This is a genomic window from Erwinia oleae, from assembly GCF_000770305.1.
Taxonomy (GTDB): domain Bacteria; phylum Pseudomonadota; class Gammaproteobacteria; order Enterobacterales; family Enterobacteriaceae; genus Erwinia; species Erwinia oleae.
The window spans coordinates 1-57671 of sequence record NZ_JNVB01000001.1 but is presented as its reverse complement, the minus strand read 5'-3'; the positions used below and the strand labels follow the sequence as shown (position 1 = coordinate 57671).

Annotated in this window: 39 protein-coding genes and 1 tRNA gene; 19 read left to right on the top strand and 21 right to left on the bottom strand. The window is 56.1% G+C overall.

Annotation, left to right across the window (positions count from 1 at the left end):
- Window positions 1-89: 89 nt before the first annotated feature.
- The gene (gene yeiP, locus GS12_RS00195) at window positions 90-662 is read left to right on the top strand and encodes an elongation factor P-like protein YeiP (protein WP_034915990.1); all 573 of its coding nucleotides are present in this window, start codon (window positions 90-92) and stop codon (window positions 660-662) included.
- Between the two features lie 63 nt (window positions 663-725).
- Here the strand turns inward: yeiP and GS12_RS00190 are convergent, their stop codons facing one another.
- Window positions 726-1034, bottom strand: a complete 309-nt coding sequence (locus GS12_RS00190; RefSeq protein WP_034942997.1) for a hypothetical protein — start codon at window positions 1032-1034, stop codon at window positions 726-728.
- Between the two features lie 99 nt (window positions 1035-1133).
- On the opposite strand from GS12_RS00190, the gene GS12_RS00185 reads away from it, so the two are divergent.
- The 8 genes from GS12_RS00185 (at window position 1134) to yejF (ending at window position 11382) form a co-directional block, all read left to right on the top strand.
- Window positions 1134-2099, top strand: coding sequence for a CobW family GTP-binding protein (locus GS12_RS00185; protein ID WP_034942996.1), 966 nt, complete (start codon window positions 1134-1136; stop codon window positions 2097-2099).
- 50 nt (window positions 2100-2149) lie between these two features.
- Window positions 2150-2857, top strand: coding sequence for a phosphatase PAP2 family protein (locus GS12_RS00180; RefSeq protein ID WP_034943089.1), 708 nt, complete (start codon window positions 2150-2152; stop codon window positions 2855-2857).
- Window positions 2858-3361: 504 nt separating this feature from the next.
- Window positions 3362-3937 carry a bifunctional murein DD-endopeptidase/murein LD-carboxypeptidase gene (mepS, locus tag GS12_RS00175; protein ID WP_034915996.1) on the top strand — a complete coding sequence of 192 codons (576 nt, stop codon included), beginning with the start codon at window positions 3362-3364 and terminating at the stop codon, window positions 3935-3937.
- Window positions 3938-4182: 245 nt separating this feature from the next.
- A complete protein-coding gene (locus tag GS12_RS00170; RefSeq protein ID WP_034942995.1) occupies window positions 4183-5754 on the top strand; it encodes a cyclic di-GMP phosphodiesterase in 1572 nt (523 codons plus the stop codon).
- A gap of 108 nt (window positions 5755-5862) precedes the next feature.
- Window positions 5863-7671 (top strand): extracellular solute-binding protein, encoded by a 1809-nt coding sequence (locus tag GS12_RS00165; protein ID WP_034942994.1) that lies wholly within the window; start codon window positions 5863-5865, stop codon window positions 7669-7671.
- Window positions 7672-7682: 11 nt separating this feature from the next.
- Window positions 7683-8771: a microcin C ABC transporter permease YejB gene (locus GS12_RS00160; protein ID WP_034942993.1), complete on the top strand. Its 1089-nt coding sequence runs from the start codon at window positions 7683-7685 to the stop codon at window positions 8769-8771.
- Complete coding sequence (locus GS12_RS00155; RefSeq protein WP_034942992.1) at window positions 8771-9796, top strand: microcin C ABC transporter permease; 1026 nt, start codon at window positions 8771-8773, stop codon at window positions 9794-9796. The genes GS12_RS00160 and GS12_RS00155 overlap by 1 nt, the downstream gene beginning before the upstream one ends.
- Before the next feature lie 2 nt (window positions 9797-9798).
- Window positions 9799-11382: a microcin C ABC transporter ATP-binding protein YejF gene (yejF, locus tag GS12_RS00150; protein WP_034942990.1), complete on the top strand. Its 1584-nt coding sequence runs from the start codon at window positions 9799-9801 to the stop codon at window positions 11380-11382.
- A gap of 11 nt (window positions 11383-11393) precedes the next feature.
- On the opposite strand, the gene GS12_RS00145 is transcribed toward yejF, so the two are convergent.
- The 3 genes from GS12_RS00145 to rsuA all read right to left on the bottom strand — a co-directional run bounded on the left by GS12_RS00145 (window position 11394) and on the right by rsuA (window position 13935).
- Window positions 11394-11735, bottom strand: coding sequence for a YejG family protein (locus tag GS12_RS00145; RefSeq protein WP_034942989.1), 342 nt, complete (start codon window positions 11733-11735; stop codon window positions 11394-11396).
- A 258-nt stretch (window positions 11736-11993) separates the two neighbouring features.
- Window positions 11994-13193 carry a Bcr/CflA family multidrug efflux MFS transporter gene (locus GS12_RS00140; RefSeq protein ID WP_034943088.1) on the bottom strand — a complete coding sequence of 400 codons (1200 nt, stop codon included), beginning with the start codon at window positions 13191-13193 and terminating at the stop codon, window positions 11994-11996.
- Window positions 13194-13215: 22 nt separating this feature from the next.
- Complete coding sequence (gene rsuA, locus GS12_RS00135) at window positions 13216-13935, bottom strand: 16S rRNA pseudouridine(516) synthase RsuA (RefSeq protein ID WP_034942988.1); 720 nt, start codon at window positions 13933-13935, stop codon at window positions 13216-13218.
- A gap of 169 nt (window positions 13936-14104) precedes the next feature.
- Between rsuA and GS12_RS00130 the strand changes: the two genes are divergently transcribed.
- Complete coding sequence (locus GS12_RS00130; RefSeq protein WP_034916013.1) at window positions 14105-15859, top strand: DEAD/DEAH box helicase; 1755 nt, start codon at window positions 14105-14107, stop codon at window positions 15857-15859.
- A gap of 137 nt (window positions 15860-15996) precedes the next feature.
- Complete coding sequence (rplY, locus tag GS12_RS00125; RefSeq protein ID WP_034916015.1) at window positions 15997-16281, top strand: 50S ribosomal protein L25; 285 nt, start codon at window positions 15997-15999, stop codon at window positions 16279-16281.
- Between the two features lie 51 nt (window positions 16282-16332).
- Here rplY and yejK read toward each other — a convergent pair whose 3' ends face one another.
- On the bottom strand, window positions 16333-17337 hold the full coding sequence (gene yejK / locus GS12_RS00120) for a nucleoid-associated protein YejK (RefSeq protein WP_034916017.1): 1005 nt from the start codon (window positions 17335-17337) through the stop codon (window positions 16333-16335).
- A 146-nt stretch (window positions 17338-17483) separates the two neighbouring features.
- Between yejK and GS12_RS00115 the strand changes: the two genes are divergently transcribed.
- The 3 genes from GS12_RS00115 (at window position 17484) to GS12_RS00105 (ending at window position 19592) form a co-directional block, all read left to right on the top strand.
- The gene (locus GS12_RS00115; protein ID WP_034916019.1) at window positions 17484-17711 is read left to right on the top strand and encodes a YejL family protein; all 228 of its coding nucleotides are present in this window, start codon (window positions 17484-17486) and stop codon (window positions 17709-17711) included.
- 11 nt (window positions 17712-17722) lie between these two features.
- The gene (gene yejM, locus GS12_RS00110) at window positions 17723-19438 is read left to right on the top strand and encodes an LPS biosynthesis-modulating metalloenzyme YejM (protein ID WP_034942987.1); all 1716 of its coding nucleotides are present in this window, start codon (window positions 17723-17725) and stop codon (window positions 19436-19438) included.
- A gap of 77 nt (window positions 19439-19515) precedes the next feature.
- Window positions 19516-19592, top strand: a tRNA-Pro gene (locus tag GS12_RS00105).
- A 331-nt stretch (window positions 19593-19923) separates the two neighbouring features.
- Here the strand turns inward: GS12_RS00105 and GS12_RS00100 are convergent.
- The 5 genes from GS12_RS00100 to GS12_RS00080 all read right to left on the bottom strand — a co-directional run bounded on the left by GS12_RS00100 (window position 19924) and on the right by GS12_RS00080 (window position 23081).
- Window positions 19924-20253, bottom strand: coding sequence for a hypothetical protein (locus tag GS12_RS00100; RefSeq protein WP_034942986.1), 330 nt, complete (start codon window positions 20251-20253; stop codon window positions 19924-19926).
- A 70-nt stretch (window positions 20254-20323) separates the two neighbouring features.
- Entirely contained in the window at window positions 20324-20650 is a 327-nt protein-coding gene (locus tag GS12_RS00095; RefSeq protein ID WP_034916024.1) for a DUF1493 family protein, read from the bottom strand.
- The gene (locus GS12_RS00090) at window positions 20647-21093 is read right to left on the bottom strand and encodes an STM2901 family protein (protein WP_034942984.1); all 447 of its coding nucleotides are present in this window, start codon (window positions 21091-21093) and stop codon (window positions 20647-20649) included. Before GS12_RS00090 ends, GS12_RS00095 begins: the two co-directional genes overlap by 4 nt.
- A 145-nt stretch (window positions 21094-21238) precedes the next feature.
- Entirely contained in the window at window positions 21239-21451 is a 213-nt protein-coding gene (locus GS12_RS00085; RefSeq protein ID WP_034942982.1) for a tyrosine-type recombinase/integrase, read from the bottom strand.
- 775 nt (window positions 21452-22226) lie between these two features.
- The gene (locus GS12_RS00080) at window positions 22227-23081 is read right to left on the bottom strand and encodes a DMT family transporter (protein WP_034942981.1); all 855 of its coding nucleotides are present in this window, start codon (window positions 23079-23081) and stop codon (window positions 22227-22229) included.
- Between the two features lie 438 nt (window positions 23082-23519).
- Here GS12_RS00080 and GS12_RS00075 point away from each other — a divergent pair, with 438 nt between their 5' ends.
- The 3 genes from GS12_RS00075 to GS12_RS00065 all read left to right on the top strand — a co-directional run bounded on the left by GS12_RS00075 (window position 23520) and on the right by GS12_RS00065 (window position 25526).
- On the top strand, window positions 23520-24347 hold the full coding sequence (locus tag GS12_RS00075; RefSeq protein ID WP_034942979.1) for a glycosyltransferase family 17 protein: 828 nt from the start codon (window positions 23520-23522) through the stop codon (window positions 24345-24347).
- A 140-nt stretch (window positions 24348-24487) separates the two neighbouring features.
- Window positions 24488-24694: a hypothetical protein gene (locus GS12_RS00070; RefSeq protein WP_034916032.1), complete on the top strand. Its 207-nt coding sequence runs from the start codon at window positions 24488-24490 to the stop codon at window positions 24692-24694.
- Between the two features lie 67 nt (window positions 24695-24761).
- A complete protein-coding gene (locus tag GS12_RS00065) occupies window positions 24762-25526 on the top strand; it encodes a 4'-phosphopantetheinyl transferase family protein (RefSeq protein ID WP_052118305.1) in 765 nt (254 codons plus the stop codon).
- On the opposite strand, the gene GS12_RS00060 is transcribed toward GS12_RS00065, so the two are convergent.
- The 10 genes from GS12_RS00060 to GS12_RS00020 form a co-directional block, all read right to left on the bottom strand.
- Complete coding sequence (locus tag GS12_RS00060) at window positions 25516-27186, bottom strand: multidrug ABC transporter permease/ATP-binding protein (protein ID WP_034942977.1); 1671 nt, start codon at window positions 27184-27186, stop codon at window positions 25516-25518. The two genes, GS12_RS00065 and GS12_RS00060, sit on opposite strands and share 11 nt — an antisense overlap.
- Window positions 27187-27274: 88 nt before the next feature.
- Complete coding sequence (alkB, locus tag GS12_RS00055) at window positions 27275-27919, bottom strand: DNA oxidative demethylase AlkB (RefSeq protein WP_034942975.1); 645 nt, start codon at window positions 27917-27919, stop codon at window positions 27275-27277.
- A 10-nt stretch (window positions 27920-27929) separates the two neighbouring features.
- On the bottom strand, window positions 27930-28970 hold the full coding sequence (gene apbE, locus GS12_RS00050; RefSeq protein WP_034942973.1) for an FAD:protein FMN transferase ApbE: 1041 nt from the start codon (window positions 28968-28970) through the stop codon (window positions 27930-27932).
- 349 nt (window positions 28971-29319) lie between these two features.
- Entirely contained in the window at window positions 29320-30438 is a 1119-nt protein-coding gene (gene ompC, locus GS12_RS00045; protein WP_034916039.1) for a porin OmpC, read from the bottom strand.
- 579 nt (window positions 30439-31017) lie between these two features.
- Window positions 31018-32187 (bottom strand): HlyD family type I secretion periplasmic adaptor subunit, encoded by a 1170-nt coding sequence (locus tag GS12_RS00040; protein WP_034942972.1) that lies wholly within the window; start codon window positions 32185-32187, stop codon window positions 31018-31020.
- Window positions 32184-34334: a type I secretion system permease/ATPase gene (locus GS12_RS00035; RefSeq protein WP_034943085.1), complete on the bottom strand. Its 2151-nt coding sequence runs from the start codon at window positions 34332-34334 to the stop codon at window positions 32184-32186. Before GS12_RS00035 ends, GS12_RS00040 begins: the two co-directional genes overlap by 4 nt.
- Before the next feature lie 29 nt (window positions 34335-34363).
- Complete coding sequence (locus GS12_RS00030) at window positions 34364-35710, bottom strand: TolC family outer membrane protein (protein WP_034942971.1); 1347 nt, start codon at window positions 35708-35710, stop codon at window positions 34364-34366.
- 64 nt (window positions 35711-35774) lie between these two features.
- Complete coding sequence (locus GS12_RS24560) at window positions 35775-35942, bottom strand: hypothetical protein (protein WP_160279899.1); 168 nt, start codon at window positions 35940-35942, stop codon at window positions 35775-35777.
- Window positions 35915-37540: a BapA prefix-like domain-containing protein gene (locus GS12_RS22875; protein WP_052118304.1), complete on the bottom strand. Its 1626-nt coding sequence runs from the start codon at window positions 37538-37540 to the stop codon at window positions 35915-35917. Before GS12_RS22875 ends, GS12_RS24560 begins: the two co-directional genes overlap by 28 nt.
- Before the next feature lie 541 nt (window positions 37541-38081).
- On the bottom strand, window positions 38082-51020 hold the full coding sequence (locus GS12_RS00020) for an Ig-like domain-containing protein (RefSeq protein WP_034942969.1): 12939 nt from the start codon (window positions 51018-51020) through the stop codon (window positions 38082-38084).
- Between the two features lie 563 nt (window positions 51021-51583).
- Between GS12_RS00020 and rcsD the strand changes: the two genes are divergently transcribed.
- Together rcsD and rcsB are read left to right on the top strand one after the other, a co-directional pair.
- Window positions 51584-54250, top strand: coding sequence for a phosphotransferase RcsD (gene rcsD, locus GS12_RS00015; protein WP_034942967.1), 2667 nt, complete (start codon window positions 51584-51586; stop codon window positions 54248-54250).
- 1 nt (window position 54251) lies between these two features.
- Window positions 54252-54902, top strand: coding sequence for a response regulator transcription factor RcsB (rcsB, locus tag GS12_RS00010; RefSeq protein ID WP_034942966.1), 651 nt, complete (start codon window positions 54252-54254; stop codon window positions 54900-54902).
- Window positions 54903-54959: 57 nt separating this feature from the next.
- Here rcsB and rcsC read toward each other — a convergent pair.
- A partial coding sequence (rcsC, locus tag GS12_RS00005) for a two-component system sensor histidine kinase RcsC (protein ID WP_034942964.1) occupies window positions 54960-57671 on the bottom strand: 2712 nt, incomplete at its 5' end.

The window sequence follows — 57671 nt, the reverse complement described above, 5'->3', positions numbered from 1 at the left end:
ATGAACGCCGGACGTGCTTGCCTGACGTCCTGAGCAAGAGTAAGTTGTCGCGATGATTTTTCTGCCCTTCTAAATTTGAGAAACTTTTTATGCCAAGAGCAAACGAAATTAAAAAAGGTATGGCCGTCAGCTTCAACGGCAAACTGCTGCTGGTAAAGGATATCGACGTGCAAAGCCCCAGCGCGCGCGGCGCATCCACGCTGTATAAAATGCGCTTTACCGATATCCGCACCGGCCTGAAAGTTGAAGAGCGTTTTAAAGGCGACGACATTCTTGAGGCCATTTCCCTCAGCCGCCGTCAGGTGACATTTTCCTACGTTGACGGCGATGAATACGTCTTTATGGATGACGAAGACTATACGCCTTACGTCTTCAAAAAAGATCAGATTGAGGAAGAACTGCTGTTCATCCCCGACGGCGGCATTCCGGGCCTTCAGGTGCTGACGATGGACGGACAAATTCTGGCCCTTGAGCTGCCGCAAACGCTGGATATGGAAATTATTGAAACCACGCCGGGTATTAAAGGCGCTTCCGCCAGCGCGCGAACCAAACCCGCTACGATGAGTACGGGTCTGGTCATCCAGGTGCCTGAATATCTCAGTAACGGTGATAAAATTCGTATTCATATTCCGGAACGTCGTTACATGGGTCGTGCTGAATAACGTTCAGGTTGAAAAAAGGCGAAGCGGGTGCGCTTCGCCTTTTTTTGTTATAATATAACAATATCAGTTATAGCTGACGGTAACAATGGCGCGGCTTCGCTGGGGATTCAGCCAGCGTATTTGCTGTTGTGCAATATTATTTTGGAGCGTTTCTTCAGCGTAGGTCATCGTTCGTAGTGTACTGATACCATTGAGGTCGCATAAACTGATCATCTCGCTGGCCTGTTGCGAGACACGACAGGTAGATTCAGTAATCTTTCCGGTAAAAGAAATGTTTTCCGAACTGTTAAAGGCCTCCGCCAACTCTGCCCGGGCACCGCTCATCCCTGAGGTTAAAAGCATAATGACCAGCGCCGTTTTGATGCCCTTCATATTAACCTCATTCTGTTAGTGACGATGGATGTCACCTTCTCAGATTATCGCCTGATGGTAAAAAAGTTAAATAAAACTTAATAATTTACAGAGAGTATTATGACACGCGTTAATTTAGTTACCGGTTTTCTTGGCAGCGGTAAAACCACAACGCTGCTTCATCTTCTTTCACAAAAGCCCGATAGCGAGAAATGGGCGGTGCTGGTCAACGAGTTTGGTGAAGTAGGGATTGACGGCGCCCTGCTGGCGGAGAGCGGCGCGGTGCTCAAAGAGATCCCCGGTGGCTGCATGTGCTGTGTGAACGGACTGCCGATGCAGGTAGGGCTGAACATGCTGCTAAAACAGACCGCGCCGGATCGCCTGCTGATTGAGCCTACCGGGCTTGGCCATCCTAAGCAGATCCTGGATATGCTTGGCGCTGACGTTTATCGTCCGTGGCTCGCGCTTGATGCCACATTCTGCCTGCTTGATCCGCGCCAGCTTAGTGACAGGCGCGTGGTGGAAAACGAAAATTTCCGCGACCAGCTTGCCGTAGCCGATATTATTATTGCTAATAAGGAAGACCGCTGGTCGGAGGCTGATCGTCTGGCGCTGGCGGCGTGGCAGGCGCAGGATGACTCCCGTCGCGACGTGGTTAACGTCAGTTACGGCAACATTGATGCGCAGTTATTGACTCGCCCGCGAAAAAATCATCGCGTGCTTCCTGATGCGAAGCATCATCATGCGCACGATGCCGGGCTGGCGGCGCTGGCTTTGACGCCTCATGCCCGCTGGCGTCGCGCGCTTAACGAAGGCCAGGGCTATTTTGCCTGCGGCTGGGTGTTCGATGCTGACACCGTTTTTGATACGGTTGGCCTGCTCGAATGGGTACGTCTTGCGCCCGTAACGCGGGTAAAAGGGGTTTTACGCATTCGGGAAGGGCTGGTAAGCGTGAACCGTCAGGGCGACGATTTTCACATTGAAACACGCCCCGCTCCCCCACCGGACAGTCGGGTTGAAATGATTAACGAATCATTAGCAAACTGGAACGAACTGCAAGCCAGTTTGTTGAAACTTCGTTTATGATAAGTAGCATAATCTTCGACGCTACAATTCTTCATATGACCTTAATGAAAATGACTTTTAACCGTTTATTGACCATCCTGTTGTTGAATGCAGCGGGTCTGGCGCTGTTTTTTTCCTGGTATCTGCCTGCCAATCATGGCTTATGGTTTGTGCTGGATAAAAACATTTTCTACTGGTTCAACGATCGGCTTGTTACTAACAAAGCGCTGCTCTGGCTGCTGGCTGTGACTAATTTTCGCGCTTTTGATGGCGTCGCATTACTGGCGATGGGCTATCTCTATTTGACCTTCTGGCGACGTGAAACGCCTGGGGGACGCCGTCGCCTGCTGGCAATTGGCGTAGCGATGCTGATTTCTGCTGTGGTGCTGAATCAGCTGTGTCGTCTGATCCCGGTCTCGCATCCCAGCCCAACCCGGTTCTTCCCGCACGTCAATCATGTGACACAGTTAACCGGCATTCCCGCCAAAGATGCGTCTACGAACAGCTTCCCCGGCGATCACGGTATGATGCTGATGATCTTTGCCTGCTTTATGCTGCGCTATTTTACGCGGCGAGCCTTCTTTATTGCCGTGGCGATCGTGCTGGTATTTGCCACGCCACGCATTATGATTGGCGCGCACTGGTTTACCGATGTGGTGGTCGGCTCGCTGAGTATTGTGCTGGTAGGAATGAGCTGGTGGTTAATAACCCCCGCCAGCGATTATCTGGTCAATGCGCTATATCGTTATCTGCCCGGTAAATATAAACCGGTGAACTGAGCCATTCATATTTGTGTATGATGTCGCCGTTATTTTCCCGCGAGTAAATAATGGCGAACAGATAATTAGGCTGCTAATCAAGTTGGTGACAAGCCTGTCGTATGACGTAAAGCAGTGATTTACACTGTGAAGCGTAAATGTAAACACAGATTTGTCTCAGTTTACCCTTCTCTACACGTTTAACGTCTGAAATGCGCCACGGATATTCAAGCTTTTTCGGATTTTGTCGATAACGTGGCCGCTTTGTTACAATCTTATTTCATATCATTAAAACCTATAAAAAAGTCGCTAAAACCCCTCGCCATGCGGCCTCTAATCGGTTAACCTCAGTTTCGATTAGGCCCTATAGTAAAATATTTCCAGAATTTACACTTTAAAGTGTGCACTACAACACGTTTTGGGTATTCAGGAATTGTCTTACCTTGTCGCGCTAATTAACCTCGTTTCGTTTCGCATTATTCTGACGACTCTCGTCGTTAAGGACTTCAAGGGATCACAAACATAATGGTCAAGTCTCAACCGATATTGAGATATATCTCGCGGATTTTACCCGCTGTCGCCTTAGCGACGTTGTTGTCAGCATGTAGTTCAACGAATACCCATAACAATGCGCAAACTGATACGCGTGCAGTTAAAAACCAGGATAGTTTTTTACTTCAAGCGTCTCAGGATGAATTCGAAAAGCTGGTTCAGAACGTGGATGTTAAATCCCGCCTGATGGATCAGTATGCAGACTGGAAAGGCGTGCGTTATCGCCTGGGTGGCACCAACAAACGCGGCATTGACTGCTCTGCGTTTGTGCAAACCACCTTCCGCGAACAGTTTGGACTTGACCTGCCGCGTTCTACTTACGAGCAGGAAGGAACAGGAAAAAGCATTCAGCGTGCAAGGCTGCGCGCAGGGGATCTGGTTCTGTTTCGCGCCGGTTCAACGGGACGCCACGTAGGCATCTATCTTGGTAATGACAACTTTGTTCATGCATCAACCAGCAGTGGCGTGATGATCTCGAATCTGAACGACAGCTACTGGAAAAACCGCTACCGCGAAGCGCGGCGGGTTTTAGCAAACAAACAAAGCTGATGTCCTTCCCCTGAAGTCTGCGAAAACGAGAATAAAAAACGCCGCTTGCGGCGTTTTTTTTTGCCTCTCCTCTCCCTGACGTTTCAGATAAAACCGTCCTTTATCCCACCTTATGCCTCGTTCGCGACAGAATGTCATATTTATCATCTTAAATGCAGACACCCTTTCGCCAGCGTTATATTCTGGCGAACACCGGGAAACTGTTGCCGCAGTGAATAATAATAAAAGCGCTTTCGGGAGAGCCCATGCCACTCACCGCACTTATTGCGCGGCAGGTAAACAGCCCGCGCAAAATTTTTAGTCTGAGCGCCCTGTTCGGCCTGACCATTTGTGCCCTGTTTGTCGCCGTTACGCTGCTGATTATCTGGCAGCGGATCACCGATCAACACGATCGTTTTGCCCGTGCGGCGCAAGCCTCGGCTGAAGCCAGGCTGGATGGATTAACTCATGCGCTTGCGCCGTTGCGTAATCAGACCCAGGCGCATTGTGCTGATGTCAGTAACGAACTGACCCGCCGCGCGGCGTTTACCGGCAGCGTGCGGGCTATTTTGCTGGTTAACCAACACAACTCCTTTTGCTCATCTGCTACGGGTGATATGCAGTTGGATATTTCACGTATTTCACCGACCACCCGGCTGGAAAATGACAAAGACATCCGGCTGATGTCAGGCACACCGCTGGCGCCCGGCCAGCCAGCCCTTGTTTTGTGGTTGAAAGATCCGCGCTTTGCCGCCAGCGGCGTACTTATTACAATGAATATCACGCTGCCGCCTGCATTATTGCTTGCCGCCAGAGAGCATGAAGTGACCGGTATGGCCATCGTTGCAGGCGATAAGGCTTTTACCACCGCATCATCGGGCATTGTCGCCACACGCGCGTTGACTGAACCGCCAGTCAGAAGCCTTCCCGTTAACGGTTATCCCCTTCGTATTCTGCTGTATGGCTCTCCCCTGCCGACCAACTATCTCAATATGACCCTGCTGGCCGGACTGGTGTTGGGGCTGTGTAGCGCCTTAGCCTGTTTTATGCTGCTGACGTTAAAAGCGCAGCAGGGCAAAGAGATCTTGATGGGTATTAAACGAGGCGAATTTCATGTTGAATATCAGCCTGTTGTGGAAGCCTCAACCGGCAAAACCGTCGCGCTGGAAGCCCTGATGCGCTGGACGCATCATACGCAGGGGCGTATTCCACCCGACGCGTTTATCAGCTACGCGGAACTGCAAAACCTGATGGCGCCGCTTACCCGCCACCTTTTTGAGCTTGTAGCCCGGGATGCGCATGCCCTGATGCATGTCACGCCTGTTGGCACGCGCATGGCGTTAAATATTTCTCCGGCACATCTTGTCGATAACGATTTCCGTCAGGATGTGCTTAACTGGCTTGCAGCAATGCCTGCTAACCATTTTGACTATGTTTTCGAGTTAACCGAACGCACAATGGTCAGCGAGAAGAACGCTGCGCAAGAATTCAGATGGTTACAACAGCAGGGCATCCGTATTGCTATTGATGATTTTGGTACCGGACACAGTGCGCTCATCTATCTGGAGAAATTCAATTTTGATTTTCTGAAGATCGATCGCGGATTCGTGCAGAGTATCGGACTGGAAACCGTCACCTCACCCGTGCTGGATACGGTACTGACGCTGGCTGAGCGACTTGATTTAAATACGGTGGCGGAAGGTGTTGAAACCTGGGAACAGGCAGGGTGGCTGGTGGAACATGGCGTCACTTATTTGCAGGGCTACCTGTTTAGCCGTCCGTGCACCGTTTCGCATCTTATCGACTATTTTCATCGCGAGAATCAGCCCGCTGTTTGAAGACGGGTAAAAAACGTAAATAACTGTTTAAGCGCATTGCCTTCGTCTTTGGCCTGCTGTTAGGCTTGCCGTCATCGTCGGCCTCTTCCGCTGGAGTCAATTAACACCATGATATTTCGCTGGTTTGCCCTGTTAATGTGCATTTTTGCGACGCAATACGCGCAGGCAGAAACCGTTCATCAGGGCGATGCGTTTGCCCAACCTGGCGACCCCAAATATAGCTCCGGCTTCAGCCATTATGACTACGTGAATCCGAATGCGCCCAAAGGCGGCACGATCACGCTGTCGGCTATCGGTACTTATGACAATTTCAACCGTTTTGCTTCGCGAGGCAACCCCGGCGCGCGGACGGATGAGTTATACGACCGTCTGTTTACCAATTCTGAAGATGAGCCAAACAGCTATTATCCCCTTATTGCTGAATCTGCCCGCTATCCCGACAGCTATCATTGGGTAGAAATCACGCTCAATCCCAGGGCGCGATTTCATGACGGCAGCCCGATAACGGCCCGCGACGTTGCCTTCACTTTTCGCAAATTTATGACCGAAGGCGTGCCGCAATACCGCGTGGTCAATAAAGGCATTACTGCCAGGGTTATTTCTCCTCTCACCGTACGCTTTGAGATGCCGGATGGCGACAAAGACAAGATGCTGTCGATGCTCTCACTGCCGGTATTTCCTGAAAAATTCTGGCAGCATCACCGGCTTGATGAGCCACTGCGATCGCCACCGCCGGGCAGCGGTCCCTATCGCATCAGCGCCTGGCGAGCAGGTCAGTATATTACCTGGTCTCGCGTGAAAGATTATTGGGCCGCCGATCTGCCGGTAAACAAAGGGAGATTCAATTTTGATACGGTGCGCTATGACTACTATCTGGATGATAACGTCGCCTTTGAGGCGTTCAAAGCGGGCGCGTTTGACTTCCGGACCGAAGGTTCGGCCAAAAAATGGGCAACCCAGTATCAGGGTAAAAACTTCGAAAACCAGCAGATTGTAAAGATGCAGAAGCCAAACGTCGTGGCGACGGATACGCAGTGGCTGGCATTAAACGTTAATAAGCCACAATTCAGCGATCGCCGCGTGCGGGAGGCGCTTGCACTGGCCTTTGATTTTGAATGGATGAATAAAGCATTGTTTTACGGCGCCTATAAGCGGACCAGCAGCTATTTCCAGAATACCGACTATGCCGCGCGGCAGCTTCCCGATGATAAAGAGTTGGCGATCCTCAATCCCCTGCGCGGGAAAATACCGGATAAGGTGTTTACCCGGGTTTATCAGCCGCCGGTTACCGACGGCAGCGGTTACGACCGCGGCAAACTGCTCAAGGCGCTGGATCTGCTGAAACAGGCGGGTTGGGTACTGAAAAATCAGAAGCTCATCAACGTAAAAACCGGCAAACCGCTCAGCATGGAACTGCTGTTGAACTCAGGCGGAAACGATCAGTGGGTTCTGCCGTTCAAACATAACCTGAGCCGGCTGGGCATTACGCTTTCAGTGCGTCAGATGGACAGTTCACAGTACCTCGCGCGCAAACGCAAACGCGATTATGACATGCTGCCCACAGGCTATTATGCTTTTCCTGCACCCGACTCCTCTTTGCAAATTATTTGGGGATCGGCCTACCTGAATTCCAGCTATAACGCGTCCGGCGCCACCAGTAAGGTCATTGACGATCTGCTGGCGCAAATTATCGCTCACCAGGCCGATAAGCAGTCGCTGGTGCTGCTGGGACGGGCGCTGGATCGCGTACTGACCTGGAACTTTTACATGATACCCATGTGGTACGGCGCCGAAGATCGATATGCTTACTGGAATAAGTTTTCAATGCCTGCAACGTTACCCACCTACTCTGTCGGTTTTGACGGCTGGTGGTATGATGCCAACAAAGCCGCGCAGTTGCCGGCCCAGCGTCGTTAAGGAGTCTTGATTTGGGCGCTTACCTGCTACGCAGAGTGCTGCTGATTGTGCCTACCCTGTGGGCGATCATCACTATTAACTTTTTTATCGTGCAGATTGCGCCGGGCGGGCCGGTCGATCAGGCGCTGGCGAATATTGAATTCGGCCAGAGCAGCGGTGTTCCGGGCGGCGACGCCTCGGCCATTCACAATCGCAGTGCGCTCAACGCCCACCCTGGTGACAGCCAGTACCGCGGCTCCCGTGGATTAGATCCGGAAGTTATCGCCGAAATCACCAAACGCTACGGCTTCGATAAACCGATCGGGCAGCGCTATCTGGACATGCTGTGGAACTATGCGCGCTTCAACTTTGGCGACAGCCTGTTTCGCAGCAGCTCGGTGATTGAACTGATAAAAGAGAGCCTGCCGGTATCGGTAACGCTCGGCCTGTGGAGCACGCTGATCATATACCTGGTTTCAATTCCACTGGGTATCAAAAAAGCGGTACGCAACGGCAGCGCCTTTGATATCTGGAGCAGCTCGCTGATTATTATCGGCTACGCCGTGCCCTCGTTTTTGTTTGGTATTCTGCTGATTGTGCTGTTCGCGGGCGGCAGCTATCTCGACTGGTTCCCGCTGCGCGGGCTGGTGTCCGCGCAGTTTGATTCCCTGCCCTGGTACGGGAAAATCGTTGATTACTTGTGGCACATCACGTTGCCGGTTCTCGCCACGGTGATTGGCGGCTTCGCCACGCTGACCATGTTGACCAAAAACGCCTTTATGGATGAAATTCGTAAACAGTACGTCGTTACCGCGCGCGCAAAAGGCCTCGGTGAAGAAAAAATCCTTTACCGACACGTTTTTCGTAATGCGATGCTGCTGGTGATCGCCGGTTTTCCGGCCACGTTTATCAGCATGTTTTTTACCGGATCGTTGCTGATTGAGGTGATGTTCTCGCTCAACGGCTTAGGCCTGCTGGGCTATGAAACCACCATCCAGCGCGACTATCCGGTGATGTTCGGCACGCTCTATATTTTCACTCTGATCGGTCTGCTGCTGAATATTCTCAGCGATATCACCTACACGCTGGTCGATCCACGCATTGATTTTGAGGGACGATAATGAGCCGTTTAAGCCCCGTGAATCAGGCGCGCTGGACGCGTTTTCGCCACAACCGCCGTGGCTACTGGTCGCTGTGGATATTTTCCGTGCTGTTTGTGCTTTGCCTGGGTGCAGAGCTGCTGGCGAACGAGAAGCCGCTGCTGGTCCACTATCAGGATCGCTGGTATTTCCCGCTGGTGGTGGACTATACCGAAACCGACTTCGGCGGCCCGCTGGCAACCGCGGCGGATTACCAGGATCCGTGGCTTAAATCCCGCCTGACCCACGATGGCTGGGCGATTTGGGCGCCGGTGCGCTTTGCCGACAGCACCATTAACTACGCCAGCACCCGCCCTTTCCCTTCTCCGCCGTCGTCGCAAAACTGGCTGGGCACCGATGCTAACGGCGGCGACGTACTGGCACGTATTCTCTATGGCGCTCGTATTTCACTGCTGTTTGGCCTGATGCTGACGTTGATTTCCAGCGCCATCGGCATCGTCGCAGGCGCCGCGCAGGGTTATTACGGTGGCAGAATTGATTTATGGGGGCAGCGTTTTATTGAGGTGTGGTCAGGGATGCCGACGCTGTTTCTTATTATTCTGTTATCCAGCGTGATCCAGCCCGGTTTCTGGTGGCTGCTGGCCATAACGGTGCTGTTTGGCTGGATGCAGCTGGTCGGCGTGGTGCGCGCTGAATTTCTGCGTACGCGCAACTTCGATTATATCCGCGCCGCACAGGCGCTCGGCGTCAGCGACCGGCACATTATGCTGCGTCACATGTTGCCGAATGCGATGGTCGCCACCCTCACCTACCTGCCCTTTATACTGGGCGGATCGATTACCACGCTGACCTCGCTGGACTTTCTTGGTTTCGGTCTGCCGCTCGGTTCTCCGTCGCTGGGTGAGCTGCTGTTACAGGGTAAAAATAATCTCCAGGCGCCCTGGCTTGGCATCACTGCCTTTTTTTCGCTGGCGATCCTGCTGTCGCTGCTTATTTTTATCGGCGAAGCGGTTCGCGACGCTTTCGATCCCAGTAAGGTGCACTGATTATGTCGCTGCTGGATATCAAAGACCTGAGCATCGCTTTTCGCCAGGCAGGCAGTGAATCGCGGGTCGTCGAGTCGCTGTCATTTTCGGTTGAAGCCGGTGAAACGCGCGCGCTGGTGGGTGAATCAGGCTCCGGGAAAAGCGTGACGGCGCTGTCGGTTATGCGGCTGCTACCTTCGCCGCCGGTGGTTTACCCGCAGGGCGAGATCCTCTTTGCCGGAACAGACGTGCTGAAGGCCGACGAGCGTATGCTGCGCGGCCTGCGCGGCAACCGCATGGCCATGATCTTTCAGGAGCCCATGGTGTCGCTAAACCCGCTCCACACCATTGAAAAACAGCTTTACGAGGTGCTGTCGCTGCATCGTGGGATGCGGCGGGAAGCCGCGCGAGCCGAAATGCTGAGCTGTCTCGATCGCGTAGGCATCCGCAATGCGGTCGGGCGCCTGAGCGATTTTCCTCATCAGCTTTCCGGCGGCGAGCGCCAGCGCGTGATGATTGCCATGGCGCTGCTTACCCAGCCTGAACTGTTGATTGCTGATGAACCGACGACCGCACTCGACGTCACCGTTCAGGCGCAGATCCTGACGCTGTTGCAGGAGCTGAAGCGGGAGATGAATATGGGGCTGCTGTTTATCACTCACAACCTCAATATTGTCCGGCGACTGGCGGATAACGTCACGGTAATGCGCAACGGGCGCGGCGTGGAGAGCAATACCACGCGCGAACTGTTTACGCATCCGCACCACGCCTACACCAAAACGCTGCTGGATGCGGAACCGGAAGGCTTTCCCGACCCGATTGACGCGTCACGTCCTCCGCTGCTTCGCGTAGAGGATTTGCAGGTAGCCTTTCCCATCAAACGCGGCCTGATGCGGCGTGTTACCGGTTATCATCATGCGCTGCGCTCGCTCAGCTTTACCTTACGGCCGGGAGAAAGCCTTGGTCTGGTCGGTGAATCAGGTTCGGGTAAAAGTACAACCGGCCTCGCACTCCTCCGTCTGCTTCGGTCACAGGGGGAGATCTGGTTTGACAATCAGCCGCTGCATCAGTGGGACCGCCGCAAAATGCTGCCGGTACGCCGTCAAATTCAGGTGGTGTTTCAGGATCCGAACTCTGCGTTGAACCCACGGCTCAGCGTGCTGCAAATTATTGCGGAAGGGCTGCGCGTTCACCATCCTGACCTCAGCGCGCCACAGCGTGAGCAACAGGTGATCGATGCCATGCAGGAAGTGGGGCTTGATGCGGAAACGCGCCACCGCTATCCCGCCGAGTTTTCCGGCGGTCAGCGCCAGCGCATCGCTATCGCCCGTGCGCTGATCCTGAAACCCCGGCTGATCATTCTGGACGAACCGACTTCTTCTCTCGACCGTTCCGTGCAGAAACAGATCCTGCTGCTGCTAAAACAGCTACAGCGAGAGCATCAGTTAGCCTATCTGTTCATCAGCCACGATTTGCAGGTGGTCAGGTCGCTGTGCCATCAGGTGGTGGTGCTGCGTCAGGGGGAAGTGGTCGAACAGGGCCAATGCGAGGCGATTTTTGCGCAACCCGCCGAGGAGTATACCCGGCAGTTGCTTTCGCTGGCTTAATCAGCCGCCCGTCAGGCGGAGCGGTGGCGGAAGGTTTCGGCAATACACACGCCGAAATTTTTCAGACGGCAGGTTGCAGCAGGCTCATCGTGCCGCGCGACAAACAGGCAGGGCTGACCTTCCCACTCGACGACGCAACACTCCAACTGAATTTCCGCCAGCGCCTCTTTGATGAACGTCATCACTTCCCACGCCTGCTCGCCCTGATGGCTCAGCAGGCACAGTCCCGTTAAGTCGTCCTCTGCGGCATTAATGCTGAGCATTACCGCCTCAGTACCGCTTCGGCCTGAAGCCGTACCTTTGCGATAGCTGTGCGGCAAACGGTGCACCACTGAATGTTGTAACGTATTCACCTGAACTCCCCGGTTCTGCTGCTCCCCTTCCCGAAAGGCGGGTCGGGATTAAAAAGAGGATGTATCAACGCGCTCATGTTGTTTTTGCGCGTCAGATCTCATAATGATCCTATATTTACCGCGTCGCCGGAATAATCACAATCATTTTTGATGCATATTGTTAACTTCTAAAGCGCAATAGATTCACATAACCACAACATCTATGCAGGCGAGGGATCTGAGACGCCGGGTGAACGACGTCTCAGAACAGAGAAGAGATCAGGCTGGTGCGCCTTTGCGCGGGCGGGTAGCGTAGATGAACAACGATACAGAGCAGGTGGCGCAGAAAAAAATTGCGCCAACCATTGGCCAGGCGCTGTCGAAGGTAAAGGTGGAGAGCAGCGCGCCGACTAACGCGCCCACCCCGAAGCGCAGCGTTCCCGCGAGCGAAGACGCCGTGCCCGCCATATGCGGAAACTCTTCCAAAATGACCGCCATTGCATTGGAGGAGACCATCGACACGCAGCCGATAAACATCGCCACGCCAAAAACCAGCGGCAAAAAACCCAGATTGAACGCGCTGACGATCATCAGCCAGACGCCCATCGAAAACTGTATCAACAGCCCGAAGCGAAACATCGCCACCGGGCCAAAGCGCCTGACGAACCTGCTGTTCAGCAGCGTCATCAGGAACAAAAACACCACGTTCAGCGCAAAATAATAACCAAAGTTCTGCGGATTAATATGGTTCAGCTCAATATAAACGAACGGCCCGGCATTAAGAAAAGAGAACATCCCGGCAAACGAGAAGCCGCTGGCCAGCATGTAGCTGAAGACGCGCTTATGGCGGAACAGTGATAAAAAGTTGCCCATCGTGGTGCGCAGATGAAACTTCTGCCGTTTATCACGCGGCAGCGTCTCTTTGATTTGCGTGACCACCAGCACTGTGGTCACTACCGCCGCCAGCGAAATGGCCCAGAAAATAGCATGCCAGCTCCAGACCAGCAGCATCCAACCGCCGACGATAGGCGCCAGCAGCGGCGCAATGGTGGTCACCAACATGACAAAAGACATCATGCGCGAAAACTCCTCCTTCGAGTAGCTGTCGCGCATCAGGGCGCTGATCACCACGCTGCCAGCGGCCGCTGAGAGTCCATGCAGGGCGCGCATGAAGATGAGCTGATCGATAGTCTGCGCCATCGCGCAGGCCGCCGCCGCAACGGCGAAAACCAGCGTGCCGACGGCGATAACCGGTTTGCGACCAAAGCTGTCCGCCAGCGGGCCATAAACCAGCTGTCCGAGCGCAAAACCCAAAATGTAGAGGTTGAGGGTCATCTGCACGCTGCCCGCCGACACGCCAAATTCCTGGGCGATTTGCGGCATCGCCGGCAGATACATATCGATCGACAGCGGCATTAACATTGCCAACAGGCCAAGGATCACCACCAGCCCCAGCGATGAGTTCTTTTCCTTGCGCATCTTCATGGTGTTTCGATTCTCACTATTTTCTGTTTAACTCTTTTGGCAGACCTACGCTGGCTATCTCATCCGCGCTGAGCGCACGGTATTCGCCCGGTTCAAGATCTTCATCAAGCACAATCTCGCCAATCCGCTCGCGATGCAGCGCCACCACGTGGTTCCCCACGGCGGCAAACATACGCTTCACCTGATGGTAACGCCCTTCGCTGATGGTCAGGCGCGCCTGCCGCTCGCTGACCTGCTCCAGCACGGCGGGTCTGGTGAGTTCTTTCTCATTGTTCAACTGAACGCCAGCGGCAAACTGTGCCGCAATATCAGCGGCAACCGGTGACTCCAGCGTAACCAGATAGGTTTTTTCGCAGTGGTGTTTCGGCGAGGTTATACGGTGCGACCACTGGCCATCGTCGGTCATCAGCACCAGGCCGGTGGTATCGATATCCAGCCGTCCTGCCGCATGAAGCTTATACGCGACGGGCTCTTCCAGAAAATAGAGAATGGTCGGATGGTCAGGATCGTCCGTTGAGCAGACGTAGCCCTGCGGCTTGTTCAGCATAAAGTAGCGCGGCCCCGTCTGCTGGGTGAGCGCGTTGCCATCGTATTCAACCTGGCTTTCCGCAGAAATCTTAAAGGCGCCTTCGCGCACCACTTCGCCATCTACCGTGACCTTACGTGCCCGCAGCTCGCGCGCCGCAATCGCGCGGCTGACTTCCAGCTGCTGAGACAAAAATTTATCAAGTCGCATTAAATCTGCATTGCCTGTGTAAAAGAGAGGGTTCGACATTGTCCGACGCACAGCGCCTGAAACGCGATCAAGGCAACCAGTATATAGAGAGTTGCCGGTCAGTCACAGTGGCTGGCGCGCGCGAAAGTGGCTTTCATGACATAATGCGGTTTTGCTTCCAGGTTATCTCATGTCGTTTACGCTGCGCCCCTATCAACAGGAAGCGGTTGACGCCACGCTCAGCTACTTCCGTCGTTCTCATCACCCGGCCGTGATCGTGCTGCCGACCGGTGCCGGCAAAAGTCTGGTGATCGCCGAGCTGGCCAGACTGGCGCGCGGACGCGTCCTGGTGCTGGCGCACGTTAAAGAGCTGGTGGCGCAAAACCACGCGAAATATCAGGCGTTAGGTTCTCAAGCCGATATTTTCGCTGCCGGACTTCAGCGCAAAGAGAGCCACAGCAAGGTTGTTTTCGGCAGCGTGCAGTCGGTGGCACGTAACCTGGCGCAGTTTGACAGCGCGTTTTCCTTACTGATCGTTGATGAGTGCCACCGCGTCAGCGATGAAGATGAGAGCCAGTATCAGCAAATTCTTGCCCATTTGCGCCAGCGCAATCCGCAGATGCGCCTGCTGGGACTGACCGCTACGCCCTATCGCCTGGGTAAAGGCTGGATTTATCAGTTCCACTATCACGGCATGGTCAGAGGCGACGAGCGGGCGCTGTTTCGTGACTGTATTTATGAGCTGCCGCTGCGCTATATGATCAAACATGGCTTTCTGGTGCCGCCGGAAAGGCTGGATATGCCGGTGGTGCAGTATGATTTCAGCCGCCTGACACCGCGGGAAAACGGTCTTTTCAGCGAAGCGGATCTTAACCGCGAACTGAAACAGCAGCAGCGCATCACACCGCATATCGTGCAGCAGATTGTTGAATTCGCCGCGCAACGTCAGGGCGTGATGATTTTTGCCGCGACGGTGGAACACGCAAAAGAGGTGCTGAACCTGCTGCCGACCAGTAAAGCGCTGATCAGTGCGGAAACGCCTGCCGCGCAGCGTGATGCCCTGATTAACGCCTTCAAGGCACGCGAGCTGCGTTATCTGGTCAACGTGGCGGTATTGACCACGGGCTTCGACGCGCCGCACGTCGATACCATTGCCATCCTGCGTCCTACCGAATCGGTCAGCCTTTATCAGCAAATTGTCGGACGCGGCCTGCGACTTTCACCAGGCAAAACCGACTGCCTGATCCTCGATTACGCGGGTAATCCGCACGATCTTTATACGCCGGAAGTGGGATCGCCAAAAGGAAAAAGCGACAACCAGCCGGTGCAGGTGTTCTGCCCCGCCTGCGGCTTCGCCAATACCTTTTGGGGGAAAACCACCGCTGACGGCACGCTCATCGAACACTTTGGGCGGCGCTGTCAGGGCGTGCTGGAAGACGACGACGGCGAGCGCGAACAGTGCGACTTTCGCTTTCGTTTCAAAAACTGTCCGCAGTGTAACGCAGAGAATGACATTGCTGCCCGTCGCTGCAATCAGTGTGATGCGGTGCTGGTTGACCCCGACGATATGTTAAAAGCGGCGCTGAAACTGAAAGACGCCCTGGTATTACGCTGCGCGGCCATGACGCTGGAGCGCGGCGGCGACGAAAAAGGCGAGTGGCTGAAGGTGCGCTACTACGATGAAGAAGCAACCGAAGTCAGCGAGCGCTTTCGGCTCTCGACGCCCGCGCAGCGCATGGCGTTTGAACAGGTTTTTTTGCGGCCTCACCAGCGCGCGCCCGGCGTACCGCTGGCCTGGAAAACCGCAGCGGATATTATTGCGCTCCAGCCGCTGCTGCGTTATCCCGACTTCATCGTGGCAAGAAAGCAGCGTCAGTTCTGGCAAATTCGGGAAAAAGTGTTCGATTACGCGGGCCGTTTTCGACGCGCTCACCCGCTTCGTTAGGCACAACGACGTTAATACATTGCTCAGCGCTGCCCTCCTGAGCTATAATGCGCCCCGCTTTTGCCTGGCAAAAGCTGAACACTCCCGCCTGCTGCTGGGTCGCCTGTAGCAGGATCATCAGATAAAGAGATTGAACAATGTTCACTATTAATGCAGTAGAACGTAAAGAGCAGGGAAAGGGTGCGAGCCGCCGCCTGCGTACAGCTAACAAATTCCCGGCCATCGTTTATGGCGGTAAAGAAGCAGCTGTATCTATCGAACTGGATCATGACGCCGTGATGAACATTCAGGTTAAGCCTGAGTTCTACAGCGACGTGCTGACCCTGGTTATCGATGGCAAAGAAGTGAAAGTTAAAGTTCAGGCTATGCAGCGTCACCCGTTCAAGCCAAAACTGCAACACATCGACTTCGTTCGCGTTTAATCGCGCACGATATCGAAAAAACGCCGCGTAATGCGGCGTTTTTTTTGTCTGTTACTTACCGTTGCTGCGACGCTGGAGCTGATCGCGCAGGTTAGGCGGCGTGCCTTTAATGGTCAGCGTATCGGTGGTCGGATCCCAAAAGATGCGTTCGCCCAACAGCATCGCGTCGAAGTTCAGCGTCACTCCTCCGCCGCTGCCTGAGAATTTGGTCAACTGACGCAGCGTGCTGCGATCCGCCGGAAAGGTCTCTTCCAGTTCGTAGCCCTGCTCCTGAGTAAATGCCTGGAAGGTTTTCTCGCCCAGCGGCGCAAGCTCCTGCGACAGATCGTTCAGTGCGATCTCTTCGCCCGCCTGAAGCTGCTCGTTACAGTAACTGTACACCTGTTGACGGTAATGTTGTCGTTCGTTTTTATCCAGACTGGCATCCGCGCAGTAATCATCAACTGCCTGAAGCAGCCCACGGTTTTGCGCTTTGGTATCAAGACCAACGCTGGCGCCAAGGAAATCCATAAAGAAGTCCGCCACTTTTCTTCCCACGCGACCGCGCAGAAACGTCAGGTAGCGCGTGGAGCCCGGATTGGTTTCCCATTCGGTCAAATCAATACGCGCTACGATATCAGCGTGGTTAATATCCAGGTAGTGCGTGGTGCTGATATCCAACTCATCGTTAACGTGCATGCTGTTCTGGCTGTTCAGCACCGCGATCAGCAGATATTCCACCGCCAGATAGCGATAGTGACCAAACAGCACGATGCCGCCTTCCGCAAAGGTGTACTTTGCCAGCTCATCGCGCAGACGACCCGTCGCGGCACGACTGAAGGCGAGAAAATCGTCTTCGCCTTTGCGGCAGTTGCGCAGCGCGTCCGCCAGCTCGCTCTCTTCATTAAACAGGCCATAGGCTTTATTTTTGGCGCTGTAAACGCGATGCAGTTCTTCCATCATGGCGGTGACGGGGGCGTTAACAGGCAGCAGCGACTCCCGCAGAACCAGCTCCAGCGTCTGTTCGTCGCGCTTGATTAGCTGATGCAGGGCAATCTGCTCGATATCCAGACTCATAGTAAACTCTCCTTTTGACCGGGGCGCATATTCAAACACCGAGCGCGTTGGCAATCAACAGATGACGGCCGATAAAAGTGCGGTAAAAATCGCGCTTTTACGGTAAGATACCGCCCTTTGCAGCCCACTAAATTAAATTCGACGTTATGCCACAATCATCCCGTTACAGTGACCAGCGCGTGGAAAAACTCCTCGCAGAAATGGTTAAGGTGCTTGAAAACGACAAGGCGCCCACCGATCTTTCCCTGATGGTTCTGGGAAATATGGTGACCAATTTGATTAATACCAGCGTGGCGCCAGCGCTGCGTGAGTCGCTGGCGCGCTCTTTCGCCGGGGCGCTTCAGGCCTCCGTGCGCGATGACAAAGCCCACTGATGTGATCCGCTATGGTAACTAACCGGCAGCGCTACCGAGAAAAAGTGTCCCAGATGATAAGCTGGGGGCACTGGTTCGCCCTGTTTAACATCATTGTTGCCTTCGTTTTAGGTAGCCGCTATCTGCTGATCTCCGACTGGCCAGCCTCACTGGCCGGGCGCATCTATGCCTTTACCAGTTGGATTGGCCATTTCAGCTTTATTGTTTTTGCCGCCTATCTCTTAATTATCTTTCCGCTGACCTTTGTGGTGATGTCGCAGCGGCTGCTGCGTTTTCTGTCAGCGATAGTCGCCACGGCAGGGTTAACGCTGATCCTCGTCGACGGCACGGTGTTTAACCGTTTTCACCTGCACCTGAATCCGGTCGTCTGGGAACTGGTGGTCAACTCCGATCAGAGCGAGATGGCCCGCGACTGGCAGTTGATGTTTATCAGCGTGCCGGCCATTTTTCTGGTGGAGATGTTGTTTGCCACCTGGAGCTGGCAAAAGCTCCGCAGCCTCAATCGACGCAGCTTCGGTAAGCCGCTGGCGGTATTTTTCATGGCGGCTTTTTTTGCCAGCCATCTGATGTATATCTGGGCCGATGCAAACTTTTATCGTCCCATCACCATGCAGCGCGCCAACCTGCCGCTCTCTTATCCCATGACGGCTCGCCGTTTTCTGGAAAAACATGGCCTGCTTGATGCGCAGGCGTGGCAGCGACGTCAGGTAGAACAGGGCAACCCGGAAGCCGTTTCCGTTGCCTATCCGCTCGGCAATATTGATTTCCGCGATGCGGGTACCCGCAATAACCTGCTGATTGTGACCGTGGACGCGCTTGGCGCGACCAGCACCATGCCGGCACTGAAGCAGTTTGCTGATGAAAATGTTAATTTCACCCAGCACTTCAGCGCGGGTGCGCGCTCCGACAGCGGCTTGTTCGGCCTTTTTTACGGTATATCTGCCAGCTATATGGACGGCGTGCTCTCTTCCCGCATCCCTTCCGCGCTGATTGGCGCGCTGGCTAAGCAGGGCTACCAGTTCGGCCTGTTCGCCTCCGATGGCTTCAGCTCATCACTCTATCGCCAGGCCTTGCTGACCGACTTCTCTCTCTCTCCGGCGAAAAACCAGTCGGACAGGCAAACCACCGCGCAGTGGCAACGCTGGCTTGAATCGCAAAAAGAGAATAAATCGCCCTGGTTCTCGTATGTTTCGCTGGCCGGTGATACGGATCGCCATCATGCGCGCGGCACCGCATCGATAGATGGACAGCTAAAAATCATGCTGGATACGTTGAAAGAGCGTGGCTTACTGGATAATACCGTGGTGGTGATCACCGCTCAGCACGGCGTTACGCCAGATGCGGACAGCAGCGTGGGTAGCCGCGCAAGCCTGCACGTTCCCCTGGTGATCCACTGGCCTGACACACCTGCGCAGCAGGTCACCAAGCTCACCAGTCATAAAGATATCATGAGCACGCTGATGCAACGTTTGTTGCATGTCAGCACGCCGCCGACCGACTACTCTCAGGGAGAAGATCTCTTCTCTGCCAGACGACGCCATGACTGGGTGGTAAGCAGCAATAACGGTCAGTTGGTGGTTACCACGCCGACATTGACGCTGGCGCTCGACAACGACGGCAGCTACGAAGCCTGGGACAGCCGCGGCAAGCGTTTAAAAGACTATAAGCCGCAGCTTGCCTTGCTGCTCCAGGTTTTAACGGAAGAGAAGCGTTTTATCGCCGATTAATCTGTATAAATTCAGAGCAGTCAACGTGTTAGCGCTTGCAATCGTCGTTAAATTCATTAGTATAGGCTCCCACGTGTCGGCACGTAGCGCAGCCTGGTAGCGCACTGTCATGGGGTGTCAGGGGTCGGAGGTTCAAATCCTCTCGTGCCGACCAAAAATCTCCAACGTTTTGTCTGGCAACGTTCAGAGAGAACCATAAAAAACAGTTTAAACAGTAGGTTGTTGAAGCCTGCTGTTTTTCTGTTGTCTGGTGAAATCCTGCTTGATACAGTGGAATCCACCTGGTTCAGGCACACGCGTGTGGATACGGTTCTAAAACTGCCTTTTTGATATGCCCAAGTCTTCCGGGGAGCAGAATGGAGACTGTCATGGGTAAGATCACCCGACGCTAACTCAGTTGTACGGGCATAGCTCGCAGGCGGTGACGCTGGCCTGTTGTGGAAGCAGGGGAAATGTTGTTTTACCAGGACATTTGAGAATGATGATTAGTTAACTTCCTGAGTCTTATCTTTAAATCTCTTTAGACCAATAATTGCCACAGGTGTGATTCCGAGAAAAACCTTGTCGATTACTTCATTTTTTTGATTTAGAGAGTGAATATCAGGTGAAACACCTCTGATTATCGCGTAATAATCTTTATTTTCACTCCATAAAGTTTGCATCTCCTTTTCATCAAAGAAAATTTCGTACTTCCCAATGCGATCCGGGCATTGAGGACGAGCATTATTGATTGCGTATAAATAACCATCATTTTCCACGCTACCTGAATCGAATAGAGCACCACTCTTAGTTATCGCAAAATATTTATCAGTCATTTTTAGCCTTCTTAAAGAGATTTTCTGGTTTATAATTCCATTAAAATGAGCATTGTCTGTTCAGCACTGATTAATCATAAAGCCATTTTCCCGCTCTTGCTGACTCTGCGAACATTCGTACTGTCAAAGGCTTACTGCTTTGTCTAACAGGTTTACGGGTAAACCACTTTCTAAAAAACCATTCATCTTTCCAAGGGTAATAATGATTCATATCAATATCTGAAGTATTAACATTGAATTTTTCATCATATTTTTCTATTGCATAGATAAGTTCATCAATTTCCGAATAGCTTTGTAATGCTGTATCAAGTTCTAAAGGTATTTTTTTGAAAGTGATAGTTGCAAGCGTAGAAATCTCTTCACGGAAGAATTTCAGAACATCATTATCGCTAATCATATTTTATGCTCATAACTGACGATACGATTATATTCTACCATTGTAAAAAAGACGATCTGTGAAACGTCTTTTGCTAAAACTACCCACCCCACAACTGGAACAGCTCTCCCAACAAACACACCCAGATTATTTACCATCCTGAATTTAAAATGCTGAATGGATTTTTTTGTCAAAGTGGGAAGAATATTTCTTTTGAGCCTGATATTTAGCCATCTCCGGAAAAAAACAGATGCGTATGAAGTGCCTGGTGTTGCAGTCATCGGTTTGCCAGGCACATCGATAGAGTTATCACCCAAGAGTAAGGCTGTGATAGCAGCTAAATCCTGCACACCCAATTGTTTCTCAACATTTGTCACAAAAACCCAAAAAAGTAACTCATACGGCGATAGATTACTTATCCCTTTGTAGAAGTACGTCCCATTAAGTTGTTCAACTGTATCCACAGGTGTGCGCTCCCTCTCACTATAACTAAGTCCGGCTTAATATAGAGCCACAGTCAGTGGGGGCAGTCAAGATTACCACTCAACGAGTTACCTGGTTTTTCCGTAAAACCGTGAGGCTAAACAGCGGCTTATTTTGTCTCTGCCATCACACAAGTTTCAGCAATTCAAGTCCGGCTGTTGACAGCGGAACATCCCTTGCCTCGCCGTTTTTAGTTATATCGTACTGAAGGGAAATTGTCTTCTTCCTGAAATCGATCATATTCAGCCTGAGTGCCACGATCTCATTACGGCGCATCGCTGTTTCCCATGCCAATATAATGATCGGTATTGATTTGACACTGGCACGTTCCAAAACCATCTCATATTCATCGCGTTCAATGATCTTATCTTGTGGCTTATCTGGTTCGGGCAGTTTGACGCCAGCAACTACATCCTCGCACTCAATCCCCTTCTCACAGGGTCACCAGCGTAAGAAACGAGAAAGTAATTGCAGTTCCAGCCGTACGGTTGATCCTGAAACCTCTTTCAGTCGTTTGTTGCGGAAGCAGATAATTTGATCGCGCGTAAATCATTCCAGAAGCGGATCCGGGAAGTGGCGAGCCAATACAACCCAACGGAAATAAGCTGACTCATAACCGCCCCGTTTCTTACCGTCTCACTCCATAGCCTCTTTCATATATTGATGAGTCAAATGCTTGATAGGCCGCCCTTTGTTGGGAGTCAATATGTTGATTTTGTTAATATTTTTTATGTTTTCGCCCCAGCTTCAGCCTTTTCTCTGGTGAGGTCAAAGGATTAATCGCAAGACTAGCCCTTTGACTTTTTGTACCTTTCTGCACATGTGCAATCACATCATGCACACGCTTTTAAACCCTCTATGTCGTCTCCTTTCCATGACAGGACATAATATCGCTGTGCTCCCTTCTGTCACCGTCCCGCATAATAGTCTCCCGACATACTCATGCAGCCCCGGAGGAAATTTCTCTGCATAAAGTCCGCTTTACCGATGTCACTGAAGGACACCATGGCCGACAAAGCGGCTGTCTGCTAAGAAGGATCAGGATTGCGAGTGAAGGCAACAACGTGACGGGTAAGACGGAACAGCGAGCTAAACATATAGCCCGCTGTTGTACCTATGGTTTTCTGAAGACCAGACTCACTCCGCCGATAATTGCCGCCATACCGATAATTCCTGATAACGGCAACCTGTTGCCGAGCAGTACGTAGTCAAGAATGGCAGTAATAACCGGAACCAGATAAAACAGGCTGGTAACATTAACGATATTTCCCGCATTCAATAAGCGATACAGGAGCAGTTGCGCGAGAACGGAAATGAATACGCCAAGGAAAAGTACCGAAATCACAAATTCCCCGTTGAAGTTAATCCGGAACGAACTGAAAGGCACAAAGAAGAGGCAAAGCAGCAAACTCACGGCATATTGCACAGGTAAAACTTCAGCGGGAGAGTAAGGAAGCTTTTGCTGCAAAATTGCGCCAAACGTCATAAACAACAGGGCGGCGAGTGCAAACATGAGCCCCTGCCCCGACATCTGCGCCGCCGCAAGGCTGCGCCAGACCAGTAATATCAACCCACTTAGCGCTATAATTAATCCGACCACCCGTCTGCCATTCATTTCCGGCTTAACGAGGCAAAGCGTTAACAGAGGTTGAATGCTCATAATAGTGGCAATTAAACCCGGCGTCACGCCGTGCGCCATCGCCTCAAAGTAGCATAGCGAATAGCCGCCAATTATCATCACACCGCTCAGAAGCACCTGTTTTCGTGCTATCGGTGGGGGTAGCAAGCGACCCCGGATAATACCCAGCGTCAGCAATACGATTAACGCGACGATAAACCGGCAGGCTATCAGCGCAAGCGGTGAGGCATTATCGAGCCCCAGACGGGTAAAAATAGCCGCGCTTCCCCACAGAAGAACGAACCCAGAAATAGCGCCCTGAGACGCAAGAAAAGATTTATCGAAAAGCATGGATTAGCTCCAGTTTCCAGTCACTGCAATAGAATGATTAACGCGTAAACGCGTCAACAAATCAGGGAAATTACGCCCTGTAACAGGCAGTTGCAGACGCAGGAGGCGGAGGCGGACAGAGGCAGGCAAAGAAACCGTGACGCAGCACCGCAGCGAACATCGGCGAGCCGATGATGTCACTGGCAGAATAACAGATCGATGCGTTGTTCATGGTCACGGAAGTTAAGTGGATGATTAATAGCCGTTAAGCTAGCATAATTGATATCTGATTCACAACTGTTCTTACGATTTGCGGCACTGATTCCAAAGAAGAATAAGAGGAATTTATCAGGTAGCGTCATTCTGTTAAGATCGCTTTCCTTACTACGGTGAGCAAACAAAAAATAACTGAATTTTTAGTTTATTTTCAGATCTTTTCCTCGGGAATGACAGGTCAAAATGATTTACGACTGTTTTTTATATTACGACGAAGACATGCTGTTAACGATCAGGCTGAATACCCTGGCAAACTGTGTCGACAAATTCGTTATTGTTGAGTCCACTCATACTTTTACGGGAAAACCTAAAAAATTGAACTTCGATCCTGAGAAGTTCAGCGCGTTCAGGGACAAAATCATCTATGTGGTTTTTGATCGCTTACCGCATGAAGACGCCTGGCAAAACGAAGCCGACACGCGAAATGCCATCATGCGCGGGCTGAGCGATGCCCATGGAAACGATCTTATTCTGATTTCTGATATCGATGAGATTTTTTCGCCAGCCGTTTTTAACAAGATCGATCCGCGCGCTCTGTGCACGGTAATTCACCAGAATTTTTATAATTACCAGTTTAATCTCCAGGTATTTAACGTCGATGGCACAGCGCGCCAGTGCAAGCTTCCTAAAGCCGTCAGGTTCAGGCATCTGGTCAATTTTTTTCACGGTGAGCCGGAAACCCTGCGTAATGTGAAACGGTCAGCCATCAAAAAGAACTGGTTCAAATGGCAGTGGCTTAAGCTACGTACCCGCATTGTTACAAACGGAGGATGGCATTTTTCATGGATAATGGATCCGCAACGGATCGCTGAAAAAATGTCCTCTATTTCGCATACCGAATATGACCTGCCGGAGTTTAACAACCCTGAGCATATCGCCAGAGTCATTCAACAGGCGGAAGATATTTGGGGACGTGACCGAAAACTGATAGCTCAACCGCTCATCAAGCCAGATTTCCCTGACTGGCTGGTGGATAATCGTGACGCCTTTCGCGAATTCATTAAGCACTGACCTGGACATAACAGATGACGCTGGCACTGAAAGCGATAGCACAAATCTTAAAGCGCCACGCTGAAACAAAACTGTCATCTTTTTAACACATTACAGCACTAATCTCTTACAGTACAACAAGATACTGTCATGGGCTTATGATGCCAACCATTAAAGCGAAAGATATTAAAGATGCAGATGACATGCTCGGGTCAGGCGTGCGTAAAGTGGCGCTACCGGAGAATATCGACAGCGACGATTTTTTTCGCCTTGCCAGCCACTGGTGCGAAAGAGGCGCGAAAGTCTCGCTCAAAGAGGGGCGATTTGTGGTTTCAATAAAAGGCATGGCTATCCCGCCTAACGACTGACTTACTTTGCCATACAGACGTCAATCTGCTTAAATTGCCGTTTAAGCAGATTGCAGTCAGGTGCCGTGTGGATCAACTGTCCCTCTCTCTTTACCACGCCAACGGCCCGATAACTCTGGCACCGCCGCTGACATCGCGCCATTTTTTGAGTGCCCTGCACTGCCACCCCCTGCCCGAAAAGCCCGCGGTTCTGCTCTTTCAGGCTCGCTACCATCCTGCGCGTTATCATCAAAACCTGCACGATCTGACGGGCATTCCTCTTCCTGCGCCGTTAGAAGCGGCGGTAAACAAACGGCGGGCGGAATACCTGGCGAGCCGCGCTCTTGTCCGTCACGCGCTTGAAGTCTTCCATCTTTCAGATTTTCTGCTGGTCAACGATGCCGATCGCGCGCCCTGCTGGCCGGAAGGTATCGCCGGTTCGCTGTCGCATACCGACGGCTACGTGTGTCTGTTGCTTGCGCGTGCGCAGAACGATTTACTGGTTGGCGTGGACGTTGAGCAGATCATGCGTGATGAAACGGCGCATGAAATGGCGGATATGATTATTAACGCACAGGAGAAAGCGCTCCTACAGCAAAGCGGCCTGCCCTTTGCCTCAGCGCTCACCGCGGCGTTTTCACTGAAAGAGAGTCTCTATAAAGCGCTGTTTCCAGGCCTGCGGCGCTTTATCGATTTTCATCAGGCGGAGATCGTTGCAGCAGAACCGCAGCTTGCCAGGGTTACGCTGCAACTGCCGCAGGCACTCTCTGCGCTTTTACCTGCGGGCAGATGCTTCAACGGGCACGTAATTATCAGCGGCAGCGAGCTGCTCAGCCGCATCGTTACGTCGTGATGTCCGCCTGGCTCGCCACGTCGGTGCGTTTTACCGCATCAAGCGTCGCCATTTCGCGCTCTTCGCCGGTCAGTTCGCTGAGCAGGCCGTCACGCATCTCCAGCAGCCGGTCGGCGTGCAGGAAGTAGTGATCGTCATGGCTGATTGCAAACACCGTTTTTCCCATCTCCTGGAGCCACGGCAGCAATTCGCGATAAAAAATACGGCGGAAATGCGGATCCTGATCGGCGGCCCACTCGTCAAGCAGCAGAATATCGCGCTGTTCCGCCGTCGCCAGCAGCAGCGCCAGCCGCTTGCTTTGTCCTTTTGACAGCTTCAGATTAAGCACTTTGTTACCATCCAGTTTGATTTTGTCCTGCATTTTCAAACGCTCAAGCCAGCTCTGCACTTGCAGCGGGTCGGCAGGCTCGCCGCGATGATCAATTAATCGATCAAACAGATGCACATCGGTAAAGACCGCAGAAAAGAGCGCGCGATAGCGTTCCATGTTCTCCGCCACAACGGGCTTGCCATCCAGCAGGATCTGCCCGGAAACGGGCTGATAAAGGCCGGTGAGCAGCATGGCAAGCGTAGACTTACCGCTGCCGTTGCCGCCGATCAGAAACACCAGCTCGCCGCGTTTCAGGGTCATATTTATCGGGCCAACCGCAAAGCCGCTATCGCCGTAACTGAACATCAGCTCGCGCAGTTCAAGCGTCTGCCAGGTCTGCGAGGCAACGGGCGGCGCAAACTCGGGGCGCCAGGCGGTCAGTTTGAAGGTGTTCAGCTTATTAAAAGCCACCTGCGCACTGAGCAGCGTCGGCAACGCGCCAACGGCGGAAAGCAGCGGCGTACGCAAGAAGAGCAGCGTCAGTGAATAGGTGGCGGCAACAGCCGTATCGGCCCAGCCAAGGCTGTTCGCCATAAAGAACACCAGACCAATCGCACCGAGCATCATAATGTTCGACCAGTTTACCGCGCTGAGATGGAAGGTGTCGGCACGCACGATATGATGGCGATAGGTGCGCGCGTTCTCCTGATAGACCGTTTCAAAAATCTGTCCGGCGCGCTGGCGGTTGAGCGCCAGCTCCTTACGGCCTTCAATGATGGTGTGATAATCGGCGTAAAGCGCGTCTTCCGTTTCACGCAGCGTCGCCATGTGGCGATAGACTTTCGATACCAGCAGCCAGCCACCGATAATGGTTATGGCCACCCAGACGGCGGTGACAAACAGCATTTCAGGCGAGAGCCAGGCCAGATAAGCCGCAGAGCCTACGGTCAGAATAATGCCCTGAATCAGCTCCGGCAGACGCACAAAGGCGATAGTGATATTACGAACGTCGCTGGTCAGCCCGGCCAGCAACTGCGCGCTGCCAATCTGCTCAATGCGTTCAACCTGGGTGTCGAGAATACGCTTGATAAATTCGCCGCGCAGGCGATAAACAAAGTGATGTCCGAGTTGGGTCAGCGCCAGCTGCGAGCCAAGCGTGACCGCCATCAGCAGTACCAGCAGCCCCAGAAACTCCGGCAGCACCATCAGCGACGTATTCACTGAGACGATCAGTTCACGGTTAATAAAGGCGATCAGCCCGATACCCAGCACGGCGCTGAGCAGGCTGAGAAGAATAACCGTAATGAAAGGCCAGCGGTACTGACGGTAAACGACGCGAAGCAACTCCATGACACCACCCGAATATGCGTAATTGAGCATGCAGTTTAATGAGATGAAAGGCGATATCAATAATAATTCTCATCCGCCACCTAAACCGTCAGCGAAAAGCACGACGAAAGGTCAGATTGAAGCGAAACGCGCCGGCCAGCGGATGAACGCCCGGCTTCAGCGGCAGAATGCCGTGATAACGCAGCCGCGACGGGCCGCCCCACACCACTACGTCGCCATGCTCCAGCAGCACCCGCTGCGTGGCGTCGCCGCGTTCAAAACCACCAAACTGAAAAACCGCCGGCAGTCCCAGCGAGACGGAAACGATCGGCGCCTTCAGATCCTGCTCGTCTTTATCCTGATGCAGCGTCAGTTTTGCGCCCGGCTCATAGCGGTTTATCAGGCAGGCATCCGGACTGAAGCCCGCAAAACCGGCCTCCTGTGCGCAGGTCACGGCCAGCGCGCGAAAGCGATCCGGCATCGGTGGCCAGCGTTTGCCGGAGGCGCTGTCCTGCTCGCTGTAGCGGTAGCCACGCGAATCGCTTGACCAGCCGAAATTACCGCAGTTGGTCATCGCCACCGACATGCGGTGGCCGCCTGGCGTGATGCGGTGGTAAAACGGATTTTGCGCGGCAACGTCGTTGATCAACGTTATCAGCGCCTCGCTCTCATCGCGCGCGCGACGGCGCAGGATAACGGCCCCGTCCGCCAGCGGCTCTGACCAGGGCGCATCTTCACTAAAGAGATCCAACATGGTGACTCCTCTATGGTGATAAAACGAATGACCTGAACTGCGGCGACATCCAGCTAACAAACTCATCGCCCTGCCTGATGATCAGATAAACGGCAAGCTTCTCCCTCAGCGCCAGCGCCTTCGCCTTCTCTTCGCCAAGCACCATCAGTCCGGTATCCCAGCCGTCGGCCTCCAGCGCGGTGGTGGCGATCACCGTTGCCGAAACCAGCCTGTGCTGAATGGGCGCGCCGGTGGCGGGGTCAATAACGTGAGAAAGGCGTTTGCCGTCCAGTTCATAATAGTTGCGATAGCTGCCGGAGGTGCTGATTCCGTGCCCCTGAAGGTCAACCACCGCCTGCGCGGCGTTTTCCCGGTCGGTGGGTTTCTGAATCGCCACCTTCCAGGGTTCGCCCTGCGGGTTGAGCCCGCGGGTCAGCACCGCGCCACCGACAGAGACAAGATAGCGGGTGATGCCCTCTTTCTCCATCAGTCGTGCGAGATGATCGGTCGCAAAGCCCTCGCCCACCGTGGACAAGTCCACATAGAGCGCAGGCAAGTCTTTTTGCAGATACGCGCCTTCCGCACGCTGAATAACGCGCAGGTGCGACAGCCCGGTTTTTGCCCGCGCCGCTTCGATCTGCGCCTGAGTTGGCGTTTTCACCGGCTGCTTGTCCGGCCCGAAGCCCCACAGGTTCACCAGCGGGCCGACGGTGATGTCCATTGCGCCGTCGGTTTTTTTACCGATGCGCAGCGCCTCCGTAACAATATCCGCCATGTCATCGCTAACCGGCTGCGGCTCGCTGCCGCGATAGCGATTGAAGCGTGACAGCACCGAGTCTGCTTTCCAGGTTGAGAGCGTGCGATCGTCGTCGTCGAGCTGCCGCTGCACGGCTTTTTGCAGGCTTTCTTTGCGCTCGGGTGCCACGTCAGCCAGGCTGACGCGCCAGAATGTTCCCATTGTGCTTCCCTGAAGGATCAGCGCGGAATCGGCGCGACTCTGGTTTTGATTGTCACAGCCCGAAATCATAATAAATACTGCTAAACCAGCATAGTACAGACATTTGTTCTTCATTCTTCCCTGCATGCCTCCAGAAAATATTGGCCCGAAAAACGCTGTTTTTAGCGGTTTTCGCCGAAATTAGTTACTTGATATTGATCAAAAGGCCCATCAGGATAGGGATTGTACGCACCTCCTGAGGAGGTTGCCGTTATTAATCAGAGGAGATCCTGCATGATTTATTTCGTACTCCTTGCCGTATGCGTTGGGCTGATTATCCTTTCAGGCTACAAGCATTACAAGCAGACGCATAATAAGCAGCTCTATCGTCCTTATCGTCGGGTAAGATCGTAAAAGCGCAGAGAAAACGGCGGGCAGTCAGTAAGCCGGAGAGAAACGGGAGCGCGAACGCGCTCCCGACACATCAGAACTGGTAAACCAGGCCAACGCCTACGACGTCATCGGTATTGATACCTGCCGCATCGGTAAATTCGTTGTCATCCAACAGATTGATTTGGTAATCAACATAGGTCGACATGTTTTTGTTGAAGTAGTAAGTGGCGCCCACATCAACATATTTTTTCAGGTTCTGCGAGCCGTAGCCGTCAATATCGCTGGCGCGAGAGTTGACGAACGCCAGAGAAGGACGCAGGCCGAAGTCAAACTGATACTGCGCAACCAGCTCCCAGTTATCCGCTTTGTCGGCATAGCCGTAAGCGTCTGAACCGCTGTCGCCAAAGCGATTCGCGTTATAAGAGCGGGTGTACATGGCTGCCAGATAGATGTTATTGGCGTCATATTTCAGGCCACCCGTATAGGCGGAAGCTTTATCGCCGCGACCAATGATATCCGCCGAGCCCGGCGTGCCGCCGTTCTGACGATCGGTGCGATCGGAGCTGAACATCGCCGCGCCGACACCAAAGCCGGAACCAAGATCGTAGGTGGTTGACAGACCCCAACCGTCGCCGTTTTCGCCCAGCACGTCACGTCCGCCTGCCGATTCCGTTGGATTGTCGTTTTTGCCCTGGTACTGTACGGCAAAATTCAGGCCGTCAACCAGGCCGAAAAAGTTGCTATTACGGTAGGTCGCCATGCCATTGCCGCGCTGGAACAGATAGTTGTCCGCGCCATAGGTATCGCCGCCGAACTCAGGCAGTACGTCGGTCCAGGAGCTCACATCATAGATTACGCCGTAGTTACGACCATAATCGAACGATCCTGCATCGCCGAACTTCACGCCAGCAAAGCCTACGCGGGTAAAGCTGTCGGCCGAGCCTTCTGCTTCGGAGGTATTCAGCGCCGCCTGATATTCCCACTGGCCATAGCCGGTCAGGTCGTTGCTGATTTGTGTTTCACCTTTGAAACCGAAACGCACATAGGACTGATCGCCGTCAGAGCCGTCATTGTCAGAGAAGTAGTGAAGACCGTCTAATTTGCCAAAGAGATCAAGTTTATTGCCGTCTTTGTTGTAGATTTCCGCTGCGCCTGCCTGCCCGGCGATCAGCATCGCGGGAACCAGGAGGGAGAGTACACGAAGTTTCATCTTATTAGCCTCTTGTTATATGCCTTATTTGCCACTGCGTGCTGAACATTGATTATTCAGTCGGCAATTCATACTAAGACGCGAGACGTAATAAGCCATAAAGAAAATGCTACTAAATCTCCAAATATGTTTCTTTATGTAATATGAATATTTCAAAAAGTAAATATCGCGGAACTTTCATTCAGCACGTATTGACAAAATATATAGCACGCATCGCTAAACAAATATAATTTTGTTTAAAATCATAGAGATAATTTAGAGCAATTTGCGGAGCACTCAATGATAAAAAAACAACGTCATCTGGTTATACAATGAATTCGCTATCATCATTTACTATTTATTATTACCTTCATTCACCCCGAATGAGTTGTTTTACCCCTTTTCCTGCCGGGCCTTGTGCCCGGTCTTTTTTTATCTTTTTTACGCCTTTCCCGCTATGTAAACATATTTCCCCGGCACGCCCGTCGCGGCAAATATTCCCGTGTGGATGGCCTTGCGCATCGTAAAATCCACACTAAATAAGCGGTAAACGAGTATGTTAATTAATCGCGTAAAATCTCAACGGCAAAGCGGCTTGTTTCATCGTTCCCGCATCGCTTCATTCACCTTATTTAGCGGCTTAATCAAATAATCCATTACCGATTTCTGGCCGGTTTTTATCTCAACGCTGGCCACCATACCGGGCACAATGGGGAATTTTCGCCCTGACCTGCTGGTCAGCTCCGCATTTTGCGTACGGACGTAGACGCGATAATAGTACTGATCGCGCTTGACCTCATCCTGAAGCGTGTCTGGCGAAACGGTTTCCACCTCGCCGGATAACGTGCCGTATATCGAGGAGTCATAGGCGGTGATCTTTACCGTTGCGGGCAGGCCAGGGCGGATCCACGCGATGTCGCGCGGGTTGATGCGCGTTTCAATCAGCAACTGATCCTCCAGCGGAACAATCTCCATCAGCTTGCCGCCCGGCTGGAGCACGCCGCCCACGGTAGTGATCTGAATGTCTTTGACAATGCCGCGTACCGGCGACCAGAGCGTGGCGCGCGTCAGCTGATCCTGCTTGCCGGTCAACACCTGAAGCTGCGCATCAAGATCGGCGTTATTTTTTACCTGCTCCTCTCGCGCCCTCACCGCATAGTCATTGTTTGCTTCATCAATTTTGCCACGCAGTTCGCTGATCTGCCGCCGCAGCCGAATCACCTCGACCTCGCCAGCGGCCCCCTTCGCCACCAGCGGCTCCGTCATGCGCAGTTCGTCCTGCACCAGCTTCATGGACTGCGTCAGGTTTCTCACCGTCTCCAGCAGCGTGCGGCGACGCGAGTCATAAAACTGCGTCTCGCGCGCGACCAGCGCGGGTTCTGCCAGCGTTTCCGCGCTGAACGCCAGCGGCGCGCCGGTCAGTTCAGCATGCAGACGCTCTGCCGACGCGCGCAGCGTACGCACCCGCGCCGCCGCTTCGCCGAAGGTTGACTGAAAACGCGTGGGATCAAGCTTTGCCAGCACTTCGCCCTTTGTGACGATATCGCCCTCATGCACGTTGAGCTGGTTAACAATGCCGCCATCAAGACTTTCAATGACCTGTGCGCGGCTCGACGGTGTCACTTTGCCGGTGCCGACCGTCACTTCGTCCAGCTCGGCAAAGTGCGCCCAGATAATAAACAGCAGCAGCGCTGCGCTGCACAGCCAGATAATGGCGGAGGTGCGCCTCTCATTGCGTTTCAGAGTGCGATCGGTAATCAGCAGGCTCATGTCGCCTCTCCTTTTCCATTTTGCGCGGCGGTTCGCGCCGAGGCGGCACGCAGGATCTCATCGCGCGGGCCGTCTGCAACAATTCGCCCGTTATCCATGACGACAATGCGGTCCACCAGTTTCAGCAGCGCGGGGCGATGCGTCACCAGCACCAGCGTTCGCCCCGGCAGCCAGCTCTGCATCTGGTGAATAACGTGCGCTTCTAACTGCTCATCCATTGAGGCGGTGGGTTCGTCGAGCAACACCACCTGCGGCTGCCGCAGGATCATCCGGCTGAGCAGAACCATCTGGCGCTGGCCGCCGGACAATCCTCTGCCGCCTTCATTAATAATACGATCCAGACTGGCGGCATCCTGCTGCACCAGCGTCAGCGCGCCGCTGATGCGCAGCGCCTGTAGCATCTCCTGCTCGCTGGCGTGAGGATTCCCTAACATCAGGTTTTGCCGCAGCGTGCCAAAAAAAAGGCGTGAATCCTGCGACAGCCAGCCAAGCTGCCGACGCAGGTCGATGGGATCGATACGACGAATATCAACGCCGTCAATCAGTACCTTGCCCTGAGTGGCGGTGGCCTGCCCGGCCAGCATCCGCAGCAGCGTGGATTTCCCTGCGCCCACTTTACCCAGCAGCGCCACGCGCTCGCCGGGTTTGATCTGAAGCTGACCGATGGTGACCACGCTCTGCACGCGCTCCTCATCGTAGCTGTACTGCACGCCGCGCAGGTCGTAGTGGCCGGTCATGGTAGGACAGTGCGCCAGTTCGCCCTCCTCGGGCTGATCGAGCGGCTTTTTCAGCAGCTCATCCAGCCCGGTCATGGCGCTTTTCGCGTGCTGCCAGCGGGAAAAAACCATCGTCAACTGCATCAGCGGCGCCAGCGTGCGCGACGACAGCATGCTGCTCGCCACCAACGTCCCGGTGGTGATCTCTCCCTTCAGCACCAGGTAGACGCCAAATACCAGCATGCTCGCATAGGTAAGCTGTTGCACCGTCGAGGCCCAGCCGGTGAGCCGCGCGCCCCACAGCCGCTGCTGCATGCCGACCGTGGCGCTCACCTCGTGCGTTTGCTCCCACTGGCGCTGAAAGTACGGCTCCGCCTGGAGTGATTTAATGTCTTCGATACCCTCAATGGTTTCCACCAGCACCGCGTTGCGCAGCGCGCCCTCGCGCAATCCCTCTTTCGCCAGCCGCGCCATCGGGATCTGCACCAGCAGGCCGGGAATGACAATCAGCGGTATCGCCAGCAGCGGCACAATCACCAGCGGGCCGCCAATGAACGCCATGATGAACAGAAACAGGATAACAAACGGCATATCCGCCGCCGCGCCCACGGTGGTGGAGGTGAGCAGTTCACGCACCTGATCGATCTCGCGCAGTTGCGAAATGAACGAGCCGGTGGATTTGGGGCGCGCCTCGTTGCGGATGTTCATTGCACGGGCGAACAGCATTGAAGAGATGCGCAGATCGATGCGCTTGCCCATCAGATCGGAGACCTGCGTGCGCATCAGGCGGATCAGATATTCTACCGTCGCGGCAAGCAGCACGCCGCTGAACAGCACCCACAGCGTAGGCTCAGACTGTGCCGGGATCACCCGATCGTAAACCTGCATCGAAAACAGAATACCCGCCAGCGCCAGCACATTGCCAACCACCGACGCCAGCGAAATCTCGGCAATGCGCCGCCCCATGCCGCGAAAGTTCGACCAGAACCAGTGCTTTTTATAAGGCTGCACAAATTCGTCAATGCGCGCGTCGCGTCCACGCGCGGCCACGCCAATAATGCCCACCTGCGGCTGACTGTCGTTCAGCAGCGCCGCCAGCTCGCTTTCGCGCACCACATCACCGCCGTCGCTCAGCCAGTAGCGCGCACGGCCGTCGCCGTCGATATCTTCAATCACTACCACGCTGCCGTTTTGCATCATCAGCACCACCGGCGTCACCTCCTGCCGCCAGCGGATTTTATCGCGCGGCAGCAGCATCAGATGCAGGCCCATCAGCCCCGCCAGGCGCTCAAGCTGTTTTTCCGGCGGCAGATGTTCAAACCAGCGCATTTGCTGGCGCAGCGTGCTGCCGTCGGCAGGTTTGCCAAAGCGCGCCGCCACGCGCAGCATGGCGTCGATCCAGTTTTCCGTATTTGCGATCGGGTTGGTCATCATCAGGCCTTATTTTGTCTCTTCTGCGCTCAGAGCGATGGCAACGTTTGTCCGCTGGTGGCTTCACGATCGATGCCCAACATATCGAGCAAATTGTCCACGGCGGCGGCATAGCGCACCGTGGCGTCCCAGCCGTCGTAGAGCGCCATCAGCCGTCCGCTGTCGGCCTGAAACACATCCTGCTCGACGCTGAGTAAATCGTTGAGGCTGCGCTTATTGAGTTTGTATTCATCGGCATAGACCGCGCGGGTATGGTCGGCGCTGCCGTACTGCTGATCGCCTGCGGTCTGGCGCTGTTGGGCGCCAATCATGTCCGCATAGGCGGTTGAGGCGTGCTGATTGATGTCCAGTTTTGATTGCTGAATAGCGGCTTCGGCTGCCTGCCTGTCGCCCTCTGCCGCGCGGGTTTTGGCATTGACCAGACCGCCCTGATAAATCGGCGCTTCCACGCGGAGCTGAAGCTCATCATCCCAGTAAGAACGCCTGTCGTTCTCGTAACGGGTGCGTCCCGCTTCGACTCTGATGGTCGGCCAGTGGTTGGACTCCGCCTGACGCACGCGCTCCAGCGCGGCTTCCTGCTTTGCCTGCGCGCTGCGCACCGCCGCGCTTTTCTCATAGGCGATTTTATCAAGAGTGATCTGCTGGTTGAGCAGCGACTGCGGCAGTTCCGGCAGCTCGTCTGAGACCACGCCGGTCAATACCGTCAGTTGCGCCTGCGCCGAGCGCGCCTGTGCCCGATACTGCTCAAGCGTGGCGTTCATACCGGCAATGCGCGTGCCGGCCTGAAGCACGTCCGACTGCGAGCTGAGCCCGGCCTCCGCCCGCAGACGGGCGATCTCCTGCACCCGCCTGAGCGAGGCGAGATTAGTCCGCGCGGCATCAGCCAGCGCGCGGTAGCGTTTAACGTCAAGGTAAGCGCGCAGCGTGTCCTGCGCGACGGTAGTCATGGTGTCATAGAGCGCGTAGCGGTACGCCTCTGATAACTTATTTTGTTCATCAATGGCGCCGCCGGTACGGCCAAAGTCATAGAGGAGCTGGCTGAGGGTAATGCCGCCGGAGCCGCTGTTGTTCAGGCTGCCAGCCGAGTCGGTCTGCCGCGAGCGGCCGCCGGTCGCCTGGAGAGAAAGCTGTGGATACCAGGCGCTTTCTGCCGCATCCAGATCCGCTTCGCCGACGTGGATCTGCGCAGCGGCCTGATAAATTTTTGGGTTACGCGCAAAGGCGCGCAGTATCGCTTCGCGTAGCGTCAATGTTGCAATCTGCTCCTCGCGCGGCGCGGCGCGCCAGTTAAAAGCAGCGCGGGGTTCAGTGGCCGCTACGGCGTCGGTTATATGACATATCAAACCAAAACAGAGCGAGGCCCACACTTTTTTCATCGATGTACCACGGTCCTGAAGGTTGTTGTGGAAAAAAGCGCGGGCCGCAAGTCCGCGCCACGCGTTAAGCCGTATGTTGCTGAAGAGAGTGCTGCGCCAGCACGTCCGCCAGCGTATTGTCCTGCTGGATCGGGACATGCTGCACGCTGTCCTGATAATCAGCACGCTGTCCTGCATCCTGCCAGACACCCCCTTCCGGCGCGCTCAGCGTAACGGCATGTTCGGCCAGCATCTCGCCGCCGCTGTGGGTTGGCTTCTGTTCCGGAAGATGAGGCAGCGCCGTCGCGTCCTCCGCCTTGATCCCCAGCGCAGCGAGTCCAGCGTCGCGTGCTCCGCTTTGCTCTGCGTCACCGCGCCGTGCATGCTGAGAACAGCACTGATGCTGTCGTCGGCAACGGCCTGGTCAACGCCTGCTATCGCGGCGACGCCGTCATCACCTGCCGGGGCATTGTCGACAGCGGCAAGACTGCTCCCGCCATCCAGATGCGTCTGAACGCTTTGTGGATGTTCAAACCAGTTGCCGCCAACATCCTTCACGCCAAACAGCATGGTCTTGTAGCCATCGGTAAACTGAAGATCGCTCTCTCTGATCTCAACGGTCCAGCTACGGTTTGCGCCAAACACAAGGTCGTAAAGTGGGTAATCGTTGGGATTGACGCTGGCAGCGACGATCGGCACAGAGCCGTCGAGCGTGCCGGAGAGCGTGACCCACGAGTCCCCGTCGTGCCAGCTGACGTCGCTGGCGGTCACCTCATTGATTGTGAAATGCGGTTCGCTGCTGGCATGCGTCACCAGCCAGACATCGCGCGACGCGCTGGCCGTTGCGCCGCTGGCATCGGTGGCGCTGAAATTCAGGGTATAAGAACCATCCTGAATAGCCGCCAGCTCTGTGGGGGAGACATTTACATGCCACGTACCGGCGCTGTCTTCCACCACGCCCTGCCAGGTTTTGCCGTCAAGCGTCAGCGTAACCAGTGAGCCGACCGCCAGCTGAGACGATTTGCCGGCAATCTCAAGGCCAAACTGCCCCTCGTATATATTGATCGCGTTATCACTGGTGACGGGATCAACGGTGAGTGTGGGGGCGACAGCAGGCGTACCTGCGCCATTGTGGGTCTCTGTATTGCTGCCGGGTTCGGATGCGGTTCCGTCCGTCGTTGCCGCTGGCGTGGTGGTTGCCGCTGGCGTGGTGGTTGTCTCTGGCGTAGTAGTTGTCTCTGCCGTGGTGGTTGGCGCGGGTGTCACTTCGCCGGTGTCGGTTGTCGCAGCAGGCGCTGCCACGCTGTCTGAGGTGTCGGGTGCCGTTTCACCCACCGATGCCTGTGCGGCGTCATCGCCGCCGCCGCCACCGCCGCCGTGCGAAGCCGCAATGCCTGCGCCTGCGCCGATCAGGCCGAGCAGTCCCAAACCAACAGCGGTGTAGCTGTTATCGCTGGAGGCAACTGCCGCAGTGTGCAGATCATCCACGCTGTTCAGCGACTCATAACCCGGTGACAGGGCGACCACTGCCTGCGGATCCGTTTGGATCGCCTGTGAAAGCAGCATATGCTGCGGCGGATTGTCGCCATCAACAAACACCAGTTCGCTCTGTTCGCCCTCTTTCACGCTGAAAAAATGCTGGAAATGCCTCTCGGTGCCGTCGCGCATCTGTAAAATCAGGTCGTCTCCCTGTTGCTGCCAGGCCGACACCATTGAGCGATCGCCCTGAACGGTGATGATGCCCGGCTCGCTAAGCGAAACGGTCTGCGAGCTACCCGGCGACAGGTGCGCCAGCGTTTTACCTGCTGAACGAGACACAATATCTGTCTGGCCCTGGATTGAATGTGCCATTAACTTCCCCTTGCCACGAAAACTGTGAGTGAGTTATGCGCAATAAACTAAAGCAACGCTTTACTTTACTTACGCATTTTCCAGCCAGCGCAACAGAAGGAATGGGAGTAATTCCTGAGATCTGATGAAGAACGGCCGATCTTGAACATGAATTCAGGCTGAATTTTCAGCAAAATTGCGTTCATATCATGAGCGCTCATTTACCATTAGTGCCAAAAAATGACTCAAGTTATTTTTCTCCTTAAGCCAAATCCTGATCGCATAATCAGCAAAAACCTTATTCAAATGCTCCGGTACATCAACGCTGGCAGAGAATAAGCTATGCCTCTCTCGTCGCCGTGACTATTGCCGAAAATCTGGAAAGTCGTTTACAGAAAGAAATTTTCTCATTAAAAAACCTGAATGTTATTTACAAAGACCTTACATATGCTTTATAGCCCAAAAGATCTTCACCGTCTGCTTTTTTACCTTTCAATTAGTTAATCATCACTAACCTTTTAACCTTTGATTGCCTTCCGCTGGCGCAGGGGCGATCCCTCTTCTAGACGATATGCACCTGAAGGTTGTGTTGCACCAGCACATCGCCCAGCGTATTGGTCGCGGCCAGCGCTGAATTGTGATAAATATCAAAGGATTGCCCGTCTATGGTGCGATATCCCGCCATTGTCCACTCGCCATCGTCACCGTTGGCCAGCGTCACGCGATTGCCGTCAGCGCCTTTGATCACCAAATCGTCATGTTGCGCATCGGTGATGTTCAGCGCTTCGTTAAGATCGAGTTTCACGCTGTTATTCCCTGCTTTGCCAAGATCGATGATTTCAATGTGCTCGACCCTGAGCCCTAACGACGTCAAATCCAGCGCCATATGATCGCCACTAAGAACCAGCGTGTCCGTGCCCGCACCGCCGCTGATATGGCTGAAATCCAGCGAGCTGAGGGTGAGCGTATCGTCGCCACTGCTTCCGCTGACCGCGTTGCCGGTCAGGCTTTGGTTGTCGGCAACGTCAATGGTCACACCGCCAATGGTATAGCCGTTTTCCTCAACTACCGGGGTCAACGGTGTGACGCTGCTTTCCGGTACCGTCGAACTGCTGTGGGTATCGCTTGCGGTTGCCGCATCATGCACCGCCGGCGTCGACGCCTGATGGTGAGCGCTGGCGGTGACGTCATCATCCGCCGCCACTGCAAGCAAAACCGTGGCGGACGTGGCGGCAGCAGGGAGCAGTGAGCCCACCACCAGCGTGTTGCTGGTCGAGGCGGGGTTGCCTGCCGCGTCTACCGCCGTCACCGTCACAACGCTGTTCAGACTCAGCGTCGAGAGCAGTCCACCGGTAAATTTCGCGCTGTAGCGGCCGAGCGCATCGGTGATGACCTGCTGCGTGCTGCCATTCAGGGTGATAGTAAGCCGGGTGCCCTGCGCCAGGTTGAGCGTGCCGCCGGAAACGGTCAGGCCGGTTACCAGCACGTTGACCAGACTGAGCACCGGATCGACACCAATGGCGGGCAGGTTGTGCGTTACTGCCGTGAAGCTGTCGCTGGTGGTCGAGACGTTCCCCACCGCATCGGTTAAGGTGACCGTCACGCTATAGCTGCCGTCAGGAATGGCCTTCAGCGTCGCCGACGGCAGGCTGACGCTCCAGGTACCGTTCGCGCCCACCGTGGTGGTCAGGGTATTGCCTGCCACAGTGACGGAAACCGTGCTGCCCACCGCATTGGCCGAGGTGCCGCTGATGGTCTTTGCCGCATTCGCTTCGCTGAGATTCAGGTAGTGGTCGCCGCCAAACACGCTGCTGGCGGTGAGCGCAACGGTGGGCAGGGTGTGCGTCCCGACCAGCACGCTGCCGGAGACGCTCGCCGCTCTGCCCGCCGCATTGGTGAGCGCGGCGGTAATGGTGTCCGTCCCGTCAGGCAGTGCGGCCAGCACCGGCGTCGGCACGGAGACGCTCCACGTGCCGTTCGCGCCCACCGTGGTGGTCAGCGTGCTGGCGCCCACGCGCACGGTGAGGGTAGAACCTTCCGCCTGGGTGGCGGTGCCGCTGATGATCTGCGTTGACTGCGCGTCTGCTGCATTGAGCAGGCCATCGCCGAAAATAGTGCTGATGCTCACCGTCGGTGGCGTCTGTGCGGTCACGTTCAGCGTGTTGCTGCCGGTGGCGATGTTGCCGTAGCTGTCCGTAACGCTGGCGCTGACCGTCAGCGTGCCGTTGGCTAACACCGCCAGATCGGCTTTCGGCACCCTGAGGCTCCATCCGCCGCCGCTGCTGACCGTCGCGGTATAGGTTTTGCCCGCCAGCGCCACGCTGACCAGCGATCCGGCAGCCACATTTGCCGTTACGCCGCTGATGGTCTGAACCCCCAGCAGATCGCTGGCGCTGAGAACGCCGTCGTCAAAAATCGTATTGACCGACAGGGTCGGCGCGGCATGAATGCCCACCTGAATGCCCGTCGACACGCTGGCGACGTTGCCGACCGCGTCGGTGACCGAGGCGCTGACGGTCAGGTTGCCGTCCAGCAGCGTGCTGAGCAGCGCGGGCGCAAGCTGCGCGCGGAAAGTGCCGTCCTGATTCACCGTCGCGGCTACCGTAGTGTTGCCAAGCGCAATCGTCACCACCGAGCCTGCGGCGGCATTCGCCACCGTTCCGCTGATGGTTTGCGTCACCAGCGACTCCACCAGATTGAGTACGCCATCGCCAAACAGCGGGTTAAGCGAAATCACCGGCAGCGCATGGATCCCCACCACTGCCGTCGCCGAGGCGCTGTTGCTATTCCCTGCCGCATCAGTGACGCTGACGCCCACCGCCAGCGCACCGTCGCTCAGCCCCTGAAGCATCACGGGCGTCAGCGCCAGCGTAAAGGCGCCGTTCGCCGCGGTGGTGGTGACAAACTGGCTGTTGCCAAACGAGACAGTCACTCTGGCGCCGGCCTCTGCGCCGGTGATGGTGCCGCTTAGAATCTGCCCGGCGCGCGCATCAAGCGCGTTCAGCAGCCCGTCGCCAAACAGCGGATCGAGCGTGATGACCGGCGCGGTCACTTTTACCGTCGCATTCGCCGACGCGCGGGCGGTGTTGCCCGCCGCATCGGTCAGACTGGCCGCCACGGTCAGCGTGCCGTTAACCAGCGAACCCAATAATTCCGGCGAAACGGTAGCGGTGAACGCGCCGCTCTGCCCCACCGTCGCCTGCACGGTGGCGCTGCCGAGAGTCAGGTTCACTACCGTACCGGCTGCCACGTTGGTGACCGTTCCTGCAATAGTCTGCGCGATTTTCGACTCGGCGATATTCAATATGCCGTCGCCAAAAACCGGCCCCAGCGTAATCGTCGGCTGTGCGGTGAAGACGTCGACATTCACCGCGCTGGCGGCGGTGTTGCCCGCCGGATCGACCACCCTCACGCCAAGCGTCAACGTGCCGCTGGCCAGCGCGGCCAAATCAGCGGGCAGCAGCGTTACGCTCCAGTTGCCGCCTGCGTCAACCTGGCTCTGCCAGGACTTACCGCCCAGGGTGACGGTCACCGTGGAACCGCCCACCGCGCTGACCGTGCCGCCGATGGTTTGTGCCACGGCGGCTTCGGCGATATTCAGCCGGTTGTCGCCGCCAAACAGTCCATCCAGCGCGCTGAACACCGGCGTGTTCAGAATGGCGGTAACCGTGGACGACAGCGTGCGGACGTTGCCTGCCGCGTCGGTCAGCACCAGATTGAGGGGGAATTCACCGTTACTCATCAGCCCCAGCACGTCCGGCGGCACCACCAGCGCGTAGCGGCCATCCTGTCCGACGGTGGTGCTCAGCGTCGTGCCGCCAAGGGTCAGAGAGACAGTTGCGCCGGTGCCGGCAGAGGTGGCCAGGCCGGTGATCGTTTGCGCGACGGCGGCTTCGGCAGCGTTGAGAAAGCCGTCGCCAAAGAGCGGATCAACCGCCAGGTTCAGGGCACTGTTGACCACTTTATTCACCGTCAGCGTGGCGTCGGTCTGATTACCCGCGCGGTCGCTGACGCGCAGTCCAAACACCAGCGCGCCATCGCTCAGGCTGCCAAGCACCTCCGGCGTCAGGTTGATGCGGAACGTGCCGTCGGCGTCAACAATCGCCGTGGCAATCGGGCTGCTGTCGCCGAGGTAAAGGCTGATAGTTTGCCCTTCCGCCCCGGCGGCGCGTCCGGTCAGCACCTGCGCCGTGGCGATATCCGCCGCGTTCAGCAGGTTGTCGCCCAACAGCGCATCCACCTGAAGCAGCGGCGCGGCGGTATCAACGGTGAAAGTGCGTTCCGCGCTGGCGGGGTTGCCCGCGGCGTCGGTGAGGGTGGCGGTCAGCGTCTGGCTGCCCTGAGCGAGCGCCTGAAGATCCCCCTCGGGCACCGCCACCGCCCAGCTTCCGTCCGCCTGCACGATCGCCGTCCAGCTTTTGCCGTTCAGGCTGAGGGTCACCGGACGTCCCACTTCCGTCACGCTGGCGGTGCCGCTGATGGTCTGGCTGCTCGCGGCTTCTGTGCCGTTCAGCCGATCGTCGCCTGCGAAGGCGTCGATGGTCAGATCGGGCGGAATACGATCGACAAGAAGCTGTTCGCTGGCGGTCAGCGTGTCGCCCTGGTCAGTGGTGAGCGTGGCGGTTACGGTCAGCGCGCCTTCCGGCAGGCTGGCGGTGGGCAACGTAATGCGCCAGCTGCCGTTTTCGCTGTTTACCACCGCGCTCTCCGACAGCGCTTCGCCGTTAAGCATAACGGTCACTGAACCGCTGACTGCGCCGTTGGCGGCGTTGAGGTTGGCAAAGGTACCGCTGATGGTCAGCGTTGCGTCATCGCTGGCGTTAACAATGTTATCGCCCGATATCGGCGCCAGCGTAAGTAGCGGATCGGACGGTGGCGTCAGGTCAACGGTAACGGAGGCAGAGGTGCTGGCGATGTTGCCCGCCACGTCCGACACCGTGGCGGTCAGCGTACCGGTGCCGCTGTTGCCAAGTTGCGCCATCGCTTCCGGCGTCACGTTAACCGACCAGCTGCCATCCGCCTGCACCACCCCGCTCAGCGTCGCGCTGCCGATCGTCACCGTCACGACCTGGCCCGCACGCGCGCCGGTGGTGGTGCCACTCAGTAACTGGGTGGTCAGGCTCTCCACATAGGTCAATGTATCGCCTACGAAAGAGACGATGGTAACGGCAGGCGGCAGCGTGTCCACGGTGAAATCGCCGGTGAGCGTGGTGGCGTTGCCGGCAACGTCGGTCGCCACCACCGTAATGCCTTGCGGGCCCTGCGCAAGTCCACCGAGCACCGTCGGCGAGAGCGCCAGCGTCCAGGTTCCGTCGCCGTTTACCACCGCATCATAAGCAGTGCCGTTAAGGGTGACCGTCACCCGCTGCGCCGTGCCGGCGTTCCCCGACAGCGATGCGCCCGCGCTCGCCTCTGTGCCGTTAAGGAAGCCGTCAATAAACGGCACGTTGATCGTGGGCTGCGGCGCGCTAAGCGACGCGACAAAATCCAGGCTCTGCGTATTGCTGTTGCCCGCGCCGTCGGTCACGGTGACGGTAATGCTGTGCTGACCATTACTCAGGCCGCCGAGCGCGCCTGCGGGCAACGCAACCACCCAGTCGCCGTTATCATTTACCGTGCCCGTCCAGATGATGCCATCCACGTCAATGCGTAACTGCACGTCCTGATTCAGGCCGCTGACGCCGGTGGTGCCGTTAAACACAATGGCGTTGTTCATTTCGCTGATATTCAGCACGCCATCGCCAAACGGCTGAACGATGGTGGGCACCGGCAGGCTGAGCCGGGCATTAAACGCCAGATCCGCGCTGTCCTGATTGCCCGCGCTGTCGGTGGCGGTAACCGTTAACTGATGCGTGCCGCTGCCCGGCGCGGTGAGCTGTTCGGGCGTGAGAGCAAGCGACCAGTCGCCGCTGGCGTTAACAGCAGCGCTGATTGCCGTACCGCCGTCAATGCTGACGGTGACCGTTTGCCCCGGCGCGACTTTACCGGTATTGCCGCTCAGTATTTGCCCGGCCGCCGCTTCCGCCACGTTGAGCTGACCGTCGCCGAATGGCAAATTGATGGTAACGTCGGGCAGCGAATGGATATCGACCCGCAGCATTCCGTTCGCCGTTTGCGCATTGCCCACGCCGTCCGTGACCTGCACCTCAACCGGCCAGTTGCCGTCCGGTAGCAGGTTCAGCACGCTGGCGGGCAGGTTGAGGTTCCAGTTGCCGGTGGCGCTGTCAACCTCTGCCTGATAGCGCGTGCCGTTAAGCGTGATGGTCACGGTTTGCGCGCCGGTGATACCGGTGGTGCCGGAAAGCGCGCCGCCCGACGCCGCCTCTGCCGCGTTCAGTACGCCATCGGTAAACAGCGTTGCCAGCGTTGGCGCAGGCAGGCCGGTGATGATGGCGTCAAAACTCAGGCTGCCGCTGTCGCTGTTGCCTGCGCGATCGCTGACGGTCACCGTCAGCGTATGCGTTCCGTTGCCGATCTCCGCGAGCTGCGCGGGCGTCAGCGTCGCCTGCCAGTAGCCCTGCGCATCAACGGTGGTGATGAAAGATCTGCCGTCGATCAGCAGCACAACCGTCTGCCCGTCGCCGGGGATGCCGGTGGTTCCGCTGATGATCTGCGTCTCGCCCGCCTCCAGCGCGTTAAGCAGGCCGTCGCCAAACGGCGTGTTGATGCTGGCTTCCGGCGAGTTTTTCACCAGCAGTTCGACGCTGACCGCCGCGCTGGCCGGGTTGCCTGCCGCATCGGCGGCGCTCACGGCAAGCTGGAATGCGCCGTCATCCAGGACGCTCAGGGCGCCGGCGGGGATCGTCACGCGCCAGTTGCTCTCCTCATCGACCACGCCGTTAAAGGACAGGCCGCCGATGGTAACAATAACCGCGGTGCCTGGCGCAAGATGGGTGGCCTGGCCGGTCAGGATCTGTTCTGCGGCGGCTTCGGCGGCATTGAGCAGACCATCAGTAAACGGCGTGGTCAGCGTCAGCAGCGGCAGCGTGTTGATGGCCACGTTGAGGTCGACCGGGCTGCTGGTTTGATTACCGCTGGCATCGCTTACCGTTACGCCAACACTGGCGATGCCATCGGCCAGCAGCAGTAGTTCGCCAGCCGGAATGGTCAGTTGCCAGGCACCGTCGCTGTCTGCCGTGACGCTCCATATTTTGCCGTTAAGCGTCACGCTGACCGCCAGGCCCGCCTCGGTGTTGCCGCTGACCGTCAGGCCGGCCAGTGCTTCCGCCATATTCAGCGTATCGCCTGCGCTCAGCGCGACATCAAGTACCGGCGCACGGGTATCCACATTGAACGTTCCGCTGGCGGTGGCAGGATTGCCCGCCACGTCGCTGCCGGACGCAGTAACGGTGTTGCTGCCCTGATCAAGCGCCTGCACATCCGCTGCGGGCACCGTGACCTGCCAGTTACCGCTGGCGTCCGCCGCCGTTTCATACGCTTTGCCGTTCAGTGTGACAACCACGGCGCTGCCCGGCGCAAGGCGCTGGCTGCCGCCGGTTATTTCAAGATCGCTGCCTGCTTCCTGGCTGTTAACAGTATCGTCGCTGGTGACAGGATTAATAGTGAGAGTGGGCTGGTTTGCCGCCTGGGCAACAACGGTAACCTGATGCGTGACGCTGGCCGGATTGCCCACGCTGTTGGATACCGCCGCGCTGAAAGTCTGTGCGCCGTCGCTCAGCGCGCCCACGCTGGCGGCCGGAACGGTCACGCGCCAGCTGCCGTCCTGCTCAACCGTCGCGAGCCAGCTTTCGCCATTCAGCGTCAGCGTAACCGTGCGCCCCGGCTCCGCGCTGGTCGAACCGGAGACAATCAGGTCGTCGCCCGCCTCGGCGCGATTGATGTAATCATCCAGCGAGACGGTATCGATCGTGAGCGTCGGCATGCTGGCAGGCGATGCCTCCACGTTGAGCGTCAGGTTTTGCTCGCTGCGGTTTCCCGCCCGATCGGTTAAGGTCACGCTGATCGGATAGCTGCCGTCCGCCAGATTCTGCGTGGCGCCGGCGGGCAGATCAAACTGCCAGCTGCCGTCGCCACGCACCGTTTGCTGATACGTCTGGCCGTTAAAGATCAACGTTATCTGCTGGCCTGCATCCTCCGGCGACGCCGTTCCGCTGATGGAAACCGGCCGGGCGATCTCTGCCGCGTTGATCACGTTGTCGCCGGTAACGTCGTTGATGCGCAGATCGGGCGCGGTCAAATCGACAATGACGTTGCTGCTTACCGTGCCGCGGTTTCCCTCTGCATCGCGTACGGTAACGGTAATGGGATTGCCTCCCTGTTCCAGCCCCTGCATCATCGCCACGCTGACCGGCAGCGTCCAGTTACCGCTGGCGTCAACGGTGGCGCTGTAATCCGTTCCCGCCAGGTTAACCGTCACCGTTTGTCCCGGCCCGCTGATGCCCGTCGTGCCATTCAGAGCCTGATCGCTGCCCGACTCGCTGATGTTCAGCCAGCCGTCACCAAACGGCGTCGCAAGCGTCGGCTGTAGCGTGACAATCGCCAGCCGCACCACCTCGCTGACGGTGGCGGTATTGCCCGCCGCATCGCTGAGGCTGACGGTGAGCGGATAGCTGCCGTCCGGCCTGTCAAGCAGCAGCCCCGCCGGAAGCTGAAGCCGCCAGCCCCCCTCCTCGTCCACCGCCGTGGTGAAGCGCTGACCGTTGAACAAGACGGTCACGATCTCGCCCGGCTGTGCGTTACTGCCGCCGCTGACGGTGATCTCCCCCGCCGCTTCGCTGCTATTAATCACGCCGTCACCCGCTATGGTATTCAGCGACAGCTGCGGCGCAAGGGTGTCGACGTTTATCGTCACCGGCAGCGACCCGCTGTTGCCCGCCACGTCGCTTGCCGTCACGGTGAGGGTATTTTCACCCTGCGACAGCGCCTGCAACACCGGCGGCGTCAGCGACAGTTGCCAGTTGCCCGCGCTGTCCACCGTTGCGCGATAGTCGCTGCCGCCGATGTTGACCACCACCGTTTGGCCGTCGCCCGCGATGCCGGTGCTGCCGCTCAGCGTTTGCACGGTTCCCGCTTCCGCACCGTTGAGCGTGCCGTCGGCGAACGGCGTTTGCATTGATGGCGCGGGCACGCTGGCGGTGTGCACCTCCAGCGTGGCCTGATGGGTAACCGCCGTACCGTTAACGCTGGCGGATGCCTGCTGTGGCCCTTCCGCCAGGTTTTGCAGATCCTCCGACGGCACGGTCACCGACCAGCTTCCGTCAGCCGCAACGGTGGCCGTGTAAATCTGCCCGCCAAGGGTGAAGGTGACAATGCTGCCTTCCGCGACGTTTACCGATGAGCCTTCAACCCGCAGATCGTTTTGCGCTTCGGCGGCGTTGAGATAGCCGTCGCCGCTGAGCGGTTGCCAGGCAATTGCGCTGAGTGCGTCATTGACGCTGAACGTTTTATCCACCGCTGCGGCGTTACCTGCGCGATCGGTCACGCTGACGCTTAAGGTGTAGTCTCCGTCAACAAGCGTGGCGAAGGCCGATGCGGGCAGCGTTACCTGCCAGCCGCCGCCGGACTGTACGGTCGCGTACCAGGTTTCGCCGTTGAACGTGATGCTGAGCGTCTGGCCCGCTTCAACGTTGTCGGCGGTGCCGCTAAGGATCTGCTCCGTCTGTCGTTCCGCGCCGTCGATAACATTGTCTTCCGCCAGGTCGTGAAGGGTGATAACGGGCGCAGTTTTATCGACTATCAGTGACGTGCTCACCACGGTGCGATTACCGGCGAGGTCGCTGGCGGTGACGTTAACGGCGTAGCGGCCATCGCTCAGCGCGCTGACGACGTCTGCGGGCAGCGTCACCGACCACTGGCCGTTTTGATCGACGACCGTACGCCAGATGCCGTCATTGATTTCCAGCGTGATGGCGCTGCCGGCTTCGCCCGTTCCGTCAATCGTCAGCGGCTGAAGGCCTTCAACGCTGTTGAGATAGCCGTCGCCCGCCGCTTCGTTGACCGTAACCGACGGCGGCGTCAGATCGACCTCAAGCGTGCGCGACAGCGACGTGGCGTTGCCGGCGGCGTCCGTGCTGGTAACGATCACCTGATAGCGGCCGTCGGTAAGCGCTGCCAGCGCGTCGGGCGGCACATCAACACGCCAGTCGCCGTTTTCAGCCACCCGCGCAATATAGTGGGTGCCGTTCAGCATCACCACGATCGTTTCGCCCGGATCGCCGCTGCCGGTCAGCGTCAGCGTCTGGCTCTGATCCGCCAGGTTCAGGCGATCGTTGTCTGAGAGTGTTTCCAGCGTCAGACGCGGCGCCAGCGTATCCACCACAACGCTGCCGGTGAGCGTGGCGGCGTTCCCCGCCAGATCGGTGACGTTCACGCTTACCGGATTCTGGCCCTGCGGCAGCGCCTGGAGCAGATCGGCGGGCAGCGACACGCGCCAGTTGCCGTCGGCGTCCACCGTTCCCTGTAAGGTGACGCCGTTCAGCACAACGCTCACCGTCTGCCCTTCACCGGTGACGCCGGTGCGCCCGGTCAGCGTCTGTCCGGCAATGACTTCCGCGCCGTTCAGCGTGCCGTCCGTGAAAGGAATATCGACGGTGAGAGCGAAATTGGGGTCAACCAACGTCATCAGGTTGTGAGTGACGGTAACCACATTGCCGTTCACGTCGTTCGCGATGGCAGTGACCTCCATGCTGCTGTTGCCGAGGCCCGTCAGCGCACTGGCCGGTACGGTGATCTGCCATTCGCCGTTTTCGCCCGCCGTGGTGCTGTAGTCCACGCCGTTGAAGCGCACCAGAATCCGTGCGCCCGGCGCGACGAAGCGGCTGCTTCCTGCGATCGGCAGATCGTTTTGCGCCTCAACGGCATTAATCGTATTGTCATCGCTGATGACCCCGATAGCGATGGCGCTGAAGGCGTTGTCAACGTCAAAACGTCCGCTGGCGCTGGCCGCATTGCCTGCCGCATCGCTGACCGCGACCGTGTAGTCCTGCGTGCCGTTAGCCAGCCCGGAAAACGCCTCCGCGGGGATCAGTACGCTCCAGTTGCCGTCGGCCTGCACGGCACCGCTCCAGCTTTCGCCATTCAACGTTACGGTAATCTGCTGTCCGGCTTCAACATTCAACACCGTGCCGGTCAGCAGTTGCGAAAGCTGCTTTTCGGCACCGTCGAGCAGGTTGTCGCTGGTCAGCGAATGAAGTCCGATTTCCGGCATTGCAGTGGCGACAATCAGAGGCTGCGTGGCGATCGCCACGTTACCGGCGGGATCGCTCGCCTCAACGCTGACGGTATAGCGCCCGTCCGGCAAGGCGCTGACGACATCGGCGGGAATGGTCAGTTGCCAGTTGCCGTTGGCCTCCGGTGTAACGGAGTAAGTCACGTTGTTAAGCGTGACGACAATCGCTGCCCCGCTCTCAGCCGAACCGTTCAGCGTGAGCGGCTGACCGTGCTCGGCGGCGTTGAGATAGCCATCGCCCGCTACGTCAGCCAGCGTGACGACGGGCGGCGTGACATCCACCACCAGCACGCCGGTTTGGGTCACGCTGTTGCCGATGGCATCGGTGGCGGTGACGGTGACGGGATAGCTGCCGTCGCCCATTTGCTGGAGATCGGCGGCCGGAATATCAATACGCCAGCTCCCGTCCGGGTTAACGCGGGTGACGTATTCCTCACCGTTCAGCGTAACGGTCACGCTTTCGCTGCCGCTGCTCTGCCCGACGAGCGTGACCGGCTGCATGACGTCGCTGCGGTTTAACGCCTCTTCCGGCAGAGAGAGGCTGAGCGGCGGCGGCGTGGTGGCCACGTTGACGGTGGTGACGGCGGTGGCGCTGTTGCCTGCCCGGTCGGTCACCACGATAGCGATCTCATTGCTGCCCTGCGGCAGCGCCTGCAACAGGTCGGGCGGCAGTGTGATCTGCCAGCTGCCGTCGCTGGCGACCGTGCCGCTGAGGCTGACGCCGCCGAGGGATACCGTTACCGTCTGGCCCGCGCCGGTGATGCCGGTATTACCCACCAGGGTTTGCGCAACACCGGTTTCAGGGCCGTTCAGTACGCCATCACCAAAGGGCAGGTCGATTGCCGCAGAAGGAGGAAGCGTACTGACAATCAGCGAGAGCCCCGGGATATTCTGTATGACGGTGCCGTCCGCCAGGGTAACGATGGCGGTAACCGGATTGGCGCCCTGCGGCAAAAGCTGAAGATCCGCCGCAGGAACGGTGGTTCGCCAACTGCCATCCGCATTGACCGTAGCCTGCCAGGTGCTTGCTCCCAGCGTAACCGACACGATGGCGCCCGCCGGAACGCCGCTGGTCAAGCCCGACAGGGTGAGCGGAAGCTGCGCCTCAATGCCGTTAAGGTACCCATCGCCACTGAGCGGATCGAGCGAAAGAGAAGGCGGCGGCATCACCACTTCAATAGTATGGCTGGTGGAGACGATTGCCCCGGCTTGCGAATTGACGCTGGCCACGATCGCCAGCGTTCCCTGCGCCAGCACCTGAAGATGGATAACGGGAACCGTCACGCTCCAGCGCCCGTCGGCCCCCACTACGGCGATATAGGTATGTTCGCCCATATTTATCGCCACGCGCTGTCCCTGCTCGATGTTACGCGTTGTGCCGCTAACGATTTGACTGGCCTGCATCTCTTCCCGTTCAAGACGGTCATTTCCGGCAAAGGGATCGATATCAATGGCGGGTGAACCCGGTACGACCACCGCGCTTTCGACCACAATGTTTTCGCTGGCGGACGCGGACGCGCCTGTGCCGGTGGTTACGCTGACGTTAATAGTGTTGCTGCCCGCAGAGAGCGCGAGCAGATCCGCTGCGGGCAGCGTCACGCGCCAGCCGCCGTCGCTGCCCACCGCCGTGGTATAGGTTTTACCGTTCAGCGTAATGGTCACCACGCTGCCTTCAGGCGCGTTTTGCGTGCTGCCGCTCAGGATTTGGTTGCTGCTTTTTTCCGCCACGCTCAGTACAGCATCACCGGTAAACAGATCGAAGGTGACGACAGGCGACGTGCCCGGTGCGGTAACGTTACCGCCATCATCATCGCTGCCGCTTCCACCGCCGCCACCGGCCGCCACCGCGCCTGCCGTCACGCCGACCAGGCCAAGTGCGCCCAGGCCCGCAGCGGTGATTACCCCGCCAGATGCGCCGGACCCCGCCAGCAGCAGCGGTTCAATGGAGCTGAGCGATTCATATTCAGGGGCCGCCGCCACCGCCGTCTGCGCCTCGGCGAATTCGTTGGTGACGGGAAACAGGGCATGTTCCGGCACGCCTGAACCGTCGTCAAATACCAGTTCGCTGTGATCGCCATCAATATCGTCGAGGAAAAACTGCCGGTAGTGCACAATGCTGCCGTCGCGCATGTGCACGGTGAGATCGTTACCGTGCCGCTCGAATTCGGTCACCATCGCCCGCGTGCCGTGAATTTTCACCACGCTGGGCTGGTTGAGTACCACAGTATGAGAAGAGCCTGCACTGGCCCGGGAAAGAAGTTTGCCGTCATCGCGTGACAAAATTTCCGCGCGACCGTCGTTCAACTGTGCCATTACCCACCTCACCGTTACCAGAACCGTTTTTTATTTGCGGCAAAAGGTGAAGGTGAACTTCACATTCAGCGCAAACTTTCGGGATTAAATACCGACAAAAAAATCAGTTTTCCTGGTGGGAAAGGGATAACCAAGTCATAAAAAGAAGACAAAAGAGTAAAATGCCAACATCACGGCGTAAAATTCTTATACAAACCGTAAGAGCGACGAAAATCAGCGCATTAATTAGCGTGCTCACTGGTAAGTATAATTAATTATATTCCGTATGTTATACATAAGCCTCTTTTTAAAAATCCACCATTTTTTCCGAAAAATGCCAGCCTGCGCTCACAACAAATCAGCACGCAAAAAATGTTCGCGTGAGCAGAGCGCGGATTCAGAGCGCCCGGCGCCGGAGCAACGCCGCACGCACGGCATTTTTCATCACAGGCGCGGCGATTTCTTTCATGACAACGATCGGTTATGCAGGTATTCTGACAGGCCCGGCGTGGTTGCTGTGTTGTTACTGGCTGTAGCCGCAAGCGCCCGGCTGATTACACGTTAACTGGGATATCACCTAACGTATGTTGCCCTACAAATTTCCGCTTACATCAGGCAATGTCACACGCTTTTTCGTGTTTTTTATACTGGTATTACTGCTGGCGTCGGGTCTGATGGTTCGCAGCGCTGTGAACAGCTGGCTGACGGAAAAACGCTACGCGATGGCGGACATTGCTCATGCCATGCAAAAACGCATTGATACCTGGCGCTTCGCCACCTGGCAAATTTATGAAAATCTGTCGGCCAGCGCAGCGGGAACGCCGCCCAACAGCCTTCAGGAAACACGCCTGCGGCCTGACGTTTATTACCTTGAAAAGAACCGCCGCAAAACGGAAGCGCTGATATTTGGCTCGCACGACAGCAGTACGCTGGATATGACGCTGCGCATGTCCAACTATCTGGATACGCTGTGGGGCGCAGAAAACAGCACCTGGTCAATGTATTTTCTTAACGGCCAGGACAACAGCCTGATCCTGATCTCCACGCTGCCGCTGAAGGATATGGCGACACGCTATAAAGAGAGCGCAATCAGCGGCATCGTCGATACCCGGCGTGCCGAAATGCTCCAGCAGGCCAACGCCCTTGATGAGCGCGAAAGCTTTTCGCCGCTGCGTCGCTTCACCTGGCAAAACGACCACTATTTCACCGTTCGCACCACCTTTAATCAGCCAGGTCATCTGGCAACCGTGGTCGCCTTTGACTTACCGGTCAACGATTTGATCCCGCTGAATATGCCGCTGGAGAATTTTCAGCTTAAGCAGGATATGGCCGGCAGCGATAGCAGTGCCGCAGGTGAAAGCGACGACGAGGCGCAAAGCACGCGCGTCGATTTTGCGAACCCGAATGTTGAGATCGCTGCCTCGCTGAGTAGCACACCGCTTCAGCTTGTTTATCGTGTTCCCGTGATGGTGCTGGTGGCGGATACGTTACGCAACCTGATGTGGCCGCTGTTAACGAACCTTGCGCTGTTTATTCTTTCGCTGAGCGGTTTGTTTATGCTGCGCCAGCAGTCGCTGCGCCCCAGCGAAAATCAGAGTGCGGAACTGGACTCGCTGCGCGTGCTGAATGAGGAGATCGTTGGCAGTCTGCCAGTGGGGCTGCTGGTGTACGACTTCGCCAATAATCGCACCATCATCAGTAACAAAATTGCCGAGCATCTTCTGCCGCACCTGAATCTGCAAAAGATTGTGAATATGTCCGATCAGCATCAGGGCGTGCTCCAGGCAACGATTAATAATGAGGTTTATGAGATCCGCCACGCCCGCAGCGTGCTTTCACCGCATACGCAGCTGTTTATGATGCGCGATCAGGATCGTGAACTGCTGGTCAATAAGAAATTGCAGAAGGCGCAGCAGGTTCTGGATAAAAACCATCAGACGCGACAGCAGCTGCTGCAAAACCTCGGTCAGGCGCTTAATCGCCCGATTGGGCAACTGACCGGTCAGCTACAGTCGCTCAGCCACGCCCATCCTGCGGACGATGTTGATGATGCGCTGGAAGCGTCTCAGGCGCTGAGCCGTCTGGTGGATGATATTGTGTTGCTGAACCGCCTTGAAACCCACGAGTGGGCGCCCGACGCCGGGCCGTTTAATCTGCAAAGCCTGCTCGACGAACTGGTGCTGGAGGCCCTGCCTTCACTGCGCCGCAAAGGGCTGTCGCTGATTATCAGCAATCGCCTTGACGTGGATGAAATTCGTTTTGGCGACCGGCGCGCGCTGTATAAAATTCTCACCACGCTGTTGCACTACTCCATTACCAATACCACCTGGGGGCGCATCAGCATTGAGGTGAAACAGGCCGCCGATCGGCCTGACCGACTCTCCATTGACATTGTGGATACCGGCGCGGGCCTGACCGTTGATGAACTGGGCAACAGCGATTTCCCCTTCCTTGGCGAAACCAGCCAGGACCGCTTTGGACAGGCTTCAGGGCTGGCGTTTTTCCTTTGCCGCCAGCTTTGTAAGCATTTGGGTGGTCAGGTGGATATTATCGCGCGAGCCGATATCGGTTCACGTTACAGCGTGCATCTGCACGCACCGCAGGAACATACGCAGGATCAGGATGAGAAGCTGCTGGAAGGGTTAACCACGTTGATTGATATTACCGTGGATGACGTACGGAAAATCGTGGTACATCAGTTGGAAGGCTGGGGCGCAAGCTGCATCACGCCGGATGAACGCTTCTCTGGTCAGGATCACGACGTACTGATCACCGACGATCCTTCACGTCTGACGCCGTGGGCATTAATGCTTACGGATGATGAAGCCGGTTTCAGCGCGCTCTCTGAAAATCAGTTCAAAGTGAATTTTAATATCAGTAGCGCGATGCAGGATGCATTGTTGCAGCTTATCGAACTGCAACTGGCACAGGATGAGCCAGAGGAAGAAATGGTCGATGGACAGGATGCCGTACAGCTTTTCGCACCAGGTTATTTCCAGCTATTTGTTGATACAGTACCAGAAGATGTGAAGAGATTGTATAATGAGGCGTCGGACAGGGATTTGAATTCACTTGCTCAGACTGCGCATCGCCTGAAAGGCGTGTTTGCCATGTTAAATTTAACGCCTGGCAATCAGCTTTGTGAAACGTTGGAAATGCTCATCAAAGAGCGTGACGATTCAAACATTAAAAATACCATCGGCGAGATTGACAGCTACGTCAATGACTTGCTGCAGCAAGGTAACCAATAAGATGAATAACTTGAATGTAATTATTGTCGACGACCATCCGATTGTCCTGTTCGGTATCCGTAAATCGCTCGAACAGATCGAATGGGTCAACGTAGTGGGTGAGTTTGAAGATTCCACAGCACTGATCAACAATCTTTCTAAACTTGATGCCAACGTGCTGATCACCGACCTCTCCATGCCGGGCGAAAAGTACGGTGATGGCATTACGCTGATCAAATACATTAAGCGCCACTATCCCGATCTGTCGATTATCGTTCTGACCATGAACAATAATCCGGCTATTCTCAGTGCGGTTCTCGATCTGGATATTGAAGGGATCGTACTGAAACAGGGCGCACCTACCGATCTGCCTAAGGCGCTGGCCGCCTTGCAGAAAGGCAAAAAATATACCCCGGACAGCGTGGCTAAACTGCTGGAGAAAATCAGTGCAGGCGGCTACGGCGACAAGCGTCTTTCGCCAAAAGAGAGCGAGGTTCTTCGCCTGTTTGCTGAAGGTTTCCTGGTGACGGAGATTGCCAAGAAGCTCAACCGCAGCATCAAAACCATCAGCAGCCAGAAAAAATCGGCCATGATGAAGCTGGGTGTGGAGAACGATATCGCGCTGTTGAACTATCTCTCCTCGTTCAGCACCTCGTCGGTCGAAAAAGAGTAGTCACGGCATTTTCTGATTTAAGGGTGGAACTGTTTTCCACCCTTTTTTACGTCTGAATCACCCTTCCCTGCTTTTGCGCACCCGCTCCGCATAAAATGCCAGCGTCTGTTGGAGCGTATCCAGCGTGACCGGTTTCGACAGGCAGTTGTCCATGCCCGCTTCCATACAGCGCTGCTTCTCTTCGGCCAGCGCATTTGCCGTTACGCCGACCACCGGGAAAGTCAGCCCAAGCTGTCGCAGACGCTGCGTCAGGCGATAACCATCCATGTTAGGCATATTCACGTCGGTCAGCACAATATCAATATCGTTACGGCTGAGCACGCTCAACGCATCCACGCCGTCCTGCGCGGTTTTGACCCGATAACCCAGCGATCCCAACTGATCGGAAAGCAGCATACGGTTGATCGGATGATCGTCCACCACGAGGATCAGGATATCGTCATTGCTGATGCTGTGCTCTTCGGCGGCAGGCAGCGCGGCCTGTGCGTCCGGCATCTCCACCTCAACGCGATAGATGCGCCCCAGCAAGGCCGGCAGCTCGTGTGGCGTAGCGGTACCGTACACCCAGCGGCCTGCGCTTATTTCGACAGGACCGTCATTGTGCGCGCCGTCGAAGCGAATAATCGCCCGAAGCGGCGCAGGGGTTTCAAAGTCATAATCGGTCACGATGACGTCATCGGATTCACAGCGCTCATCATTGAGCCGCTGTACCTCAATGCCATGTTCGCGCAGCAGCCTCTCGAGGAAGCTTGCCAGCGCCTCGTTGCGCACCTCAAGCCAGCAGCGCTTGCTCTGTAATCCGTCGTGCAGCACCGGCGACATTACGCGGCTGTTATAAAGCGGGATACGAACGATAAACTGACTGCCCATGCCGGGCTCCGAATCCACTTCGATATCACCATCCATCATATTGATCAGCTTTTCACAGATGGCCAGACCCAACCCGGTTCCCTGGAAGTTTTGCTGAACGCCGGTTCCCACCTGGAAGAAGGGGTCGAAAAGGCGCGCGATCTCTTTTGGCGGAATGCCCACGCCGGTATCCCGTACGCGAAAGGCCAGATAGCCGTCTTTCACATAGGCGTGCAATATGATGCCGCCGGTATGGGTGAATTTAATGGCGTTGTTCAACAGGTTAGAGATCACCTGTTGCAGGCGCAGTGGATCGCCATCCAGCGTTACCGGCACGTCGTGATCGATAAACACCCACAGCGTCAGCCGCTTTTTCACCACCATGCCCATATAATTTGAAGCGATATGGGTGATGATCTCGCGCGGGGAAAAGGCGCGCGGTTCGATTTTAAGCTGTTCGGACTCGATTTTTGAGAAGTCGAGAATATCGCTGATAATTTTCAGCAGCAGTCCGGAGGAGTTATTCATCGCGGTGACCAGCGACTCAACGCCCTGCGGCAGCGACTTGGTTTGTAGCAGATCGAGGTTGCCAATAATGCCGTAGAGCGGCGTACGCAGTTCATGGCTGACGGTGGCAAGGAACATCGATTTCGCCTGGCTGGCCTGCTCGGCCGCCTGTGCCATCTCCTGAAGCGACTCCTCCATTTTGACGCGCGCGCTGACGTCAACCAGTACGCAAATCGCCACGTTTTCGTTGCGGTAGCGCGAGTGCACAAAGCTGATTTGCAGGTTGGTATTGCTGCCGGTCAGCACATCGACAAAGTTCACCTGCTGCCCGCAGATGATCTCCGTGAGCCGCTGCCGGTCTTCCTGCGTCAGCATGCTCAGGTAGTTATGCGCCAGTTCGTTACTGAGGATGTTGGTGCCGTCGCGGGTGCGAAGGATACAGATGCCCACCGGCGCGGAGGCGACGATTTTGCGGTTAAACTGCTCATGCTCTTCCAGGCGGTGAGCGTTGTCCTCCGCAGGCAGAAACATCCGGCGTTCAAACAGCCACGCAAGCGTAAACAGGAAAATGCCGCTGATCACGTTAAGCAGCACGGCATTGACCATCAGCATTTTCAGCTTTTCAACCATCTCATTGGTCTGCACTGAATAGACCACGTTGAGCGTGGACGGCGTCAACGCCTTCTTCATCACCAACTGCTTATAGCCGTCGATATAGCCGAACCAGCCGTTTTCATCAGGCAATTCATCAAGTGAAATACGTGTGGCGGAGCGGGAAGAGGACATGACGCGCTGGTTGTCAGCATCCACGATGGTGGCGACGACCGGAAAGCTGCCTGGCATAACAAAATCTTCCACGCGAATGGTCTGTTCAACGCCCAGCAGCGCAGACATCTTGCCGGCAACGTATACCGGCGTGATCATGTAGTAGTAGCCGATGCCCGGCTGGTTGGACGGTGCAATCCAGTAGAAGCTGCTTTTGCGCTGCTGGTCGTTGCCGTTGCGGTATTTGATGATGCGCTCGCGCAACGATTTGAGCGCACGGTCACGATCGGCAGAGGCGTCCGCCACGCCGAAATCAGCCACGCACAAACTGTCGCCGCCGATGAAAAATACGCGGTTCAGCTCGTAAGCGGATGAGAAATTTTCTTTCCAGTAGTGAAGAAAGTAGCTTAACGACTCAACCGAGTTGCGCCAGGTGTTGCTCATTGCGCTACAGTCGGAATCAGCGGCCAGCGAGACGAACTGCGGCGCGGGCGCTTTGCCAGGTAAGACACCATTCATGGCATCCAGGGAGCTGGTCGTGGCGTTGAGCCGATTTTCCGCAATGTATTTCAGCTCGCGCGAGACGTCTGCCGCATGGCGCACGTACCACTGCGCCTGCTCGACGCTGGCATTAAGCTCCTGCCGCAC

What these genes read in the sequence shown, in the direction of transcription:
- GS12_RS00020 (WP_034942969.1), bottom strand. Translation starts at nt 51,020, where the DNA reads ATGGCACAGTTGAACGACGGTCGCGCGGAAATTTTGTCACGCGATGAC.
- GS12_RS24560 (WP_160279899.1), bottom strand. Translation starts at nt 35,942, where the DNA reads ATGCTGGCCGAACATGCCGTTACGCTGAGCGCGCCGGAAGGGGGTGTC.
- GS12_RS00180 (WP_034943089.1), top strand. Translation starts at nt 2,150, where the DNA reads ATGACTTTTAACCGTTTATTGACCATCCTGTTGTTGAATGCAGCGGGT.
- GS12_RS00185 (WP_034942996.1), top strand. Translation starts at nt 1,134, where the DNA reads ATGACACGCGTTAATTTAGTTACCGGTTTTCTTGGCAGCGGTAAAACC.
- GS12_RS00035 (WP_034943085.1), bottom strand. Translation starts at nt 34,334, where the DNA reads ATGACCAACCCGATCGCAAATACGGAAAACTGGATCGACGCCATGCTG.
- alkB (WP_034942975.1), bottom strand. Translation starts at nt 27,919, where the DNA reads ATGTTGGATCTCTTTAGTGAAGATGCGCCCTGGTCAGAGCCGCTGGCG.
- GS12_RS00095 (WP_034916024.1), bottom strand. Translation starts at nt 20,650, where the DNA reads ATGATTAGCGATAATGATGTTCTGAAATTCTTCCGTGAAGAGATTTCT.
- GS12_RS00080 (WP_034942981.1), bottom strand. Translation starts at nt 23,081, where the DNA reads ATGCTTTTCGATAAATCTTTTCTTGCGTCTCAGGGCGCTATTTCTGGG.
- GS12_RS00060 (WP_034942977.1), bottom strand. Translation starts at nt 27,186, where the DNA reads ATGGAGTTGCTTCGCGTCGTTTACCGTCAGTACCGCTGGCCTTTCATT.
- GS12_RS00075 (WP_034942979.1), top strand. Translation starts at nt 23,520, where the DNA reads ATGATTTACGACTGTTTTTTATATTACGACGAAGACATGCTGTTAACG.
- GS12_RS00190 (WP_034942997.1), bottom strand. Translation starts at nt 1,034, where the DNA reads ATGAAGGGCATCAAAACGGCGCTGGTCATTATGCTTTTAACCTCAGGG.
- GS12_RS00040 (WP_034942972.1), bottom strand. Translation starts at nt 32,187, where the DNA reads ATGAGCCTGCTGATTACCGATCGCACTCTGAAACGCAATGAGAGGCGC.
- GS12_RS00155 (WP_034942992.1), top strand. Translation starts at nt 8,771, where the DNA reads ATGAGCCGTTTAAGCCCCGTGAATCAGGCGCGCTGGACGCGTTTTCGC.
- GS12_RS00085 (WP_034942982.1), bottom strand. Translation starts at nt 21,451, where the DNA reads ATGGTTTTGGAACGTGCCAGTGTCAAATCAATACCGATCATTATATTG.
- yejK (WP_034916017.1), bottom strand. Translation starts at nt 17,337, where the DNA reads ATGAGTCTGGATATCGAGCAGATTGCCCTGCATCAGCTAATCAAGCGC.
- GS12_RS00100 (WP_034942986.1), bottom strand. Translation starts at nt 20,253, where the DNA reads ATGACTGATAAATATTTTGCGATAACTAAGAGTGGTGCTCTATTCGAT.
- yejM (WP_034942987.1), top strand. Translation starts at nt 17,723, where the DNA reads ATGGTAACTAACCGGCAGCGCTACCGAGAAAAAGTGTCCCAGATGATA.
- rcsB (WP_034942966.1), top strand. Translation starts at nt 54,252, where the DNA reads ATGAATAACTTGAATGTAATTATTGTCGACGACCATCCGATTGTCCTG.
- apbE (WP_034942973.1), bottom strand. Translation starts at nt 28,970, where the DNA reads ATGAAGAACAAATGTCTGTACTATGCTGGTTTAGCAGTATTTATTATG.
- rplY (WP_034916015.1), top strand. Translation starts at nt 15,997, where the DNA reads ATGTTCACTATTAATGCAGTAGAACGTAAAGAGCAGGGAAAGGGTGCG.
- yeiP (WP_034915990.1), top strand. Translation starts at nt 90, where the DNA reads ATGCCAAGAGCAAACGAAATTAAAAAAGGTATGGCCGTCAGCTTCAAC.
- rsuA (WP_034942988.1), bottom strand. Translation starts at nt 13,935, where the DNA reads ATGCGACTTGATAAATTTTTGTCTCAGCAGCTGGAAGTCAGCCGCGCG.
- GS12_RS22875 (WP_052118304.1), bottom strand. Translation starts at nt 37,540, where the DNA reads ATGGCACATTCAATCCAGGGCCAGACAGATATTGTGTCTCGTTCAGCA.
- ompC (WP_034916039.1), bottom strand. Translation starts at nt 30,438, where the DNA reads ATGAAACTTCGTGTACTCTCCCTCCTGGTTCCCGCGATGCTGATCGCC.
- rcsD (WP_034942967.1), top strand. Translation starts at nt 51,584, where the DNA reads ATGTTGCCCTACAAATTTCCGCTTACATCAGGCAATGTCACACGCTTT.
- mepS (WP_034915996.1), top strand. Translation starts at nt 3,362, where the DNA reads ATGGTCAAGTCTCAACCGATATTGAGATATATCTCGCGGATTTTACCC.
- GS12_RS00130 (WP_034916013.1), top strand. Translation starts at nt 14,105, where the DNA reads ATGTCGTTTACGCTGCGCCCCTATCAACAGGAAGCGGTTGACGCCACG.
- yejF (WP_034942990.1), top strand. Translation starts at nt 9,799, where the DNA reads ATGTCGCTGCTGGATATCAAAGACCTGAGCATCGCTTTTCGCCAGGCA.
- GS12_RS00170 (WP_034942995.1), top strand. Translation starts at nt 4,183, where the DNA reads ATGCCACTCACCGCACTTATTGCGCGGCAGGTAAACAGCCCGCGCAAA.
- GS12_RS00030 (WP_034942971.1), bottom strand. Translation starts at nt 35,710, where the DNA reads ATGAAAAAAGTGTGGGCCTCGCTCTGTTTTGGTTTGATATGTCATATA.
- GS12_RS00165 (WP_034942994.1), top strand. Translation starts at nt 5,863, where the DNA reads ATGATATTTCGCTGGTTTGCCCTGTTAATGTGCATTTTTGCGACGCAA.
- GS12_RS00070 (WP_034916032.1), top strand. Translation starts at nt 24,488, where the DNA reads ATGCCAACCATTAAAGCGAAAGATATTAAAGATGCAGATGACATGCTC.
- GS12_RS00115 (WP_034916019.1), top strand. Translation starts at nt 17,484, where the DNA reads ATGCCACAATCATCCCGTTACAGTGACCAGCGCGTGGAAAAACTCCTC.
- GS12_RS00140 (WP_034943088.1), bottom strand. Translation starts at nt 13,193, where the DNA reads ATGCGCAAGGAAAAGAACTCATCGCTGGGGCTGGTGGTGATCCTTGGC.